This window comes from Streptomyces sp. NPDC034084 (genome assembly GCF_055575535.1).
On the sequence record NZ_JBVISK010000003.1, the window covers coordinates 221,108 to 277,173 of the forward strand.

Here is a 56,066-nt window from a genome sequence, read left to right on the forward strand (position 1 = left end):
CGGCGGGCGCCTCCGGGCCCGCCCACAGGGTGAAGGTGAGCAGCTCCCAGTGGCGGGGGTCCACCGCCAGGGCGGAGGCCACCACCCCGTCCCGCCGCGCCTCGCACGCGTGCCGGGCCACCGCGTCCGCCACGGCCTCGCCCGGCGGGACGGCCTCCCCGAGCGGGGTCCTGAGGCGCGTCGCCGCGCCCGGCGCCGACGCGGCCGCAGGGCCCTCCTCGTACGACAGGCCCGTCCAGTGCTGCACCACCGGCCGGCCGAAGTCGTTCACGATGCCCTGGAAACCCGGGCCCCACAGGAAGGAGTTCATGCCCTCGGGGGTGACCCACAGGTAGAACGGCGCGTACTGGTTCACGGGCGACCCGGCCTCCCGCTCCCGGATCAGATACGCCTTCAGGCCGAGCCCGGCGAAGGCGTCGAGCAGATGCCCCCTGGTCGCCACCCGCTCGCGGATGATCTCCATGTCGTAGTCGGCGGGCAGGGTGATCTCGTACTGCATCGCGTGCACGGGAATGCTCCGTATCTCCGGGTGTCAGGGTCGGACGGAGGCGGCGCGGGGGGTCAGGACCTGCCCTAGCAGGGACAGCAGCCCCCGTACGGCGCTGTCGAAGGGCGCGGGCGAGCCGGTCGCGCGGGCCAGCACGTAGCCGCCCTGCACGGTCGCGAGCACCGTCGCCGCGATCTCGTCCGGATCGAGCGAGGCGCTCAACTCGCCGCTGTCCACGCCCTCCCGCACGACCGAGGCGATCCTGCCGCGCACGCGCCCGAGCACCTCCTCGACCGGTGCGCGCAGCTCCGGGTCCGCGATCACCTCCGGGTCCATGGTCAGCCGGCCCACCGGGCAGCCGCGCAGAACGTCGCGCTCGCGCAACAGGTACGCCTCGACGCGGGCGTACGCCGAACCCCCGCCGCTCAGGACCGCCTCGGCCGCGGCCCCCAGCTCCTCGGCCGAGCGCCGGATCGCGGCGAGCGCCAGTTCCTGCTTCCCGGCGAAGTGGTGGTACATGCTGCCCTGGCCCGCCCCCGCCGCCTGCTGGACGGCCTTGGGGCTCGTGCCGACGTAGCCCCGCTCCCACAGCAGCTCGCGGGTCGCCTCGATCAGCCGCTCGGCGGTGTTCATGGTCACGAGGGCACTGTACATACCAGTAGGTACAGAAGGGAAGGAGACCCCTCGGCGGCTCGTACTCCCGGTGTCGTACGTCGGAAGCCGCTGCCCGTACGACGACCCGGACCCCCTCCCGGAGCGAGTCTCGAACCAGGGACATCAGCAGAGCCCCCCAGCGCACCGAGGAGCTGAACTCTCATGAACACACTCGCCTACGCGGGCCCCGGCCCGTGGGTCCTCTTCTTCCCCCTCGTCTGGGCCGCCGTCGTCATCGGGACCGTCACCGTCGTCCGCCGCGCCGGCCGGCGCCGCGGCCGCGACTTCCGGTTCGGGAGCGGGCCCGACGAGCGCTCGCCCATCGCCCTCCTCGGCCACCGGTTCGCCGCCGGCGAGATCGACGAGGACGAGTACTGGCGGCGCCTGACCGTCCTTGAGGAGCAGTTCGGCCGCCCGGCGGACCCCAAGGGGCGCCGGACCTGACCCGCCCGGCGCGCCCCTGCCGTCGCTGCGCGGGCTTCGTCAGTCCGCCCGGCCCGCCAGGACCGGGCGGGCCACGGACGGGGCCGGTACCGGCTCGGCCGGCGAGCTGAGCGGCACGCCGGGGAGCCGGCTGTACCCCACGCCCGCGAACGGGTCCTCGGCCGTGGTGCCGAACACGGTGTGCGCGGCCTTGTCGCCGGGGGCGGCGGACGGCGGCGCCGTGAGGACGAACCACACGACCTTGCCGTCGGCGCCGCAGGGGCGGACGCCCCAGCTCTCGCTGACCGCCCCGACGATGCCGAGCCCCCGGCCGGAAGTGGCCAGCGCGTCGAGATCGTCCACCCGGTCGAAGGGCCCGAACACGCGGAGCGCGTCCGCGGCGACCTCGGGCAGCTGGGGGTCGTGATCCCGGACGGAGACGGTGAGCTGGTCGAGCAGCAGCTCGATCTCGACCGTGCAGTCCTTGTCCGGCTGGGCGTGACGGTGCACGTTCGTCAGGAGTTCGGTGAGGCCGAGGACGGCCTGGTCGACCAAGGCGTCCAGCTGCCAATGTCGAAGGTGGGCGGAGATGATGCGGCGGACCTGTCCGATCCGCGACGGCAGAGCCTGTAGCTCCACCGCGTAGTACCTGCTCGGCTCGCTGATCACGGCTGCGACTCCCCGAAGTAGTCCGGAAGAAGACGAAGATTCGGATCCGTCCATGCGGTTCAGAAGGGCGGCGACCCCGATCGCAGCGTCACCGCATGTCAACCCTCAGTGAGGGGTGTGTTCCAGCCTGGACCAGCCGTGACCGCCCCGCAACTCGCCGCGAGCAGCCGCAGCTCAGTCGCCCCGCCACTCGCCGCGAGCAGCCGCAGCTCACGCCTCCCGCATCCCGCCGGGCGCACCGACTCGGGCCTGCCCCGCGTCTCGCCGCGCGCAGCGGCTCAGGCGCATCCCGCGTGCGGCCCCGAGCAGCGCCGGCTCAGGCCCGCCCCGCCGCCCGCTTCAGCGCCGCGAGGAAGCGTCCCGTCGTCTCCGTCTCGCCCCCGTCACGGCCACGGTCGCCCTCGGAGTGGAGCGTCAGCCGGTACCGCGTGCCGTTCACGGTCGCCACGGTCTCGTCCGCCTTCGCGAACCACGGCCGCCCCGCCCGTACGGCCGAGACCGGCGCACTGTCGATCTCGCTGCCGTAACTCGTCAGGAGCGCGAGACGGCCGTCCTCGATCCGCACCTCTCCCGCGCGCGTCAGCGAGCGCGGCCAGCGCGCGATCCGTACACGCCTGGCGCTGAACTCGGGCTCTGCCATGCCGATCCGCCCCTTTCACCCGGTTGCCGTTCCCAGTGTGCCGGGCCGTCGCCGCCCGCACCAGTAGCCCTCCGCGAGCCCGTCCACAAGCAAGTCCTATGGATCGTCAAAGGGAACGTTTGCCCAGGTGGGAGCGGTATTGTCGGTGCTGGGGGGACCACTGAGGCGCCACGCGAATTGAGGGACGGATGAGCACCACCCACGAGAGTGCGGCCGCGGCCACGGTCGACGTCGACCGCAGCGACCCGGCGTACCGGTCCTGGCTGAAGGAGGCCGTGCGCAAGGTCCAGGCCGACGCCAACCGCTCGGCCGACACCCACCTGCTGCGCTTCCCCCTCCCCGAGAAGTGGGGCATCGACCTGTACCTCAAGGACGAGTCGACCCACCCCACCGGCAGCCTCAAGCACCGCCTCGCCCGCTCCCTCTTCCTCTACGGGCTCTGCAACGGCTGGGTCCGCCCCGGCAAGCCCGTCATCGAGGCGTCCAGCGGCTCGACGGCCGTCTCCGAGGCGTACTTCGCGAAACTCATCGGCGTCCCCTTCATCGCCGTCATGCCCCGCACGACCAGCCCCGAGAAGTGCCGGCTCATCGAATTCCACGGCGGCCAGTGCCACTTCGTCGACGATTCGCGCAGGATGTACGAGGAGGCCGCCGCCCTCGCCGAGCGCACCGGCGGCCACTACATGGACCAGTTCACCTACGCGGAGCGGGCCACCGACTGGCGCGGCAACAACAACATCGCCGAGTCGATGTACCAGCAGCTGAAGCTGGAGCGGTACCCGGAGCCCGCCTGGATCGTCGCCACCGCCGGCACCGGGGGCACCTCGGCCACCATCGCCCGCTACGTCCACTACATGCAGCACGACACCCGGATCTGCGTCGCCGACCCCGAGAACTCCTGTTTCTTCGACGGGTGGACGCACCACGACCCGCACGCCACCGCCGACTGCGGCTCGCGCATCGAGGGCATCGGCCGCCCCCGTATGGAGCCCAGCTTCGTGCCCGGCGCCGTCGACCGCATGATGAAGGTCCCGGACGCCGCGAGCGTCGCCGCCGTCCGCGCCCTGGAGACCGCGATCGGCCGCAAGGCGGGCGGCTCCACCGGCACCGGCCTGTGGAGCGCCTTCAAGATCGTGGCCGAGATGGTCGCCCACGACCGCACCGGCAGCGTCGTCACCCTCATCTGCGACCCGGGCGAGCGGTACCTCGACAAGTACTACTCCGACGACTGGCTGGCCTCCCAGGGCCTGGACATCGCCCCGTACTCCGCCGCTATCGAGCGTTTCCTGGCGACGGGGGCCTGGCCGGAGTGAGCCGCCGGCCGAGGCGCCGCGCCGCGTCCCGGAAGGAGAACCCCACGCCCGGCGCGGCGAGGCGCGGCGCGAGCCGGAAGGGGCCGCGCCGTCGGCGGCCATGGTCCACCGTAGCCGGGCGCCCCGCCCGGCGGGGGAGAGGGCCCACCGCAGCTGACGCGCCGTCAACGGCCCAGACCAGTCGCCCCGTGCGGGCAGTCGCCCCGGCGGAACGGATGCCCACCACGGGGCGGGGTCACCGCCCGCGCAGGATGCCGTCCAGTGCCCGGCCGAAGACGGCCCGGCCCGCGCGGGACAGGAGCGGGTCGAAGAGCCTCGGCACCCCCCGCACCGTCAGTTCCTCCGTCCAGGTCACCCGGCAGCCGCCGTCCGGGGTCGGCGTCAGCTCCATGAGCGCCCAGCCCCGGACGACCCGGCCCGACTTCTCCAGACGGCAGACGCCGGGCCGGCCGGCCGACGGGGGCTCCCAGCGCACGACCTCCATCGGGTCGTCGAAGGACAGCCGGCCGACGCCCGTCCGGGCGGTGAACCGCGTCCCCATCCCGTTCGGCCCCGCCGTCAGCACACGCGTCCGGGTCAGCGGCACCTGACGGCCGTGCGCCGGCCAGTCCGTGAGCCGGAGCCACACCTCCTCCGGCGCCGACGGCACCGTCCGCTCGACCCGGAAGAGGCTCACGCCCGCTCCTCGCCCGGCACCACGAGGCCCGGTACGTGCTCCGCCACCTCGGCCCGTACCGCGTCGGGCAGGCCACGGTCCGTCACCCAGGTGTCGACCTCGTCCAGGGCGGCGAAGGAACTCAGGCCCACCGTCCCCCACTTGGTGTGGTCGGCGACCACGACCACCCGCCGCGCCGAACGCATCAGGCAGGTGTTCGTCTCCGCCTCCGCGAGGTTCGGCGTCGACAGGCCCGCCTCCACCGAGACGCCGTGCACCCCGAGGAAGAGCAGGTCGAAATGGAGCGAACGGATCGCCCGGTCCGCCACCGGACCCACCAGCGCGTCGGACGGCGTACGCACCCCGCCGGTCAGGACGACCGTCGCCGCCCCGCGCCGCGACTCGCCCCCGCCGCCGGTCTGCTGCGCCTCGTGGAAGACGTCGGCGACCCGCACCGAGTTGGTGACCACCGTCAGGTCGGGCACGTCGAGCAGGTGCCGGGCGAGCGCGTAGGTCGTCGTCCCGCCGGACAGGGCGATCGCCGTGCCCGGGGCGACCAGGGCCGCCGCCGACCGGGCGATCTCGTCCTTGGCGCTCGGTTCCAGCACCGACTTGGCTGCGAAGCCCGGCTCGTGCGTACTCGCCTCGGCCACCGGAACGGCCCCGCCGTGCACCTTGGCGACCATGCCCTGCCTGGCCAGCGCGTCCAGGTCGCGGCGGATCGTCATGTCCGAGACGTTCAGACGACGGGTCAGTTCGTTGACCCGTACACCGCCACGCCGCCGTACCTCGTCGAGGATCAGGGCACGCCGCTGCTCGGCGAGGAGGTTCTGGTTGTCAGTCACCGCCGGGGCCGGTCCTTCCGCAGGAGACAAGGGGATGAGTGTCGGATTCGGTGAGAGACCGTGCGCGGTCGCACGGACTTCCGCGATCCTGTAGCCGACGTCGCATCTTCCCACTCTGAGAGGAAGTCCCCTCAGTGTCCCCTGCCACACCCGCCCCGGAGAGCGGGGGCGCGGCGCTCGAACTCCTCGTCCACGGAGTCGGCGGAGCCACCCCCGAGGACATGCTCGACGACCCCAGGACCGTACGGATCACCGGCGACCGGACCGCCGCCGTGTACCGGCGCCGCGAGGACCTCGACGCCGAGGAGCACCCCGAACGGTACGCGGCGCGCCCCGTCCCGGAGGCGTACTGCTGGTCCAACCTGACCTCCGGGGACGGCGCCCGTGCCCTGTGGCTGCTGCTCCTGCCCTTCATGGTGGCCAACCTGGCGCACTGGATGCGGCCGCCCGGCCAGGGCAGACCGGGCCTCGTGCGGCTCTACGGCGCCCTCGTCCGGCTCGTCGCCCTCACCCTCACCGTGCAGCTCACCGCCGCCGCCTGCGAGGTCGCGCTCGACCTGACGGCCTGGCAGTGCGCCGCCACCACCGCCTGCACCGACGCGTACTCCTGGCTGGGGTTCCTCTCCGCCGACCGCGGCGGCTGGTGGTCCGTGCCCGGCCGCCGCCTGGCGCTCGCGGCGCTCGTGCCGACCGCGCTCGTCGTCCTGCTCTGGTACCTCTCCAACCGGACGTGGAGCGCGTACGAGGCGCAGCGCCCGCCCACCGGATACGACGACGTCCCCGTCGCCGAGCCGCCGGCCGACACGGAGACCGCGGACGCCGCCGACTCCGCCGGCCCCGTCGAGCCCCGCCCCGCGCTCGGCCGTCCCGGCTTCTGGTACGGCCGCCGGCTCGTCGGCCGTCTCAGGTCCGCCCACACCGCCGCCGGTTTCCTCACCGTCGCCGCCGCCCTGGTCACGGCCACCGCCCGGCACGACGCCCACGCCCCCGGCGTGCCCGCCGTCCTCGGCCGGGCCCTCCAGGCCGCCGTCGTCGTCCTCGCCCTCGCCGTGGTCTGGGTCGTCTGCCGTCGCGGCCGCAGCGAGCGCCGACTCGACCTGCGGGTCGAACGGGCCCTGGTCTCCTGGCTCCCCGCCGCCTCCCTCGCCCTCCTCGTCCTCACCGCCTTGCACGCCGGCTGGTCCCGCCCCGGCTGGGTCTCCTCGGGAACCCTTCCCGGCAACACCGTCTTCGGCGCCCTCACCATCGCCCAGGGCGGTCTCGTCGTCGTGCTCGGCCTCGTCGCCCTCCTCCTCCAGCGACCCCGCGAAGACCCCCGTACGGCGCTGCGCGGACTCGGCGGCCCCGCCGTCGCCCTGCTCGCCTGCGCGCTCGCCGGGGTCATGTCCGGGGGAGTGGCGCAGCGCGTCGCCGACTGGCTCGACGGCCCCGCCACCCCCGGCATGGGCGACCCCAACGGGCCCAGGATCGGCCCGCCGGTCCTCCTCAGCTGGCAGGCCTCGGTCATCCCCGTACTGCTCCTGCTGCTGCTCGCCCCAGCCGCCCTGCTCGCCGTACGGACCGTCCTCGACGCCCGGCGCCTGCGCTCCTCCGTCGAGGCCGACTACGACACCGCCGGCGACGGCGACCCGGTCCGTACGGGGCAGATCGCGGCCGGCAGGGCCCGCGCCTCCCTCACCGACTCCGCGCCCGTCCTCGTCGGTGTCGTCTCCGGCGCGACCCTGTGCCTCGGGGCCGGGTCCGTCGTCGGGGCCTGGGCCAGCGGCAACGTGCCCGGCCGGGCCTTCGACGGGGCCCACCCCGCGATCGCCTCCCTCGCCTCCGTCACCCAGGCCCTCGGCTCCTGGATGATCGGCTTCGGCTTCCTGCTCTTCGTCACCTGGGGCCGCCGCGCCTACCGGGACGCCTCCGCCCGCCGCACCATCGGCATCCTCTGGGACGTCGGCACCTTCTGGCCCCGCGCCGCCCATCCCTTCGCCCCGCCCTGCTACGCCGAGCGCGCGGTCCCCGACCTCACCTGGCGGATGAGCTCCTGGACCCGGAGCACCGGCGGCCGGCTCGTCATCTCCGGCCACTCCCAGGGCAGCGTCCTCGCGGCGGCCGCCGTCTGGCAGCTGCTGCCCGCCACCCGGAGCCGGGTCGCCCTGCTCACCTACGGCTCCCCCCTGGAGCGGCTCTACGGGCGCTGGTTCCCGGCGTACTTCGGCCCCGAGGCGCTGCGCTCGCTGAACCGTGCGGTGCACTGCTGGAGCAACCTGTACCGTGCCACCGACCCCATCGGCGGGCCCGTCCGGGTCCCCGCCGAGGACGGCCGCCCGGCCGTCGACGCGGCGGTGCTGCTCGACCCCGTCGCGTACGGCCGGACCCGCGAACACCCGCTGCCGGAACCGATCCTGGGGCACTCGGACTACCAGGCCGATCCGGCGTTCGCGCACCGCCGCTCCGCGCTCCTCGACCGGCTCCCGCCTGCCTTTCCCCACCAGCGGTCCGACAGCGGCGCCGATCAGGGGAGTTCGGGGAGGTCCTCCGGGTAGAGCAGGGTCAGTTCGTCCGTGCTCGGCTCGGTGAGCGCGGCGACCCGGCCCGCGTGCCGCTCCACCATCGACTCGAAGGTCTGCCGCGCCGTGCGGCCGTTGCCGAACGCGGGGCCCTTGGGGAGCTTCTCGAAGTACGTGAGGAGCGCCTCGTCCGTGCCCGGCGCGAGCCGGTACTCGTGCTCGTCCGCCTGCTGGCCGACGATCCGCAGCAGTTCCTCCGGCTCGTAGTCGCCGAACGAGATGGTCCGGGAGAAGCGAGAGGCGACCCCCGGGTTGACGGTGAGGAAGCGCTCCATCTCCGCCGTGTACCCGGCGACGATGACCACGACCGCATCGCGGTGGTCCTCCATCAGCTTCACCAGCGTGTCGATGGCCTCACGGCCGAAGTCCCGGCCCGAGTCCTCCGGCGACAGCGCGTACGCCTCGTCGACGAAGAGGACTCCGCCGCGCGCCCGGTCGAAGGCCTCCTGCGTGCGGATCGCCGTCGAGCCGATGTGCTCGCCGACCAGGTCCACCCGGGAGACCTCCACCAGGTGCCCGCGCTCCAGGACCCCGAGCGAGGCGAGGATCTCGCCGTACAGCCGGGCGACCGTGGTCTTGCCCGTGCCCGGGTTGCCCGTGAAGACCAGATGGCGGCGGACCGAGGCCGCCTTGAGCCCGGCCTCCTGGCGCCTGCGCCCGACCTCGATCATGTTGGTGAGGGTCCGCACCTCCAGCTTGACGCTCTCCAGACCCACGAGGGCGTCCAGCTCGCCGAGCACGTCCTGCGAGGAACGCGCCTCCGGGGCGGGCTCCGGAGCCGTCACGGCCGGAACGGCCGGCGTGGGGCGCGGAGCCGGCACCGCGCCGAGGAGCCCCGCGGGCTGGGTGGCCGTCAGGACCGTGCCGCCGTCGGGCACGGAGGACCGGACCGCGCTCTCGTCGCTGGTGCAGTCCTCCGCGCTCGCGCCCTCCTCCGGGAACTCGTAACCGCCCCGCGCGCACCGCTCCGTACGGCATGTGCGCAGGGTCGTCCGGCAGCCGTCGGTGACGTGGAAGCCGTACCCACCGCTGCCCGTCACCCGGCAGCCGTGGAAGGAGCCCCGGCCCTCCGCCGACACGTAGAAACCGGCCTCGGCGGGCGAGGTGACCACGCACCGGTCGATCGTGGGGTCGGCGCCCTTGGTGACGATGACCCCGGTCTGCACGGAGTCGATGGTGCAGCCGCCGAGGGTGCCGCCGCTGCCGTGGTCCCGGAACCAGGCGCCGGTGGACGCCTCCCGGATCCGGCAGTCGTCGAGTTGGGCCGTGGCCCCGTCGCTCACCGACACCGCCGTGTTCCGCACCTGCGACAGATCGCTGTCGACGACGTCGACGCGCGAGCCCCGGTCGAGGACGAACAGCGCGTCCGGCACGTCGTGCACCCGGCAGGCGTCGAGGACGGCGGTCGCCCCGTCGCTCACCCACACCGCCGGGTAGTCGCCCGTACTGTCGTGGATCTCGCACTGGTTGGCGTCCACCCGGGTCCCGGGGTCCCACACCGACAGGCCGTTGCGCCCGAAGCGTCGGACCGTCGACCGGGTCAGCGTCAGGACCGAACGCGAGCGCAGGTCGACCGCGTTCTCCGGGACGTCGTGGATGTCGCAGTCGGAGAGCGTGAGCACCGCGTCGGTGTCGAGCGTGATGCCGTCCCCCGAGGTGCGGTGCACCGAGGAGTCGGTCATATGGGCGGTGGCGCGGGCAGCGATCTGCAGACCGGCGCCCTTGATCTCGTACACCTCGCAGCCGACGCCCTCCAGGGCGCTGCCCTCGCCGGTCACGGCGATCCCCGCGCCGGAGGCGTGGTGCACCCGGCAGCGCTCCAGGCGCGGATGCGCCCCGCCGCGCACCGAGACGCCGGCCTGCCCGGCGGAGACCACCTCGCACTCCTCGAAGACCCCGCCCGCGCCGTCGAGCACGGCGATGCCGACGCCGGCCGGGTTGTCGACCGTGCAGCGGCGGACGGTCGGCCGGGCGGCGCCCCGCACCTCGATCCCGGCCGCGGAGCGGGTCATGATCCGCAGGTCGAGCAGCTCGGGCGTGCCGTCCTCGACGAGCAGCGCGGGCGCGGCCACGTCCTGCCCCTCGATGTGCAGGTCCTGCACGGTGACGGAGGCCCGGAGGGTCAGGGGCACCCCGTCCGGGGGCGCGATCCGCACCGAGCCGATCCCGCCCTCAGGGCCGCGCAGGGTGACGGCCCGCCGGATCACGAGGTTCTCCCGGTAGGTGCCGGGCGCGACGGTGAGGACGTCCCCGTCGCCCGCGGCCTCCAGGGCGGCGGCGAGAGAGGGGTACTCACCCGTGCGGCGCCGCCACCGCGACGTGCCGGTGTGCGTCACCTGGACCGTGCCCTGTGCCATGGGTGTGTCCTGCCCCCGCCTCATGCCTCGCCGCTGATCCGATGCCCCACCGTAGCGCGCGCGGCGCCGCCGGGTTGACGGGTCGCCGGCCCCCGCCCGTCCGGGAGGCCCGGCCGCCGCCGGACATGCGTCACCGCCGGTCCGGGCCGGTCCGGAGCGGTCGGGCTCGGTCGGCGAGCGGTCGAAGTCGAAAGCGGGCCGGGGTGCGCGCCGGGTTCAGCTTCCCGTGCCCGTACGACCCCAGTCGGGACCCGCCGCAGCCCACGCGCGGTCGAGGCGCGCGTACCGCCGCAGCACCAGTCTGCGGAGGGCGAGCCGGCGCACGAGCTCCACCAGCGAGCCGACGAGGAGCGCGGCCGTCAGGCCCGTGACGATCGCGTGCGCGCGAGCCGTCCCCGCCTGCATCGGCGGCGGCACCGGGCGCCCGCCGCGGTCCGTCCAGAGGCGGAAGGTGGCGCCGGGCGCGGAGCGCTGCCGTGCCGTGGCGATCGTCCCCGTACGGACCGAGCCGTCCGGCGCGGTCCAGCGGGCCACGACGGAGCGCCGCAGCCGCTCCTCCCCGGCGGCCTCGACGGACGCGGCGCCGCTCACGGGTCCGTCGGCGAGGCGCACCACCCGGGCCGTCGTCGGCAACCGCTGTTCCTGCTGCGTGCGGACCGCGCGGGACAGCGAGCCGTACGCGGAGGTGCCGGCCGCCCAGCCGGTCAGGGGCACGGCGACGCAGAGGAGTACGACCGCCGCGAAGGCGATCCACGCCTCGACGAGATCGGTGGTCCGGCGCAGGGGATTGTGCCGCCAGCGCCAGAGTCCGGTGGCTGCGCGCACGTCGGGACCCCCTCGTTGTTCGCCGCTCCTCGTTCGCCGCTCTTCCAACGAGTGTGCCCCGGGGGTGGGTTCCCCGCCTGTCGGGTCGGTCGGGACACTCCCCCCAGCGGCTCCCTCAGTCCAGGATCTTCACGGCGTCACCGACCCGGATCGTGCCGGTGTGCTCGGGGACGAGGTTCTGGCCGAAGATGACCCGGCCGTCGCTCTTGCGGTGCCGGGCGAGGGTCCGCAGGGGCTCCTTGCCCCGCTCGGCGGTGAGCTGGTCCGTCGTGGTGACGACGCAGCGCCCGCAGGGCCTGGCGACCCGGAAGGTGACCTCTCCTACGGCGAGCCGCGTCCAGCCGTCCTCCGCCCAGGGGGCGGTGCCCTCGACGACCAGGTTCGGCCGGAACCGGTTCATCGGCAGGGGGCCCTCGTCGGCGTGGTCGCCCTGGGCGATCAGGGAGTTGAGGGCGTCGAGCGAGGCGGTGGTGGTGACGAGCAGCGGATAGCCGTCGGCGAAGCTGACGGTCTCGCCGGGCAGCGCGTAGTCGGGATCGACGGGCCGCCGGTGCTCGGGCGCGTCCATGTGCACGAGCCGTACGTCGGTCTCCAGGTACGCCGAGAGCCAGGCGGCCGCGGCGGCGTCGGCCGGGACCGCCTCCACGGGCTTGTCGAATATCTCCACCGTGACGGTGGCGGTGGCGGGCGGGGGCTGCGGTACCTCGACCTCCAGCGTCGGCCGGCCGGGAGCGGACAGCGAGACCCCGCCGCCCGGCAGCGGCTCGGCCGTGGCCAACGCCATCCGGGGGTGACGGCGTTGGGTCACGACCTTGTTCGCGGCGTCGACGACGGTCCAGCGGCGGTCCCCGGCGAGCCCCCAGGGCTGCACCTCGGCCTCCGTACGGGCCAGCGCGCGCATGGCTTTCACGGGGTGGACGTGGACGGAGCGGAGCACAGGAGTCGGCATGCCCTCATCCTGCCAGCCGCCCGGCCCGCCGTCGGCCGGTGCGCGGAGCCGGTCAGTAACCCCCGCCCTGGTAGGAGCGGTTGTACGGGTCGTCGTACGGCGCGGGGGTCGGGACCGGTGCGGGTCGGGCGGCCGCCGGGCGCATCGCCTCGTAGCCGGCGGCGGCCGGACGGGGCTGCTGCGGGTACTGACCACCCGGGTAGCCGCGCGGGGCCACTTGCTGCTGCGGGATGTACGGAGCCGGGGCGTGCTGCAGCGGCACGGGGGCCATCTGCGGCGCCGGCTGCGGGTAGCCGTACCCGCCGCCGTAGGCGGGGGCGGGCTGGGGGCTGTGCGCCGCCGGGAGGGCGGGCAGCGCCGAGGGGAGCGCCGGAAGGTAGGAACCGCTTCCGGCTCCGGCGTAACTGCCGGTGTCGTAGGCGGCGGGCACTCGGATCGGGGCGATCTGAGGCGTGCCCCGCTCCGCGACCAGGGAGTCGTAGATCGGGGTGTCCGGGAAGGACGGCGCGGTGTGGTAACCGCCTCCATAGGTGGAGCGGGGGGAGGTCATGGCACATAAGGTAAGCCCAGATGTGCCGGTTGGGGAGCCCCCATCTTGGGGTTATCCGTTTTACGCTGTTTTCACCGCCGTGACCTGCCCAAACGCGCTAAAGCCCGCGTTAATTCGGGGGTTTTCCCGTTGCCCGTCCCGGAGTTGACGGGAAGTGTCGGCCTGACTCCACGGCGACATCCGCCCTTCGGCCCCGAACTCGATTACCGAAGGTAACTGCGTGATATCCGTACGGCGACTGTACACAGGGTGGCCGCCCGATCACTGATCCGGGCTCCCCGCATTCCGTCACACGCGCTCCGGGTGGAAATCGGTTTTCCCGATACCGTCGGCGGCCGTTCTATCCGTGGGTCAGCGCACCTCCGGCCAGAACCAGGAGCGCGGCGTCGAGGCCGGCCATGGCCAGGACGACGACGAAGGGCGCGCGCCCGCGCGCCAGAGCGGGCGGTCCGCTCACGGCCGCCAGGCACAGCACGAGCGTCAGCCCGAGCACGCTCACTCCGACCGGGGTCACCGGGCCCGTCGGACCGAGCGTCAGGAGCAGACTGGAAGCGAGTGCCAGGACGGCGGCCGACGCGACGGACGGTCTCCGGCCGGCTCTCTGCGGAAGTCCGCGTACACCGCCCGCGAGGTCGTCCTCCAGGTCGGGCAGCACGTTGGCGAAGTGGGCGCTCGTCCCCAGGAGCGCCGCCGCGGCGATCAGCCACAGGGGCGGCCACGGTCGGCCGGGCAGGCTCAGCGTCAGGAACGCGGGCAGCAGCCCGAAGGCGAGGGCGTAGGGGAGCCAGGAGAGGACCGTACGTTTGAGCCACAGGTTGTACGCCCACGCGGCGGCGACGCAGCCGAGGTGCACGGCGCCCGCCAGGACTCCGCAGGCCGGCGACAGCACGACGCACACGAGGAGAGCCGCACCGGCCGCCGTGCCCACCACGGCCGGCCGTGCCGCCCCCGTGGCCAGAGGCTTGTCCCGGCGTCCGGCGGCCCGGTCGCGCCGGAGATCCAGCCGGTCGTTGCACCAGCCGATCGACAACTGGCCCGCGGCGACCGCGCCCACCGCCGTCGCCGCGGAAGGGAGATCCAGCCCGAACGCGGCGGCCAGCAGCGCCGCGAGCCCCGTCACCGCCGCCGCGGGCAAGGGGTGACTGGCCTTCAGAAGCCCCAGGAGAGACGGGGGTTCCGCCTGGCCGGGAATCGGCGTGGCGGCGAGGCGGTGGATTCCTTCATCCGTGGTGGAGGGCACCCGCACCACGCTATGCGACGGCGCGCCCACCGCCGCCGGGTTGAGCGCGGCGGCGTCCCCCTGTCCCTATGTTGGAGCAATGACCTGCGTCCTCGCGGTGAGCACGGTCTTCCCGCCGCACCGCTACATGCAACACGAGATCACCGAAGACCTCGTCTCCGGCCTGCCGCCCGGACCCGAACGGGAGCTCGTGCGGAGGCTGCACGCGGCGGCCGGCGTGGAGAGCCGCCATCTGGCTCTGCCCCTCGACCGCTACCGCGACCTCGGCACCTTCGGCGATACCAACCGCGTCTTCGTCGAACTCGCCACCACCCTGGGAGCCGAGGCCGTCGAGCGGGCGCTCGACGAAGCCGGCGTGCGCCCGGAGGACGTCGACCTGGTCGTCTCCACGACGGTGACCGGTATCGCGACCCCCTCCATCGATGCCCGCCTCGCCGCACGGACGGGTCTGCGCCCGGACGTCAAGCGCCTCCCGCTGTTCGGGCTCGGGTGCTCCGGGGGCGCCGCCGGACTGGCCCGCGTCCACGACTTCCTCGACGGGCGGCCGGGCGGCACCGCACTTCTGCTCTCCACCGAACTGTGCTCCCTCACCCTCCAGCGCGGCGACTTGTCCAGGGCGAACCTGGTGGCGGGCAGCCTGTTCGGGGACGGAGTCGCCGCGCTCGTCGCGGTGGGCGGCGACCACCCCCGTACGGCATCCCCCACGACGGCCCGTACGGCCTCACCTACGTCGTCCCGCTGGTCCGGAGTCGCCGTGCCGACCGTCGTGGCGGCGCGCAGCCGCCTCTATCCGGGGACCGAGCACCTGCTGGGCTGGGACGTCGGCGACTGGGGCTTCCGGATGGTGCTCGGTCCGGAGATCCCCGAGCTCGTCCGGCTGCACGTGACCGAGGAGGTCGAGTCCTTCCTCGCGGCCCACGACCTGAAACCCGCGGACGTCTCGGCCTGGATCTGCCACCCCGGCGGCCCCCGGATCCTTGACGCCCTCGCCGGTGAACTCGGACTGCCGGATGCGGCCCTCGCGGCGAGCCGCCGCGCGCTCGCCGCCCACGGCAACCTCTCCTCCGCCTCGGTGCTGCACATCCTGAACGACACGCAGGACGACCGGCCGCCGCCCGGAACGACCGCGCTGATGATCGCCTTCGGCCCCGGCTTCTCGTCCGACCTCGTCCTCCTGGCCTGGTGAGGGTGACATGACCCCGTACACCGTCCTGGTCCTGCTGGTCGCCGCCGAGCGGTTCGCGGAACTCGCCGTGGCGCGACGCAACGGCGCCTGGAGCCGAGTCCGAGGCGGCCGTGAGTACGGCGCCGGGCACTACCCCGCGATGGTCGCGCTGCACACCGCGTTCCTCCTCGGTTGCCTCGTCGAGCCCTGGGCGGCCGACCGGCCGTTCCTGCCCGCTCTCGGCTGGCCCGCCCTCGGGTTCACGGTGGCCGCCCAAGGGCTGCGCTGGTGGTGCATCAGCACCCTCGGACCCCGCTGGCACACCCGCGTCCTGATCGTCCCCGACCTGCCGCTGATCACCTCCGGCCCCTACCGGTACCTGCGGCACCCCAACTACGTGGCCGTCGTCGTCGAGGGCGTCGCGCTCCCCCTGGTCCACACCGCCTGGCTGACCGCCGCGGGCTTCACCCTCCTGAACCTGGCCCTGCTCACCGTGCGCATTCGCTGCGAGAACACCGCCCTGGCGCCGTCACGCTCGCTCTCGTCCCCCGGCGGCGCGACGTGATCGACCTCCTCGTCGTGGGCGGCGGTCCCGCGGGCCTGGCCACCGCGATCCACGCGGCGCGACGCGGCTTCGACGTCATGGTCGCCGAACCGCGTCCCTCGCCCGTCGACAAGGCGTGCGGAGAGGGCCTGATGCCCGCGGCGGTTCGCGCCTTGGACGCCCTCGACGTGCGGGTGTCCGGCCAGCACCTCCGAGGCATCCGCTATCTCGACTCCGCCGGCGACCGACGCGCCGAGGCCCTGTTCCCCGCGGGGCACGGTCTCGGCGCACGCCGGACCGTGCTGCACGAGGCACTCGCCACGCGGGCCGCCCGGCTCGGCATCCCCGTCGTCCCGCACCGCGTCCGGCAGGTGGCCCAGTCCGACGCGTACGTGACCGCCGACGGGATCACCGCCCGCTATCTCGTGGCGGCCGACGGCCTGCACTCACCGACCCGGCAGGCGCTCGGCCTGACCGTGCGCCCCGCCGCCCGGCGAGGCGCCCTCCGGTACGGACTGCGCCGCCACTACACCGTCGAGCCGTGGACCGACCTGGTCGAGGTGCACTGGTCCGCCGCGTGCGAGGCGTACGTCACGCCGCTGGGACCGCGAAAGGTCGGGGTCGCCATCCTCACCTCCCGCCGGCTCCCGTACGACGACCAGCTGGCCCGCTTCCCCCTCCTGGCCGCCCGCCTTCCCGCCGACGGCGGTTCACCTGTGCGGGGCGCCGGGCCGCTGCGTCAGCAGGCCCGCTCCCGGGTGGCCGGCCGCGTGCTGTTCGTGGGCGACGCCGCGGGGTACGTCGACGCGCTCACAGGAGAGGGCCTCACCCTCGCCCTGACGGCCGCGGACGCCGCCGTCCGCTGTCTCCAGGAGGGCCGCCCGCAGGCGTACGAACGCGCCTGGTGCCGACTGTCCCGCAGTTACCGGCTCCTGACGAGGTCCCTCCTCTGGACCCGGAACCAGCCACGACTGGCGCCCCTGATCACCCCGACGGCCGCACGGTTCCCCAGCGTGTTCCAGGGAGCGGTGAACCTGCTCGCCTGAGCCGCGCCCTTGCCGGGAGGCCTCACCGGTCCGGTGCCGCCTCCGGGCGCGCGTACGTCCGGCCCTTCCAGGCAGCGCCACGGCCTCGATAGTGCCGCACCGCCGAGTCCACCGTCATGAGGAGATAGAGGAACGCGGTGAACGGCAGCAGCGGAGCGAGCCACAGCGTCTGCCGGTAGTAGCGGAGCATCGGCAGGTACGTCCCCGCCATCACCGCCCACGCGATGCCACCGGCCCACGCCGCCACCGTGTCCCCGCCCCAGACGCCCACCACCAGGGCCATCGGTGGCACCAGATAAACGAGCGCGAGCCCCGCCACCGTCCCCACGAGCAGCAGTGGGTTGTGCCGGAGCTGCGCGTACGCGCTCCGCGTGATCATCCGCCACAGCTCGCCGAGACCCGGATACGGCCGGACGCTGTCGACCCGCTCCGCGAGCCCCAGCCAGATCCGGCCCCCGGCCCGCCGCACCGCCCGCGCGAGCGACACGTCGTCGATCACCGCATGCCGGATCGCCTCCGGCACGCCCGCCGCCACCGCCGTCTCCGTCCGCAGCAGCACGCAGCCGCCCGCCGCGGCCGTCGCCAGGGGCCGCTCCCGGTTGATCCAGCGGAAGGGATACAGCTGGGCGAAGAAGTAGACGAACGCCGGCACGACCAGCCGCTCCCACAGGCTCGCGACCCGCAGCCGGGCCATCTGCGACACCAGGTCCAGGTCATGGTCCACGGCCGCCGTCACGAGCCGCCGCAGGCTGTCCGGCTCGTGCGCGATGTCCGCGTCCGTCAGGAGCAGGAACTCCGGCCCACGCGCGCGTGCCAGCGCCATTCCGTGCCGCAGCGCCCACAGCTTCCCCGTCCAGCCCGCCTCCGGCTCTCCCGGCGACACGACGGTCAGCGGCAGCCCCCCGTACCGCTCGGCCAGCCCGACCGCGACCTTCCCCGTCCCGTCCGTACTCCCGTCGTCGACGAGGAAGACCTCCGCGTCCCCCGGATAGTCCTGCGCGAGCAGCGACGGCAGACTCAGCGGCAGCACCTCGGCCTCGTCACGCGCCGGTACGACGACGGCCACCCGCGGCCACCCGCCCGGCGGTTCGTTCCGTGCCGGCGGCGTGCCCCGCTCGGGCGGCAGCCGCTGATCGGTGCGCCAGAAGAAACCCTGGCCCAGGAGCAGCCAGAGCCAGGCGGCCAGGGAGACGATCGAGAACCAGGCAAGGGTGCTCATTCGCGGCAGTCTGCCCCAGATCGCGGGGCCGGCAACGCTCATCGGCTAGGGTGACCGGGTGAAGATCGCGCTCATGGACTCCGGAATCGGCCTCCTCCCGGCGGCGGCCGCGGTGCGTCGGCTCCGGCCGGACGCGGATCTCCTCCTCTCCAACGACCCCGACGGCATGCCGTGGGGCCCCCGCACCCCCGAGGACCTGACGGGGCGTGCCGTCGACGTCGCCCTCGCCGCCGCCGAGCACCGCCCGCAGGCGCTCATCGTGGCCTGCAACACCGCCACCGTGCACGCCCTGCCCGCCCTGCGCGCCGCGCTCGAACCGGACATCCCCGTCATCGGCACCGTGCCCGCGATCAAGCCCGCCGCCGCGGGCGGCGGCAAGGTCGCCATCTGGGCCACCCCCGCCACGACCGGCAGCGCCTACCAGCGCGGACTCATCCGCGACTTCGCCGACGGCGCCGAGGTCACCGAGGTGCCCTGCCCGGGCCTCGCCGACGCCGTGGAGCACGCCGACCGGGACGCCGTGGACGCCGCCGTCGCCGCGGCCGCCGCACTCACCCCGACCGACGTCCGCGCCGTCGTCCTCGGCTGCACCCATTACGAACTGGTCGAGGAGCGGATCCTCACCGCCCTGGAGGTCCACCGCCGGGCCGGGCTGCCGCCGATCGTCTTCCACGGCTCCGCCGACGCCGTCGCCGCGCAGGCCCTGCGCCGGATCGGCGCCGAGCCCGCCCCCGACGCGGACCCCACCGGCACCCTCTCCGTCCTGCTCAGCGGGCGGCCCGGGCAGCTCCCCGCCACCGCCCTGGGTTACGCGGAAGGCCGCGCCCTCGCGGCCACGGCCGCCGCGCACTGACCTCACCGAGCGTCAGCGGACGAATGCGCTCCGGCGCGCTGCCCGCGCCGAACCTGGGTACTCTCATCCGTATGAGGGAGCATTCCCGGAACCGGAAACCACGCGCCGACGAGCTGATGCCCGCCGTCTGGACCGGCCGCGCCACCAACCGCTTCCAGTGGGTCGCGGCCGTCGGCGGCGCCGCCTGCATGGCCCTGGGCATCACCCTCGCCGTCGAGTCCCCGTGGACCTCCGGCACCGCCGCCCTCCTCATGGCGGTCATCGGCTGCGTCGCGGCCGGACTGCTCGTCCTCTTCGGCACCCTCGCCTTCGTCCACGTCGCCGTGAAGGTCGACGACCGCGCCATGGAGGTCCGCTGCGGCCACATCGGCCTGCCGCGCCGCCGCATCCCGCTCACCCAGGTCGTCGGCGCCGACTTCGCGCCGAGCGTCACCCCGCGCCACTGGGGCGGCTGGGGCTACCGCTGGCGGCCCGAGAAGGGCACGGCCGTGATCGTCCGGCGCGGCGAGGCCCTGGTCCTGCGCCTCGGCGACGGCCTCACCTTCACGGTGACCGTCGACGACGCCGAGTCCGCGGTCCGTGTCATCCGCGACCTCCTCCGCCACCCGGCCCCGCCGGTCCCGCCCGCCGCGACCGGTGTGTGAACCCACGGCGCCCCGTGCCTCGCCCGCCGGGGTGAGGGGCGTCCGCGCCGGTCACGAGGGCTCCGGACCGACCCGTACCGCCCTCCCCGCGGACAGGATCGCCCCGTAGACTCCGCTGGGTGAGCGCCACCATCACCCCCGTCGACGCGCCGGGACCCGACACCGCACCCACGCCGGCCTCCCGGCTGCGACGGTTGATGCGGCCCGGTACGGCCCTGCTGTCCGGGTTCCTGCTCTACCTGAGCTTCCCGCCGCGCCCCCTGTGGTGGCTCGCGCTGCCCGCCTTCGCGCTGCTCGGCTGGACCCTGCGGGGCCGCCGACTCCGCGCCGGTTTCGGCCTCGGTTACCTCGCCGGTCTCGGCTTCCTCCTTCCGCTCCTCGTGTGGACCGGTGAGGAGGTCGGCGCCGGACCGTGGCTCGCCCTCGCCGCCGTCGAGGCGCTCTTCGTCGCCGCCGCCGGCCTCGGCATCGCGGCCGTCTCCCGGCTCCCCTGGTGGCCCTTCTTCGCCGCCGGGGTGTGGATCCTCTTGGAAGGGGCACGCGCGCGCGTGCCCTTCGGCGGCTTCCCCTGGGGCAAGGTCGCCTTCGGGCAGGCCGACGGCCTCCTCCTGCCGCTCGCCGCCGTCGGCGGCACCCCGGTGCTCGGCTTCGCCGTCGCCCTCTGCGGCTTCGGGCTCTACGAGGCGTACCGGCGGTTCCACGCGTACCGGGCCACCGGCACCGTCCCGCGCGGCCCGCTCGCCGCCGCGGCGCTCTCCGTCCTCGTGCCGGTCACCGGCGCTCTCACCGCGCTGCCCCTCGTCGACGACTCCGCCGAGAACGGCACCGCCACCGTCGCGGCCGTCCAGGGCAACGTGCCCCGCCTCGGCCTCGACTTCAACTCCCAGCGCCGGGCCGTCCTCGACAACCACGTCGCCCGCACCAGGGAACTCGCCCAGGCCGTGAAGGACGGCAGGGAGCCGCAGCCCGACTTCGTGCTCTGGCCGGAGAACTCCTCCGACATCGACCCGTACGCGAACGCCGACGCGGCCGACGTCATCGACGGCGCCGTCAAGGCGATCGGCGTGCCCACCGTGATCGGCGCCGTCGTCACCCCCGAGACCGGCAAGCTCCGCAACACCCTCATCCAGTGGGACCCCGAACGCGGCCCCGTCGCCACCTACGACAAGCGGCACGTCCAGCCCTTCGGCGAGTACATCCCGATGCGTTCCTTCGTACGGATCTTCAACAGCAACGTCGACCGGGTGAGCCGTGACTTCGGCGCCGGTACGAAGGTCGGCGTCTTCGACCTCGCCGGCACGAAGGTCGGCCTCGCGACCTGCTACGAGGCGGCCTTCGACTGGGCCGTGCGCGACACGGTCACACACGGCGCCCAGCTGATCTCCGTCCCCAGCAACAACGCCACCTTCGGCCGCAGCGAGATGACCTACCAGCAGCTCGCGATGAGCCGGGTTCGCGCCGTCGAACACAGCCGCTCGGTCGTCGTGCCCGTCACCAGCGGGGTCAGCGCGATCATCCGCCCGGACGGCGAGATCGTCGCGCAGACCAGGATGTTCACCCCGGACGTCCTCGTCGAGAAGGTGCCGCTGCGCTCCTCGCAGACCCCGGCGACCCGCCTGGGCACCCTGCCCGAGGCCCTCCTCGCGGTGCTCGCGGCGGCCGGTCTCGGCTGGGCCACCGCCCGCGCGCTCCGCGCCCGGCGGACCCCGGCGGGCTGAGGCGCTGAGGGACGGGTCCGGGCGCCACACCCGGGCCCAGGCCCCGATTCGTAGATGATCTAGGGTCTGGGGATGGGTACCCCTGACTTCATACGCGAACTGCGCAAGACGGCCGGCCACCAGCTGCTCTTCCTGCCGGGCGTCAGCGCCGTCGTCTTCGACGACCGGGGCCGGGTCCTGCTCGGGAAGCGGACCGACAACGGCCACTGGTCGGTCGTCGGCGGCATCCCGGAGCCGGGGGAGCAGCCCGCCGACGCCGTGGTCCGCGAGGTGTACGAGGAGACGGCCGTGCGCTGCGTGGCCGAGCGGATCGTGCTCGTGGAGACCCTGCGCAAGCCCGTCGTCTACCCCAACGGCGACATCTGCCAGTACATGGACGTCGCGTTCCGCTGCCGGGCGATCGGGGGCGAGGCCCGGGTCAACGACGACGAGTCGACCGAGGTCGGCTGGTTCGACGTGGACGCCCTGCCGGAGATGAAGCGCTTCTCGTATCTGCGGATCGAGAAGGCCCTCGCCGACGAACCCACATGGTTCCGCACCACAGCATCCAGTTGAACTATGGGCCCGGCGCACATCGGTGGGGGAGGAGCCCATTCATAGGGTGCGGAGCATGAGCGCCCCCATCACCCTCCCCGGCACCGAGCCCGGTGCCGACCTCGCCTCGCCCCTGCCCCGCGCCGCGGGCCTCGCCCTCGACCTCACCGGCCGCACCGCGCTCGTCACCGGCGCGGCCGGCGGCATCGGGCGCGCCTGCGCGCTGCGGCTCGCCGCCGCCGGGGCCCGGGTCAGAGCCGTCGACCGGGCCGCCGAGGGCCTGGAGACCCTGGCCGAGGAGGCCGGCGCCCTCGCCGGCAGCCTCGAACCGCGACTCCTCGACCTCACCGATCTGGACGCGGCGGAGGCGGCCGCCGCCGGCACCGACATCCTCGTCAACAACGCCGGGATCCAGCTGGTCCGGCCCATCGAGGAGTTCCCCCCGGACGTCTTCCACACCGTGCTCACCGTGATGCTGGAGGCACCCTTCCGGCTCATCCGGGGCGCCCTGCCCCACATGTACGGCCAGGGCTGGGGGCGGATCGTGAACCTCTCCTCCGTCCACGGGCTGCGCGCCTCCCCCTTCAAGTCCGCCTATGTGGCCGCCAAACACGGTCTGGAGGGCCTCTCCAAGACCGCCGCCCTCGAAGGCGCGCCGCACGGCGTCACCTCCAACTGCGTCAATCCCGGCTACGTCCGCACCCCGCTCGTCGAACGGCAGATCGCCGACCAGGCCGCCGCCCACGGCATTCCGCCGGAGCGCGTCCTCGCCGAGGTGCTCCTCAAGGACTCGGCGCTCAAGCGGCTCATCGAACCGGAGGAGGTCGCCGAGGCCGTCCTGTACCTCTGCACCCCCCAGGCCTCGTTCATCACCGGCACCTCCCTCACCCTCGACGGCGGCTGGACCGCCCACTGAGACAGCTCCCTGTGCAGCTCGTCCACAGGGGTGGTGCGACCACACGTACGGCAGGTATCCCTGTGTCCATGTCCCACGAACACGTCTCCTACCTGGAACTCCTCGCCCGGGGAGCGGCGGCGGAGGCCTACGACCGGCCCGTGCTGCTCGCCCGTGCGAGCGGCGCGGGCCCCGAGGCGCTCGCCGAACTCGAGGAGGCCAAGCAGCTCGCGCTGCGGGTCCGGGCCGAGCTGGAGGGGCGGCGGCGCCGCGAGGCGGAACTGTCCGCCCTCTTCGCCACCGCCCACGACCTCGCGGGACTCCGGGACCTCGACGCGGTGCTGCGTGCCATCGTCCAGCGCGCCCGTGCGCTCCTCGGCACCGAGGTCGCCTACCTCAGCCTCAACGACCCGACCGCCGGTGACACGTACATGCGGGTCACCGAGGGCTCGGTCTCCGCCCGGTTCCAGCAGGTGCGCCTCGGCATGGGCGAGGGGCTCGGCGGCCTCGTCGCGCAGACCGCCCGCCCGTACGTCACCGAGGACTACTTCGAGGATCCGCGTTTCCAGCACACGCGCACCATTGACGCGGCGGTGCGGGACGAGGGCCTCGTCGCCATCCTCGGAGTGCCGCTCAGCCTCGGCAGCCAGGTCATCGGCGTCCTGTTCGCCGCCGACCGCAGGGCCAGGGTCTTCGAACGCGAACAGGTCGCCCTGCTCGGCTCCTTCGCCGCGCATGCCGCCGTCGCCATCGACACCGCCAACCTGCTCGCCGAGACCCGCTCGGCCCTCGCCGAGCTGGAGCGGGCCAACGACATCATCCGCGAGCACAGCGGAGTCATCGAACGGGCCTCCGAGGTCCACGACCGGCTCTCCGAACTGGTCCTGCACGGCGGTGGAGTCCACGACGTGGCCGACGCCGTCTCCGAGGTCCTCGGCGGGACCGTCGAGTTCACCAAGGCGGGCGCCGGCTCGGCCCGCCGCGCCGGGGGCCACGCGGTCCGCGAGGGCGACGACTGGGTGGCCGCCGTGTCCGCCGGCGGTGAGACCCTGGGCGCGCTCGTGCTCCACGGACAGCCCGACCTCGACCCCGTCGACCAGCGCACCCTGGAGCGCGCCGCCCTCGTCACCTCCCTCCTGCTGCTCGCCCGCCGCTCGGCGGGCGAGGCCGAACAGCGGGTGCGCGGCGAGCTCCTCGACGACCTTCTCGACACCCCCGACCGGGACCGCCGCCTGCTGCGCGAGCGCGCCGCCCGCCTCCGTACCGACAGCGACGCCCCGCATGTCGTGCTCGCCGCCCGCATCGACGGGGCGGCGGGCGGCGCCGCGGACTCCGACGCCGGCCGCAGGGAGAGCGCCGACCGCCAGCGCCTGTGGTCGGCCGCCTCGCACCTGGCCGCCACTCGCCACGGACTCGCCTCGGCACGCGACGGCGGTACGGTCCTGCTGCTGCCGCTCGGTCCGGGAGAGACCGCCGCCGACCTCGCTCGCCAGACCGCCCGAAGCCTCGGCGGCACCCTGCGCGAGCCGGTCACCGTCGGCGCCTCCGCCCCCGTACGGACGCTCCTCGATCGCCCGGACCAGGTGGCCGTCGCGTACCAGGAGGCACGGCGCTGCCTGGACGCGCTCGTCCTGCTGCACCGCTCCGGCCAGGGCGCGGCCGCCGAGGACCTGGGCTTCCTGGGCCTCCTCCTCGCGGACGGCCGGGACGTCGACGGCTTCGTGGACCGGACGATCGGGCAGGTCGTCGCCTACGACCGGCGCCGTGGCACCGACCTCGTCCGCACCCTGGACGCCTACTTCGCCAGCGGCATGAGCCCGGCCCGCACCAAGGACGAACTCCACGTCCACGTCAACACGGTGGCACAGCGCCTGGAACGGGTCGGCCGGCTCCTCGGCCCCGACTGGCAGTCCCCGGCCCGCGCCCTGGAGATCCAGCTGGCGCTCCGCCTGCACGCCCTCTCGGACGCCGTCACTGGAAGGTGACGCGCACAGCCCCGTGCCCCGCTCGTGTCGAGCGGGGCACGGGGCATTCCGGGACTCTTCCAGGATTCCTCCGGGACGCGGATCAGGCCTCGGCGCGGACGCGGGCGTCCTCGGCGCTCGGCTCGTCGACCTCGCCGAGGTCGCGGAAGCGGGTCTCGCGGGCGCAGGCGAGGGCGACGACCGTGAGCAGCGCGGCGGCGATCACGTACAGGGCGATCGGCGTCGAGCTGCCGTAGTCGGCGAGGAGCGCGGTCGCGATGAGCGGCGCGGGCGCCCCGGCGGCCACGGAGGAGAACTGGGCGCCGATGGAGGCGCCGGAGTACCGCATCCGCGTGGCGAACATCTCGGAGAAGAAGGCCGCCTGCGGTGCGTACATCGCCCCGTGCAGGACCAGGCCGACGGTGACGGCGAGCAGCAGGGAGCCGAAGCTGCCGCGGTCGATCAACAGGAAGAACGGGAACATCCAGGCCCCGACACCGACCGCGCCGACCAGGTAGACCGGCCGGCGGCCGATCCGGTCGGAGAGCGCGCCCCAGGCGGGGATGACGGCGAAGTGGACGGCGGAGGCGATGAGCACGGCGTTCAGGGCGGTCTGCTTGCTCAGGCCGACCTGGGTGGTGGCGTACACGAGGATGAACGCGGTGATGACGTAGTACGAGATGTTCTCCGCCATGCGGGCGCCCATCGCGATCAGCACGTCCCGCCAGTGGTGCTTCAGGACCGCGACCAGCGGCATCTTCTCCGCCTGACCGGCGAGCGCCTTGCGTTCCTCGGCCGCGGCGAGCGCCGCCTTGAAGACGGGGGACTCGTCGACGGAGAGGCGGATCCACAGGCCGACGATCACCAGGACGCCGGAGAGCAGGAACGGCACGCGCCAGCCCCAGGAGGCGAAGGAGGCGTCCGAGAGCAGCGCGGTCAGCGCGGAGAGCACACCCGTCGCGAGCAACTGCCCGGCGGGCGCGCCGGTCTGCGGCCAGGAGGCCCAGAACCCGCGCCGCTTCGCGTCCCCGTGCTCGGAGACGAGCAGGACGGCCCCGCCCCACTCACCACCGAGCGCGAAGCCCTGCACCAGCCGCAGCGCCGTGAGCAGCAGGGGCGCGGCGGATCCGACGGTCGCGTACGTCGGCAGCAAACCGATCGCGAACGTCGCCCCGCCCATCAGGAGCAGGCTCAGGACCAGCAGCTTCTTCCGCCCGAGCCGGTCCCCGTAGTGCCCGAAGACGAGCGCGCCGAGCGGCCGCGCGGCGAACCCGACCGCGTAGGTCAGGAAGGACAGCAGCGTCCCGACCAGCGGATCGGAGTCCGGAAAGAACAACTTGTTGAACACGAGCGCCGCGGCTGACCCGTACAGGAAGAAGTCGTACCACTCGATGGTGGTGCCGATGAGGCTGGCGGCGACGATGCGCTTGAGGGAACCGGGGGGTGTGGGAGCGGTTGTTGCGGCGGCCATGTGCACCACTTCCAGGCATGTGCGGGGACGTTTCGGTGTCGCCATACCGTAGGAAGTCGCAGGTCAGGCGCGTATGTGGTGGGACACCATAGTTCGGTGCTCCCGCATCCGCCCGGCCGCCATGACCCCATGTCAGCACCCGTGTTCATCCCTCCTGTGGGCTCTCACGGACGATGTCGTCCATCAGGGAGCCGCCCTGGGTGGCGCCGTCCTCGTTGACTACGCTCAGCACGGGCGTGCCTTCCCGACCCCTGCAACGCGGGCCTGGTCCTATGCCCCGGAGGGCAACTGCCTGCCGTACACCGACGCCGCCGGAGGGCGCTGGACGACCGAGTACGGCCCCTTCGACAAGCCGATCGCCCGCATCTCGCCCGACGGCGCCCGTCAACAGCTGCGCTACGACACGGAACTCCGGCTGGCCCAGGTGACCGACGCGCTCGGCCGGAACTGGCAGATCGTCACCTACGCCTGGGACGCCATGGACCGCATGGTCGCCCGTGACGCGGGCGGGAGCGAGACCCGTACGCCTACGACCGCGCCCGGCGCCCTGGCCGAAGCCCGGACCGCCACCTCCACCCTGACGATGGAGCGGGACGTCATGGGCCGGCTCGTCGCGGAGACCCTCGACGAGCCGCACACTCCGCCACACCTACGACCGCCCGCGTCTCCCGACACCCGGGCGACGACGCCGGCGTGCGTCCGGGCGCCGCACGAGAGCGCCGGGCTCCTGCCGGCCCGTCTTCCAGTGGACGCGCCGCACGGTACGGGCCCGGGGGGCATCCGGGTGATCCGGCGGCCCGTCACGAGGTGTCGAGGCTGTCTGTCAGCTGGTGGGGAAATGGTCAGGAGTGCTGATCCGGCTCTTGACGAGCGCCCCTGATTCGGTCAGCACGTCGCTGCTGCTGTAGTTGCTGCCGTTGCAGGTTCCGGGCCTGAACGCCGCGCTGCTCTCGGAGGCATCGGAATACGTCCAGTTCGCATAGCCGATCTTCAGCTGATCGAGCAGGTCCAGCCAGGCCGTCGTGCTCGCCCGGTCCATCGCTCCACCGCCGGTGGCGCTCACCGTGCCGAACTCGGTGACGAACAGGGGCAGTCGGGAGGCCGCCCGGCTCACCGCGGCGCGGTAGTCGTCCTTGTGGCTCGCGGCGTAGAAGTGGAACGCGTACATGATGTTGGTGGCGTTGACGGGATTGTTGACGACTTCGCTCTCGTTGGAGCCGTCCGAGACGCCCAGTGAGGACCAGCCGCGGGTGCCGACGATGACGACGGCGTCCGGGTCGGCGGCCCGGATCACCGGGATCACCTGCTCGGCGTAACTCTTGATGGCCGTCCAGCTCACACCATTGGGCTCATTGGCGATCTCGTAGATCACGTGCTTCTTGTCGGCGTTGCGGGCCGCGACGGACGCGAAGAAGGTCTTCGCGCGCTCGAGGTTGAAGTTCGGGTCGCCCGGCGTCAGGGTGTGGAAATCGATCAACGCGTACATGCCACGGGCTTCGGCCATGTCGACGAGGCTGTTCACCCGGCTGGTGAAGCCCGCTGGGTCGGTCTCGTAGCCGCTCTCCTGCACGTACATGGCGACGCGCAGCAGGTCCGACTTCCAGTCCTTCGCCAACGCGTCCAGGGACGCGGTGTTGTAGCACTTGCTGAACCACTGGATGCCGTGCGTGCTCATCCCGCGCAGCTGTACGGGGCGGTTGTACTGGTTGCACAGGTTCACGCCGCAGACGTGGAGCTTTCCGTTGATGTCCACGGGGGTGCCGGTGCCCGGGACGGGCGGTGGCTCCTCGCCTCCGGGCGGAGGCTCCACGACGGAGCCCGTACAGGCGACGCCGTTGAGGGTGAACGCCGTGGGCTTCGGGTTGGCGCCCGTGAAGGAGCCCACGAATCCCGTGTCGGCCGCCGCGCCGGTAGCCAGCGTGCGGTTCCAGTCGAGGCCGACGGTGGTGACCGTGGAGCCGGACTGCGACCAGGTGGCGTTCCAGCCCTGGACGAGCTTCTGCCCGGCGTCCGGCATGGCGGTCTTGAGGGTCCACCCGGTGAGGGGATCACCCAGGTTGGTGACCTTCACGGCGGCCTGGAAGCCGCCCTGCCACTGACTGGTGACCGTGTAGTCGACCTTGCATCCGCCGGCGGCCACCGCCTCGGGGCCGGTCAGGGCCGTGAGACCCAGCGCTGTCGCGCAGGTCGCCAGTACAGCCACTAGACGTCGTTTCATGGTGTTGCTCCTCGTGTGAAGGGTGGACGACGCAAGGGAGGCGTTCCCGGAAGGCGTCGCCCCGAGAACGGCCGGCCTCGCCCGCGAGCGGAGCCGGCCTCGGCACGGGCCCGTGTCAGGCCGGACCCCTCATCGTCGTGCCGGCGTCCCGCAGGCCCGGTCGTTCAACCGGAAGACCATCGGGTCGTTCACGAGGCCGGTGGACCGGCCGTTGAAGCCGAACCGCACGGTGCCGCCGGGCATCAGACGGGCATTCCAGGTCAGCGCCTCGGCAGTGACCCGGGGGCCGTTCTGCCGGACGTCCGCGCCCCACGAATCGGTCACCCGCTGCTGGTCGGCGAAGGTCCAGTCGAGCTTCCAGGGTGTGATGGCCGAAGCGCCTGTGTTCCTCACCACGACCTGGGTGGTGAAACCGCCGCCCCAGCGCTGCGACGTGTAGGTGACCTCGCACTGCGCCGTCCCGGCCGCACCGCTCCCCAGATCGTCCACGTAGGACGCGACCCAGGCGAGCGGGGCGTTCCAGTTGACGGTGATCTCGTTCGTGGCCCAGGACTGGATGTCGTCGATGTAGCACATCGACGGTGCGCAGCCCCGCAGTTTGGACTGCGCGACCGGGTCCTGGATGGCGTCGTTCGGACCACCGGCCAGGGATCCGGGGGCGGGGTGCGGCAGTGCGTGGTCGAGCTGGTTGGCCCAGAAGCGGTGGTGCTGGTTGCGCGAGTCCCGCTCGCCGTATCCGGTGATATAGGACTGGTTCAGCGCGTTTCGGCCCAGCAGGTAGTCCAGTCCGCGCAGCACGGCGTCGCGGTAGACGGTTCTGCCGGTCAGGTCGTGTGCCGAGCCGAGGACGACCATGTTGTTGGCGACCTGGCTGTTCGACCCCCACACGTAGTGCCCGTCACCGGGCGCGTACGGAAGGCCGTACGCGGCTCCGGCCGAGTCGGCCGCGTAACCGTCGGCGGCTTCGGTCACCATGCCGCGCACCGTAGCGAGCTGGTCGGCGGACAGCCTGCTCGGCACGGTCGCGAGATCCAGGGCGCCGAGCCCGGCGACCGCCCCCCATGACATGCCGCCGCGCGGGAAGACCGCGTCGGTGTCACCGTGCAGCGGGGAGCGCAAAACTTCCTGGCGGTACGCGTCCTCGCCGGTGGTGAGGAAGAGTTCCGCCGCTGCCCAGTAGAACTCGTCACGCACGTCGTCGTCGGGGTAGGCGCCACCGCCCGTGCCGTCCTGGGGGTCGGCGAGGACGTCCGGGTGGGCCTTGGCCGCCGTCCACGCCGCTCGCGCGGCCGACCGGCACCGCGCGGCGAAGTCCGCGTCGTAGACCTGGAAGAGCCGGGCGCACTGGGCGGCGGTGGCCGCCAGGTTGAGGGTGGCCGCCGTGGTCGGCGGATGGAGTTCCCGGGGCTGGGGGTCACGGTCCGGCCGGGTCGGCAGTCCCGTCCACTCCTTGTCGTGCAGCTTGTGGTGGGCCATGCCGGCCAGCGGCTTTCCGGCGGGCACCTGCATCCGCATCAGGAACTCCAGCTCCCAGCGGGCCTCGTCGAGGATGTCAGGAGTCGCGTTGCCGTGTTCGGGAAGCCGGAGTCGACCGTCACCGAGCGGCCCGGCGTCGGCGGTCTCCTCGTACAGGGTCCGTTCGAACGTGGACATCAACTGAGCGACGGCGATACCGCCGTTGACGACATACTTGCCGTGGTCGCCGGCGTCGTACCAGCCCCCTGCCGCGTCAAGGCGGTAATCGCAGACCGTCGGTTGGCAAGGCACGTCGTTGTCCCCCTGGTTGGGGCTCACACCCACATGCCCCGCAGGCCGCGCGTACCGTTCCCCCACGATGTCCGCGTCGATCTCGATGCCGCTGCGGTTGTGGTAGAAGTACGCGAGGGCGTCGGTGCGCAGCGACGAGTACAGGTCGTCGCCGATCGCGAACGGCTCACTCCTCTGCCCCGCCACCGTGACGGTGTAACCCTCCCCCGGCGTCGTGACCGCGCTGAAGTCGAAGGTATGGACGTGCTGCCGTGAGGCGGTGTCCACGCCCGCCGGTGTGGTGGTGCCGCCGGCGACGCGCGTCCCGTCGGCCGAGTCGAGCGTCCAGGGCAGCGGGCCGGTCTCGTCGGTGACGAAGGTGCCGCCCTTGGGGCCGTGGGTCAAGTACCCGACCTGGTTGACCCGGACCGGCGACCCGGTGTCCGGTTCGTACGGTGGTGGCGCGGTCCCGCCGCGCAGCGAGACGTCATCGACGCAGAAGGTGAGGGCCTCCGCGCTGCCCCCGATCTGGAAGGCGAGTTGAGCGGCCTCGTGGTCGGCTCCGGCCGTGAAGGTCTCCGTGACGCGTTCGGCGGTCGTCCCGACCGGCTGCGCGGTGGAGAGTTCCGTGCTCCAGGGCTCGGTCGCCATCTGCACGTTGGCGCGAATGGTGACCGGTTCGGTGGATGTCGCCGTGTAGCTCAGCGTGTACGCCTCGCCCGCGACGAGGGTGAGCCCGTTTTGTCCGACGATGGCGTCCCAGGCATTGGTTGTGCCTGCGGGGACATCGGCGCACAGGTGTCCGTCCACGACTGCGACGGGACTGTTGGCCGTCGACCACCAGGGGGCGGTGCCCGCGGAGAAGTCCCCGTTGACGATGACCTCGCGGGCGTCGTCAAGGGGTTCGGCGGCACCGGCGGGTGTGACCACGCCGGCGGCCACCAGCCCGACGGTAGCCGCCGCGCCCATCACCAGGCTTACACGTCCGGAGCGGCACGATCGGCGGGATCTACGGGGCTGGGGGGAAGCGGGGGACTGATGTCGCGGCACTCTGAAGTCCTTACGGGGGAGGGGAAAGGCACGCGGTGACTGGAGCACCGGCGTGGTGTCCTGCGGTGCGACACAGACAGTGGGAGCGCTCCCAATCTCGTGGTCGCGAGATGCGCCGTCAAGCTGTTCGACGGGATTCGCCACCGCCGCCGGGTTCACGGGTCATCGGCCGCGACTTCACGAGACCCTGGCCGCGACGGGTGGCTGCGGCCCGGATCGAAGGCGTCGACAGCGCGCGCCCACAAGCTATTTGATGAGCCATCAGAAGAAGCGGTACGGCACCGGTTGGGCCGTAGGATCTGGTGTCCTTGGGGGTGGGATCATGCTGAAGCGAGGTTCCGGCACACCGACTCTGGAGGAAGTGGCAGCCCTTGCCGGAGTGGGGCGGGGCACGGTCTCCCGGGTGATCAACGACGCGTCGGGCGTCAAGGCGTCCACGCGCCGTGCCGTACAGCGCGCCATCGACGAACTGGGTTATGTGCCCAACCTGGCCGCGCGTTCACTGGCGGGGCGGCGTGCGGGCGCCGTCGCGCTGGTGATGGCGAAGTCGGACTGGCGGCTGTTCGGAGAGCCGTTCTTCTCGGAGATCGCGCGGGCGGTCGGCGACGCCCTGGACGAGGCGGGGGTGCAGCTGCTGCTCACTCTCGTCCGCACGGACGCCGAGCGGCAGCGGCTCGTGGAGTACCTTCGCGGGGGCCGGGTCGACGGGGCGCTGCTGATGTCCGTGGGGGCCGAGGACCGGTTGCCGGACATGCTCGCCGACGCCGGCCTGCCCACGGTATTGCTGGGCAGGCGCTCGGGCGACGAGCGGGTGACCTACGTGGACGCCGACAACGTCGGCGGTGCGCGGGCCGCGGTCGGCCACCTCGTGGGGGGCGGGCGGAAGGTCATCGCCGCGATCACGGGTCCGTCCGACATGTACGTCGCCCAGTGCAGGCTGCGCGGTTACCGGGAGGCGCTGGGCGACGCCGGGCTCGACGCGCTGCCGTCCCTGGTCATGGAGGGCGACTTCACGGAGAGCAGCGGGCGCCGGGCGATGGCCGGACTCATCGAGCGCCACCCGGAGGTCGACGGCGTCTTCACCGCGTCGGACAGCATGGCCGCCGGGGCGCTGGCCGCCTTGCATGCGGCGGGGCGCCGGGTGCCGCAGGACGTGGCGGTGGTCGGCTTCGACGACTTCGAGCGGGCAGAGCGGACGGAGCCGCCGTTGACGACCGTTCGCCAGCCGATGGAGGAGATCGGCCGGACCATGGTGCGGCTGCTGCTGGAGGAAATGGCTCATCCGGAGGTGGCCTGGCGTCATGTGATCCTGCGGACGCGGTTGGTGGTGCGCGAGTCGGCCTGAGGCGTCTTGGCGCGCCGCGACGGCGCCACCGGCACCGGCCCGAACCAGCCGTGACGGTTTCGGGAGCGCTCCCAAGGAGCTGGCATACCCGAAAAGTAGCTACGAATCTCTTCGCCACCCTTGGCCTGCCCTTCGGAACCAGCTCCACACATCCCCGTCCCGATGGGTTGTCAGAGCGCAACGCCGCTCTTACAGTCCCCTACGAGTACATGAGTGGGAGCGCTCCCAAAAGGTAGACGGTTCGGCGTTCCCGTTGACCCCGCTCCGCCCTTCACTCGCGACGCCGGCTCGCCCGGTGGCCGGGCCGCCCACCCCACCCGCCGTGTCGCCCAACTCGCCCTGGGCGCACCGCCCGTCTGACCCGCGCACGTCACACCCCAGACTCCTCGCCTGTCCGGCGGTCGCCTTTCCCGGACGGGCGAGGGTTGCATCACCGGACGCCGGCCGCAGGAGAGAGGGCCCGGCCACAAGACACGTCCTCACACAGGCACAGGAGACACCACCATGGTTCGACGCAAGAAACGACTTGTTTCCCTGGCGGCGGTGCTCGCGACGCTGCTCAGCGGGATCGCCCTGACATTAATGGGCCAGGGCGACGCGCAAGCGCACGGGGTGACGATGACGCCGGGATCGCGTACCTACCTCTGCTGGCTGGACGCCAAGACCGGCACCGGTGCTCTGGACCCGACCAACCCTGCGTGCAAGGCCGCACTCAACGAGAGCGGCGCGACCGCGCTGTACAACTGGTTCGCCGTCCTCGACTCCAACGCGGGTGGGCGGGGGCCGGGTTACGTCCCGGACGGGAAGCTGTGCAGCGCCGGTGACCGGTCGCCGTACAACTTCACCGGATACAACGCCGCCCGCTCCGACTGGCCCCGCACGCACCTGACGTCCGGGAAGACGATCCAGATCAAGCACAGCAACTGGGCCGCGCACCCCGGCTCGTTCCGGGTCTACCTGTCCAAGCCCGGCTACTCGCCCAGTACCGAACTGGGCTGGGACGACCTGGAACTGATCGAGACCGTCACCAACCCGCCGCAGACCGGATCACCGGGCACGGACGGCGGCCACTACTACTGGAACCTGAACCTGCCCTCGGGCCGCTCGGGCGACGCGGTGATGTTCATCCAGTGGGTCCGCTCGGACAGCCAGGAGAACTTCTTCTCCTGCTCCGACATCGTCTTCGACGGCGGCAACGGTGAAGTGACCGGTATCCGCGGCTCGGGCAGCACTCCGACTCCGACCCCGACCCCGACGCCTACTCCGACCCCCACCGACCCGCACTCCGGGTGCATGGCCGTCTACCAGGTGACCAACTCCTGGAGCGGCGGCTTCCAGGGTTCTGTCGAGGTCATGAACCACAACACGACGACACGTGACGGCTGGGCCGTGAAGTGGACGCCCGGCGCGGGCACCAAGGTCAGCAGTGTGTGGAACGGTGCGCTGACCACGGGGTCCGACGGCACGCTCATGGTCAGGAACCTCGACTACAACCGGACCGTCCCGCCGGAGGGCAGCGTCACCTTCGGGTTCACGGCGACATCGACCGGCAACGACTATCCGGTCGGCTCGATCGGCTGTGTCAACCCGTAACCGCTCCGGAAAGCCGCACCGGTTCCCGCGTCGCGCGGGGACCGGCGCGGGACGCGGGAACCCTTCGGTGCGACTTCCGATCAAGGAAGATGCCAGGAGAGAAGGGTGCTGGTGGACCGGACACCTGAGGTCGCGATACGCCAGCCCCTCGGCCACGCCCCGAGGCTTGCCCACCAGACCTACGCGTATGTGCCGGACGCTCCGGAGCGCCTGAGATCTCTGTTGGATACGGGAACAGCGGGAGGGCACCGTGCCGACCGCGATCCGCATGGTGGGCGCGGCGGCGGGGGTCGCGGTGGCGGCGCCGAGCCTGGAGCGGTGATCTTGCACTGCGGCCGGCGAGGGGTGTTCGGAGCGGCGGGGGCCGCTGGACTGTTGTGGGCGGCCGTGCGGACGGTGAAGGGGATGAGGGGCAGCCTGCCCCCGCCCGTGGGCCGTCAGGCGCGCAATGTGAAAGCGGGATCCGGGTCCCCGGAGGTACCGCTGAGGTCCGTGTTCCTCTCCGGCACCTCCATCACGGGGGCCCTGGGGGCGTCGCGGCCTACTAGGACTTGTCGCCCGATCATGCCGGCCGCTCGGCGCCAAAGGCGGTATCACAGGCAGACTGCCTGCGCTCTCCCGCTGATGAGCACACGCATAGGATCGCGGGTATGGACATGCGAACGGTCATTGAGGAGCTGGCGGAGGAAGCCGAGCGGCTGATCCGCGAGCACATATGGGTCCTGACACCCGCCGACCGTACGGTCGCGGCGAAAGCCGCCGCCGACCTGCGCGCCGCTGTGGGCACCCCGCTGTCCCAGCAGACCCTGCCCGAGGTCGAACGGCTGGCACACCTGCGGGAAGCGCTCGCTGCCGTGGCCATCGCCCTTGCCCACGTACATGGACGCCTGGCCTGGTTCCTCGGCGCAGCGGCCACCGCCCTTACGCCAGTCCTGCACTGGCGTGCCATGCCCGCCGAAGAGGGCTCCACCTTCGGCGCTGTCCCCCCGGCCCCCCGGGAGTACATGGAAGCCGAGAACGCGATCCGCCGACTCCAAAGGACCCTCGCCGGAATCGCCATCGCCTGACCCCGACCGACTCAGCCGGCACGGGATCACGCGTGCCGTCCTCGGCACCCTGGTCGTGGTCTTTCGCGCCGGGCGGGCTCGTCTCGCCCCTGGTCCTCGGCCGGATCGTGGGCAGCGCGACGACGGCCGCGGTCGGCTATCAGAACGGCTGGTTCGTCACGGCGGCCCTGCTGCCGGCCACCGGCCTCCTGGCGGCCCTCTTCACGCACCCGGCAAAGGCCGCCCAGCGCCTCGGCCTCCCGGGGTCCCCGGCCGCCGGGGTTCCCGTCAGCCACTGGGAAGCGCCCTGCCACGCCTGAGAGCGCCGGCGGGGCGCGCGGCGATGGTGCTGAGGGCAGCCGGCGGCAGACGGCTCCATGGCCAGGGGTTCCCAAGGGGACCCCTCCCCGCCCGGCTCTCGCGCGCGTCACACCGCGCGCCGCGCCTGGCCCTCGTCCGCGTACCGTGGGAGTGATCATTGCGGCCGCCCGCGGCGACGAGCTCCAGGCGTGGCAGGGAGAGGTCGCGTGGGCTGACCACTCGGGAGTGGCTCGGCTTGTGACCGGCGCTCGTCGGTGATGTCGCGATCGCGTGAAGGCCCGCCACCCCTGGCTGTGGCTCGTCCCGATCTGGGCTGAACTGGAAGTCAATTCGTGGTCAAGGGTGGGCCTGGGCGGGGGCGGGGCTTTCATCCACCGTCACGGCGTGCCTATAGTTGCCGTACGACAACAGTTGACGTGGGAGGGTTACGGCTCCCGAGCGTAGACCGTATGGCAGGGCGTTCGCCGTGTGGCGGCGTCTGTGAAGGGACCCGTGTTGAGTAGCAGTGAGTCCGCTGTCCGCCGGCGCGTGATGAAGGCGCTGTCGGAGAGTGCTGCTCGGGTGGCCGACCGGTGGGTGGAGCTGCAGTTGAGCGAAGCCGAACTCGGCGCCGGTGTCAGCGAGCGGGAGCTGCGTGAGGAAGCGGACGCTCTGGTGAGTGCCCTCATAGCCGGTCTGGACACGGCTCTGCCGGTTGCGCGGGTGGTGACCTCCCACGGTGATCTCAAGCGCGCGGTGACCGAGCTTTCCCTGCGCAGAGCGCGAGGCGGGGCCACGCCTACGGCTACGTCCCTGGCAGTCCTCGCGCTCAAGGAGGCGGTTCTGGAGGTCGTCCAGGAGAGCGTCGATGATGCTGGAGAGCTGTTCTCGGCCGCTTTGCTGATCAACCGGTTGCTGGACGCTGCCGGTGCCCTGTCCTTCGATACCTGTGTCGAAGGACGGGAGGAGATCATCCGCAGGCAGAGCCGCCAGTTGCTTGAGCTGTCGACTCCGGTCGTGCGGCTGTGGCGCCAGGTGCTCGCCGTCCCGCTGATCGGTGCGCTCGACACCGCACGCACTCAGGTGGTGATGGAGAGCCTGCTCCACGCGATCCAGGATCAGGAAGCGCGCGTCGCCATCATCGACATCACCGGGGTCCCGACGGTGGACACGGCTGTTGCCCAGCATCTGATGCACACCGTCAACGCGGTGCGGCTCATGGGGGCGGACTGTGTCATCAGCGGTATCCGTCCGCCGATCGCGCAGACCATCGCCCAACTCGGCATCGACCTTTCCAAGATCCTGACCCTGGCCACCCTGGCCGACGCATTGTCCGCGGCCATCGAACTCACCGGCGGCTCGGCGCCCCAGCCCCTTGCGGCGATGCCTCGATGAGGGAGTTCCGCCCCACCGGCGTCCCGATCCTGCGCCTGGGCGATGTCCTGGTCACGGGGCTCCTCAACGAACTCGACGACAAGGCCGCCATAGCCTTCACCGACGAACTCACCGAACGCATCTCGGCCGAAGGGGTGCGCGGTGTACTCATCGACATCTCCCGGCTCGAGATCATCGACTCCTTTGTCGCGCGCACGTTGATGGAGCTCACCTCCATGGCGCGGCTGCTGGGAGCCCGGGCCATCGTGGCGGGGATGCGGCCTCCGGTGGCCATCACTCTGGCTGAACTGGGCCTTGAACTCCTCGGAGTCGAAACCGTCCTGAACGCGGAACAGGGCATGACCGCTCTCGGATGGCACCAAGGCCCGCGGCCCCCGGAAGGGGCGCGACATGACACAACTGGCTAACAGCAAGACTCCTGCCGCTCGCCCTCATGACGACCCGCCCCCGGCCGCCGAGCCGTCCGATTCCCTCACTCTCGTACTGAAAACGGAAGAGGACCTGCTGTCGGTCCGCCACGCGGTCCGCGCGGCATCCGTGGAGATCGGATTCGGAATCGTCGACCAGACACGTGTGGTGACCGCCGCCAGCGAACTGGCGCGCAACGCGTACGTCCACGGGGGAGGAGGATCCCTCGTCATCGACCACCAGCGCCGCCACGGCAAGATCGGGTTGCGGCTGACGATCAGCGACGACGGCCCGGGCATCCCCGATGTGGAGGCCGCGCTCGTCGACGGATTCACCACCGGCGCGGGGCTGGGCCATGGTCTGGGCGGCGCGCGTCGTCTCATGGACGACTTCGAGGTGCGCACCGCTCAGGGAAAGGGCACGACGGTGATCATCACCCGGTGGACGAGCCGGTGATGACCTCCTCCGCCATGCCCACCGTTCGTGTGCGCATCGACCACCACAGCGCCGTGCACCTGGCCGCGGCGACCACCCGCTCGCTCGCAGAGCAGTGTGGACTGCCCGGCGCGATGCCTCACCAGGCATCAGTCCTCGCCTCCGAACTGGCCAGCAACATCGACAAGTACGCCCGTGACGGTGCCCTGTACATCCAGCCGCTTCCCTTGGGAGGAGGCCTGGAGATCCTCGCCGCCGACCGCGGCCCTGGCATGCCCGATCTCGAGCGCTGCCTCACGGACGGTTACACCACCGCCGGCACCCTGGGCGCCGGCCTCGGAGCCGTCCCCCGCATCGCCGGCGACTTCACCATCCGCACCCACGTCGGGGTCGGCACACTGGCCTGCGCCCGCCTCGCCCTTCCCGATCAGCCCCAGTCCCCGAGTCAGAGCGTCGGACTCATCTGCCTGCCCGCAGAGAACGAAGCACAGTGCGGCGACGCGGGCACCGTCATCGACGACGGCGATGTACGTACCGCGGCCGTCATCGACGGGCTCGGCCACGGCCCCCAGGCCGCCGAAGCCGCGCACACCGCCATCAACTCCTTCCGCAGCGTCCAGGACCGCCCGCTGCCCGAGATCATGACCGCCCTGCACCGCTCACTGCGCCACACACGAGGCGCGGCCGTCGGCCTGCTGCGGCTCCACGCCGGGCAGGCCGAATACAGCGGCATCGGCAACGTACGAGCAGCGGCCCTGTCCGCCGACGGCATTCACCACCGGCTGACAGGCCAGCCCGGCGTCGTCGGCTGGAGAATGCCGACCCCGCAGACCCACCGCATCCCACTGCCCGCGGGAACCACCGCCGTACTGCACACCGACGGCATCGACTCCCGATGGACCCACGCACCCTCCCTGTACACACTGCGCCTGCCGCCGTCCCTGCTCGCCACCGCAGTCGCCCACGGCCACCGCACCTCCCGCGACGACGCCACGCTGCTCGCGGCCAGGCCCACGTAAGGCACCCATGGACGCCAACCACTTCTTCGCCCCGGCGCCGCTGCGCCGAGCGGTGCGCCGCCTCGCTCACGCCTACCGGCTCCCGGCCGAGCTCAGGGCGCGCCTGGTGCTCTCCGTAAGCGATCTGGCCGCAGGCGAGTTCGACGCCGGCCGGCCCGTAGCCCTCGATGTCGCCGATGAGGCAGGACCGGGCGAAGGATCGCCCACGATAGCCATCACCCTGCGCGCACCGCAGGCAACCGCCCCGCTCGACACCGCGGCCCTGCCGCTTCCCGCCCCCGCGACATCCCCCCACTCCGCCACCTGGCGCATCCCCGTACCCCCCGGCGGCTCCCACCGCCTCCCCGGCGACCGCAGCCTGGTCCCCGACCCGCTGTCGGACGGCGCACCCCTGACAGAGGCCCAGGCCGTCGACGAAGAGCTCCGCGCCGCCCTTGCCCTCGCCGACGCCCTCGCGTCCGAACACCGCCGCCTCAAACACGAACTCGCCGAGACCAACGGCGGCGTCCTCGCCCTCTACGTGCAACTCGAAGAACACGACGAACAGTTGCGCAAGGCACACGGCCGGATGCTCCAGGAGCTCGAAGACGCCCTGCGTCCCCCGCCGCTCGAGATCGACGGCCTGGAACTCGCCGTCCACTACGCTCCGGCAGACCCCCATGCCCCCACCGGCGGAGACCTGTACGACTGGTTCATGCTGCCCGACGGCACCCTCCACATCACCGTCGTCGATGCGCTCGGCCACGGCATAGGAAGCACCCGCAGCGCCCTCAGCGTCGCCCACTCCGTACGCACCCTCGCGCTCGAAGGCCACCCGCTCGACTCGATCCTCGCCCGCGCCCACCAGATTCTGATGCCCCTGGCCCCGGACCTGATGGCGACCGTGCTCCTGGCCCGGCTCGACCCCGCCACCGGGAGACTTCAACTGGCCAACGGAAGCCACCCCCCAGCCCTGCTGCTGCGAGCCGACGGCACACCCGAATACCTCGAGGTTCGCGGCAGAGGCATCGGCTACCCCTTCCCCGGCAGCGAAGAACTCCTGAACACGAACGTCCACCCGGGCGACCTCCTCATCCTGTACACCGACGGACTCACCGAAAGCCGCAGGGACCCACTGGAAGGCGAACGCCGCCTCATCGAGGCCGGACGGCGCAACGCGGCCAGACCCCTGGCCGACATCCCCGCTGCCGTGGCCCTCGACATGCACACCGTCGTCCTCCATCCCGACGACACCCTCGCCCTGGCCATCCGCCTCAGCCGGCCACAGCCCCAGACCGACGCCCCGCCGGCCTGACCTGCAGGCGGCACGTGCGGAGGCAGGACACCCACAGAGCGCACCACGGCCTTACGCTGCCCCGACTCACCCACGCGAAGAACTCAGCCCGTCTGTGCTCCGCCTGGCCTCCTGCGACGCAGCGGCCCTCTCCCAGATTGCGACCCGTCCCTTGCCTGCACGCCCGGTGCCACCAACGCCCCCCACGCCCTTGCGCGCCTCCGGCGCCACTGCACCACCAGCACAAGCGCGGACCATGTGGACGCCACCGAACCCGGCTTCCCCAGCCTCATCCCTTCCCCAGACGATGCCCCCACCGCTGACTGAGCGCGAGATCGCTCTCGTACGCGCGGGCCTGGCGGCCGTCGAACCACGGGCAGCCGAGCTGACGGTCTACTTCTACGCCATCCTGTTCGCTCGCCACCCGCGCGTCAGGCAGCTCTTCCCGGAAAACATGGACGTCCAGCGTGACAGGCTGCTGCGGGGCCTGCTGCGCATCGTGGAGCTGGTGGACGACCCGGAAAACCTCGTCCGGTTCTGCACTCTCCTCGGGCGCGACCACCGCAAGTTCGGCACCCTCGAAGAGCACTATCCGGCCGTGGGCGAATGCCTGCTCGCGACACTGGCCCGCTACGCCGGCCCCTCCTGGACCGCCGAGACCGCCGCCGCCTGGGGACGTGCCTACAACACGGCGGCGCGCGTGATGATCCTGGCCGCCGCCGACGACACCCGTCTGCGCCCGGCCACCTGGAACGCCCAGATCACCCGGCACACGCCCCGCGGCCACGGCATCGCCGAGATCACCGTCCAGCCGGACCTCGCCTACCCGTACGCGGCAGGACAGTACGTGAGCATGGAAACGCCATGGAGACCCCTGGCCTGGCGTCACTACTCAGCAGCCAACGCCCCCCGCCCGGACAACACCCTCACCTTCCACATCCGTGCGGTTCCCGGCGGCCAGGTGAGCAACGCCCTCGTTCATCGTGCCGCCGTAGGCGACACGGTTCGCCTGGGGCCGCCCCAAGGCGACATGACCCTCGACGCCGCCGAAGACCGCGACCTGGTCTGCGTGGCGGGCGGAACCGGGCTCGCACCGATCCGCGCCCTACTGGAACACGCGGCTCAGGACGGCATGCGCCGGTACGTCGACCTGTTCGTCGGCGCCCGCACGGCGGAAGAACTCTACGGCCTGGACGACATGCTGCGGATGGCCCAGCGCGAGCACTGGCTCTCCGTACGAGCGGCGGTCTCCCACCAGCGCATCGTGGGTGCGGAAGGCAACCTGCCGCAGATCCTTCGAGAATTCGGCCCCTGGGACCAGCACGAAGCGTTCCTGTGCGGCCCGCCCGCCATGGTGACAGCCGCCGCCGCATACCTTCGTCACGGCGGGCTGCCGGCGGCCCGCATCCACCACGACCCGCTCGATGTACCCGTCCTCACCACATCCCTGACACCCGCCCCATGGGACTTTCGAAAAGCGCCCTAGGCCCCCTGCGCACATCGCCGGCCGGTGGCGCACATGTCGTCATGATGCTCAGGTGGAGCGGGGGGTGCTGCGGCCGAACCAGTCCAGACAGACCACCAGGGAGTCGGACATGGCGTCGGCGTATCGGTGACCGGCCAGTTCCCGCAGGATCGCGCGAGGCGCCTCGGCGGGGGGAAGCAGACTGGCGGCGTTCACGGCGCGGACCAGCGCGCGGTCCCCGAGGGCCGAGCCATCGGGCTGCGATGCGGCGTAGACGCCGTCACTGACGATGATGAGCCGGTCGCCGGGCTCCACGGTGAACTCCTGGGCGACGTAGTCGGACTGGTCGAACATGCCCAGGGGCAACTGAGCCTCGAAGTCGAGACGCTCGACGCTGCGGGCTCGCTGTCTCCACACCTTGGGGGAGCCCGCATCCACCACCTGGGCCCTGCCCGTGGTGAGTTCGAAGGACAGCAGCAAGGTCGACACATGGGCTGCCCCGTGGTGCTGCCCGTACAGAGCCTGGTCGGCGAGAGCTGCTTGGTCCGCGATGCCGATTCCCGCGCGGCGGGCGTTGCGCATGGCGTTGACGGCCAGATTGGTCAGCAACGATGCATCGATTCCCTCACCCATTCCGCTGGTGACGGTGAGCGTCAGTGTGTCTGCCGTCGTCGCCCAGTCGTAATTGTCACCATGGATGGCATACGCCGGCTCCAGCTGAGCGCCCAGAGCGTATTCCTCGCGCGCGCAGCCCCTGCCGGGGAGCAGTTGCCACTGCATCTCGGCGGCCAGGGTCAGCCGGTTCAACCGACGGGCTTGCATATACAGATCGGTGTCGCGGGCGGCGACGATGATTTCGTGCCCCAATACCAGCGCGAGCTCAGCGAGCTCGTCCACCGCCGGGGCTACGCATCCGTCCTCGGGCATGGTCACCGTGAGAATTCCCATGCGGTCCCCGCGTACCGTGACTGGCAGGTGCAGATGCACCACCTCGCCGCCGGGCGCCCGCTGCTGCTGCGGTTCCTGGCTGACGAACGCCCGGCCCTGAGGACTGTCCCGCACCCTTATCGGTTCAGCCGTGTGGGGAAGGGCGGTGACGGGCTGCAGTACCGTGAGGCTGTAGTCGGCCACGAGCAGGCTGACCTCCGAGGCTCCGTAGTGCTCGGTGACCGCGGCGCGAGTTGCGTCCAGCAGGGCATGGGGAGCAGCGGTGCGCACCGCGCGTTCAGCGGCCAGGAGGTTGCTCATGTCGGTGCCTTCTCGGGGGCGGGCGGGGGAGTGTCGGTGATATAGAGCGGGGCGCTCGGCTGACAAACGCACTTTCGGGTGACACAGTGGTGCAATGCCCGGCACCCTTTCGTCCTACAGCAGTGAGCGAGTGGCTCACGACGCGTGTGCTGTTTCAGAATTGCTCCAAGTCCTTTGGGGGAGGGGCCAGGAGGCCGGTCCCTCAGGACCGGTGTCGCCGTCGCAGCTGCGGGCGTTGAGCGTTGTCGAGGAGCAGGAGGGCGTCAACCTGCGCGTCCTGGCGGAGGCGCTGGGCTCACGGCCGCCTTCCGTGAGCCGGTTGTGCGACCGCCTGGAGGCGGCCGGTCTGGTCGAGCGCTCTCAGAGCCTGACGAGCCGGCGAGAAGTCGAACTGCGACTGAGCCGACGTGGCCAAGCGGTGCTGGCTGAGCTGCGTGCCGCCCGGGCCCGAGAGGTCGAAGCGGTGTTGCAGCGGATGTCGCCGGCGCATCTGCGAGCGTTGGCCGAAGGGCTGAAGGCCTTCCATGGCGAGGCCATGGCCTACGCCGGTCTCGACAGGAAGACGGCCGACGGCGATGGTCGCGCGTTGCACAGCGCCTAGCGTCCTCACCCGGTCCCCCTGCATGCTCTGACGTGCCTTCCCGCTCATCGGCCGCTATGTCGGCGTACCGCACCTCAGTCATGAGCGTGTGACGCGCCGAGTCAAGATTGTTTTCTCCTGGGTATAGTTGTCAAATGGCAACTGTTGCGCGGGGCAGCGCGCCGAGGGGCGGCGCCGGCGGGGTGCGCCGGGCCGCATGGCTCACCTGCCCTCTGGGTTCCCGACGCCGTCTCCCACGGGCCCACCGACGCGCAGAGCCATAACCTCGGCCCCGCTCGGCACGGCCGGCCCACCTTTGGGGGTGAGTACCGAAGCCCGTCCGGGGCGGCGATGTGGAGCGCCCTCGGGGTGACTCGCAACGACGGTGACTCGCCCGAAGCCAGGCCCTCACGTGCCGGTCGACCGCCGACGCGCCCGGAAGTGGGGCAGGAGGCGTTGCTACTGTTGCTGTCAGGTAATAGTTTCCGAAGAGAGTAATCGAGCGCCGGATGGCGCAACGCGATCAGGGATGCTCGTGCATGGTCTCGGGACTCCTTCCGGGGGAAAATGGGGATGGCGTGCGGCGGGGAAGAAGGTCCGGATCTCCCGGACGGCGGCGCACGGCCCCGCAAGGGCAGCGAGGAATGAAGCCATGAGCAACCACTCCGCAGGCTGGCTGGGTGCCGCGGAAAACGCCTTGCGGGCCGCCCCTCCCACCGCACTCCTGGCCACGGCCCGGGGACTGCTCGCTACCTACACGGGGGCGCGGAGCGTGACGCTGCTGATGGCCGACTACGGGCTCACCGTGTTGCAGCCGGTGACGCACCTGCCCCACACGGGAGCGTCGGTCCCCGTCCGGGACGGCAGTCCGGCGGGTCGCGCGTTCTCCGCCGAGGCGCCGGTCATGGAGGTTACGGACGAGCCCGGCATGGTGCTGGCCCACCTGCCGATCACCGTACGTGGCGATCGCCTGGGGGTGCTGTCCGTCTTCCTCCCCGAGCCGGCCGAGGGCGCCCCCGGGATCCTGGACCTGGCTGCCTTCGCAACCGCTCTGGGGCATGAACTGCTCGTCGCCGAACGGGACACTGACCTCTACCTGCAGTCGCGGCGCCGCAAGCGGCTCACTCTGGCCGCGGAGATGCAGTGGCAGCTCCTTCCGGGACGTGGATTCGTAGGCGACGAATTCACTCTGGGTGCCCATCTGGAGCCGGCCTACGCGATCGGCGGTGACAATTTCGACTGGAGTACCACGGACGATTCCCTGACCATCACGGTGACCGATGGGCAGGGCATGGGAATCGATGCGGCCCTGCTGACGAATCTCGCCGTGAACGCACTGCGCAACGCACGCCGCGGCGGCATCTCCCTGGAGGACCAGGCCCGCCTCGCGGATCAGGCGGTCTACGGCGAGTACGGCGGGCAGCGCTACGCGCCGACTCTCCTCCTGCGCTTCGACCTGGCCACGGCGCAGGTGTACGCGGTGGACGCCGGCTCACCTCAGCTGTTCCGGCTGCGGGAGGGCGCGGTCGAACGGGTGGAACTCGAGGCTCAGCTGCCGCTGGGCATGTTCGAGGAGACGGAATACCGAGAACAGTCATTCCGAGTCGTCGCCGGGGATCGGCTGGTCATCGTCAGTAGCGGGGTCCACGGGTCGCCCTCGCGCGACGGCAGCGCCTTCGGGGAACGAGCGCTGCGCGAGACCATCGCCGCGACCCGCAGCTCCTCCACACACGAGGCGGCGCGAGCCGTCGTCGATGGACTGATGCAACACCATGGGAGCCCGGAGTTGCCCAAGGACGCCGCCGTCGTCTGCATGGACTGGCGAGGAAGATCCGCAGGGTCGGAGTGACGGCGCGCCGGCCCCGGCACGTCCGGCCTCCTTTTCGCCGCGCTACCCAGACTCCCGGGAGCCCGTCGCAGCCTCGGTGAAGGCCCGTAGCCCTGACAGGAGCTCGGTGCGGTGGGCGCTCGGCACACCCTCGAGGACCTCACGGATGGCCATGGCCCGGCGGGTCAGCAGCGCGTCGATCACCTCGTGGCCGTGGGCCGTCAGATTCAACCCGATCTCCCGTCGGCTGGTGGCCACCCGCTCCCGGCGCAGGAGCCCTGCGGCCTCGAGCCGGTCGCACAGCCTGCTCGCGGTGGGCGGCGCCGCGCCTACCTCCTCCGCCAGCCTCGTGAGGTTGATGCCGGGGGACCGGCGGGCGATCGACAGCGCCTGGAATTGAAGGGCCGACAGCCGTGGAGTCGCGGTCTGGGAGGCATGGGCCCATGTGGACATCAACGCCTCCGCGGCTTCGGACACCTGCCGGGCGAGGTCGTAGAGGGGGTCGTGTGGTGGTCCCGCGCGGTCCATGTGGCCGTCACTCCCCATAAACAGGTGCATATTGCCCGCAAGGGGCTGCCGCCTCGGGACAAGTCTGTCTGAACGGCTAAGAGGCGTCTGCCCGCTCTGCCGAAAGTATCCCTGCCAGATGCCCTGACAGCTCGTGCTGGCGACGGTGTCGGTCAGCGCGGTGAAGGCATCAGAGCCTTCCACCCCGACTTGTGCCGCGACACACCCGGACCTGACGGCCGACGGAAGCGTTGGACGCTGGACCTGGCGGAGGGAGGCAGAGACGGGTCGCGCTTGAGCAAGCGCTTGCTCAATATGGACGGCAGGCAGCCTGCCAGTCGACATCATTGTGCGATGTGCGGGATATATGGATATAAATTCCCGCAGGTCATCATTCGAGGACGGATGCCGAATGTGGAGGAGATCGGAGAACGTTTCGGCCTCCCTCTCGCATCACGGTGCGAAAATCTGGGTCGGTGCGTTCTCGCGCCATGGGATTTCCTGCCGGTCAATGTCTGTCGACCCACGTCTCCAGCTCTCGTGGACGGCAAAGAAACCCCGCCGAACCGACAGTGCCACCGCTCCACTTGTCGCACCTGTCCCGTCCGGCGGCCGATCGCCCTGGCGGGGTAGAGCGGAAAGGAATTTTCCCCTTTTCGTGGGGCACCATAGGTTCGGCGAGATGCGCCATGCCGAGCACAGGGAAGCCTCTGAGCCCTGTGCCGAGCTACCCACCTGACTCGTGCATCCCCGAGGAAGCGAGGCCAACCGCCCGTGACGAACTTCTTGGCTGTCGAGCGTGCAGTACGCAGCGCAGCGCCGCATGCCCTCCTCGACGCGGTGCGTTCCGCGCTGGTCGAGTTCTACGGAGCCGCCAAGGTGGAGCTTCTGATGGCCGACTACAGCCTCACGGTCCTACAGCCCGTCACGGCTCTGCCTCACACCGCAGACCCTTTGCCCGTCCACACGAGCGCCGAAGGCCGTGCCTTCGCCAGTCAGGAGCCCTTCGGGCAGTACGTCACCCCTGAAGGAGCCGTGGATCTGCATCTGCCCGTCTCGGTCCGGGGTGACAGACTGGGCATTCTCAGCGTGCAGCTACCCAAAGACAGATGCACACCTCAATCCGTCGAGGAACTCACCGAACTGGCCGGGCTCCTGGGGCACGAGATCATCGTCGCCGAGCGCGACACCGATCTCTACCTGCAGGCCCGCCGCGCCAGTCGGCTGACCCTCGCCGCCGAAATGCAGTGGCAGCTGCTGCCGGGCCGCGCCTGCGCCCGCAAGGAGTACGCCATCGGGGCCCAGCTGGAGCCCGCGTACGCCATCCATGGCGACAACTTCGACTGGGCCACCACCGCCGAGACGCTCACCCTCACCGTCACCAACGGCATGGGCGAGGGCATCCAGGCCTCGCTGCTCACCAACCTCGCCGTCAACGCGCTGCGCAACGCCCGGCGCGCCGGAATCGGCATCGCCGACCAGGCCGCCCTCGCCGACCAAGCCCTCTACTCACAGCATCGCGGCGAAGAGTACGTCTCCACCCTGTTGCTCTCCTTCGAACTGGCCACCGGCCGCGCCCAGGTGGTCGACGCCGGCTCACCGCAGCTGTGGCGCCAGCGCGACAAGGCCGTCGAACGCCTGACCTTCGAGGCACAGCTGCCCCTCGGCATGTTCGAGGAGACCGCCTACGTCCCCCAGGAATTCCGCGTCCTGCCCGGCGACCGGCTGGTCTTCGTGAGTGACGGCGTCTACGCCACCGCCTCCCGGGCCGGCGAGGAGTACGGCGAGCGAGCACTGGCCCGCGCCATCCAGGCAGCGAGTTTCCTGCCCGCCGCGGCCGTGCCGCGTAAGGTCCTCGAAGAACTGGCCGCCTACCGTGACGCCGACGCGGACGACGACGCACTCGTCGTCTGCCTTGACTGGTTCGGCCGCAACCACCGCCCGGCCTGAGCTGCCTTCAGCGCCTCGTCCCTCGCGTCGACCGGTTCTCTGACGGCCGCGGTCCATCGCTGCTGAAAGCAAGGAACTTGATGCGATGCGACTCAGGTTTCTCGGGGGCGGAACGTTACTTACCCGGCTTCTGGGGCACCTGCTCTCCTACAGGCAGTACGACGACCTACGAGGCGAGGTGAAACGAGTGAGTGTCGACGCAGATACGAGGAGGGGCACTTTCCGGAAGAAGCCCGTCGTATTCGACAGTCATCCCGACGCCGCGGTGCGGGCTCGGCGCCATACGAGGGCTTTCATGGCGGCCCTCGACCCCCCTGTGGGCGACCGCGCGGAGGAAGTCGTGGAACTGGTCGTCTCCGAACTGATCACCAATGCCGTCCGGCACACCGACGGCCCTTCTTGCTCCCTGCACCTGTCCGAGCATCCCCACGGCATCGCGATAGCAGTCACGGACTCGAGCCCCGCGCTGCCGTACCGGAAACCTCCGGACTTCACCGGAGGCGGCGGATTCGGCTGGAACATGGTCAACCAGCTCGCCAGCGCCGTTGAGATCTCCGCTCAGCCGGACGGAAAGACCATACGCGTCATCCTGCCCCGGTAGCGGCGGCTCCCGCCCACCCACGCAGGGCGCGAAAATGAGGAGCACTGCCCCCTAGACGGGTCCAAGGGGCTTCGTCAGATCATGAAAGTCTCCGCTCCGAACCTGGAAGGCGTTTCTTCGGTAGCGATCGGCGAGCTGGCTTCACGGAAAAAAGGCGATGCATCGCCCGACCGGGTGACCCAAGGGATTCATACGGTTCCTTCGTGCCGGTGGGGGCAAGTGGGGTTCACGGTGCCGTACGAAAGGGGCCTGACACAGGCTCACCCGCCAGTGATCCCAGGAGCAAGCAATGGACAGATCCGTGGAAGCGCTGCTCGACCGAGTACAGGAGCGCGGCGGCTATGCCGAGCGGCAAGAGGCAGCCGGTGCGATCGAGCGAGTCCTTGAAGTCCTCGGCTCTCATCTCGTGGGGGACGACCGTACCGATCTCGCATCCCTCCTGCCGCGCCAGTGCGCTCCGTCGCTCACCGACGTCGCCCCGGCCAGTGAACCGCTGACACCGTCGGGTTTCGTCGAAGCGGTCGCCGCCCATCAGGACGGTGGTGTGGCGGACGCCCGCCGCGCGGTCACCGCCGTACTCGCGACCCTCGCCGAAGTGGCCGACGACGCGCTACTACGCCGGATCCTCACCCAGCTTCCTCCCGGGCACGCGGGCCTGTTCGGCCGCACCGACATCGCGTGAACCGTCTCGAAGCGCCCGCTTCCTCATCGCGGGGAGCCGAACATCACCTGCGTGCGGGACGGGGGGATCGTGAGGGAACGGACAGACTTCCACGGCCGCACAGTGAAGGACACGACCAAAGGCCTTCGACAGGCTGTGTGTTGACACCGCTGGGGCGGGCGCTTCTCATGCTGTTGGCCCTTGTAGGGATGGCGGCTTTCGGGGTGGTGCTGGCACGGCTGACTCTGGTGCCGTCCGCCGCGTCCGAGTCGTTGACTCACACCAATCTTCGGCCGGGTGACTCCATCCGGAGTTACCTCGCGCAGCCCACTTTTCGTGACACCGCCAAGCAACTCGGCGGCAATATCGTGCTCGGCGCCCCCTTCGGGGTGCTGTTGCCGGTGCTTGCGCCCCGCACTCGCGGCCGTGTCCGCGTGGCACTGCTCACTGCGCTGATGATGCTGCTGGTCGAACTCCTCCAGGGCGCTTTCGTCACGGGCCGGACCTTCGACATCGACGACGTCCTGCTCAACACGGCAGGGGCGCTGCTGGGCTATCTGCTGCTCGGCCGGCAGCTCGCCCGCGCGGTTCACCCCCGGCGCCGCCGCTGGTGGCACCGTTTCACTCCACGCTCGGGCCCTGTCGCCGCGGCATTTCCCCACCCTGATCCACAGGGAACGGCCGGGGCAGGACGTGGAAAGAGGTGACCGGCCCGCACGCTTCACCGATGCGGGCCGGTCTCCACCCCATCGGGCTCTGCGGAGGGGGAGGCCGCAGGCCCATGGTTGAGCGGTCCCATGCGCTCCACACCCGCATGCCCCCGAACCCAACCTTCATGCGCACCCGATTTCGACGAGGTCGGCGGCCCGGCATCGGCGCGGTCGCGGTCGCGGCCGGTTGCGCCTACGCAAGCGCTGCCGCGGGGGACTGGGTAGCCGGCTCCGTGGAAAGCAGCCTGAAGTAGCGCCACTCGTCGAGCGGGGCTGCCAGGTTTGCGGCTGCCCCGCTCGGCGCCGGTCATCGACCACTCCACACGGAAAGGATCGAAGTGGCGCGCATCGTAGGAAGTTGTGGATCGAAGAAGGTGATCCGCAGGAACGCCACTATCGTCGTCGTCGGCTCAATCGCTCTCTACGTCCTGGCCGATGTTCTCGGCGCCAAGGGCGGATGGGGCGCCGCGTTCCCTGTGCTGCTCGTCGCAGTGGTGGTCGACGTCGTATGCCTCGCGGTCTGGCTGGCGTTTCGCCCCCGAACGTGACGAGTGGAGACCTGCTGGGCAGGGGTGAGGAAAGGATGAGCTCGGTACTGGCGCGTGGATGGACCCCAGGAGGGCCACTGGGGATCGTTCTCTTCATCGCAGCGATCGCCTGCGTAGTCATCCCCATCGTCATCAACAGACGGAAAGAGGGGCGTTGACTCCTTGTCGTTCCCTTCCGAAGGTGGCCCGGCACGGTCCATACCGCCCCGTCACTCCAAGTTCACTCCGCAAGATCGGCTCGCGCCTTCCGACCGCACGCAGCAGGCGCCGGTCGGCCGTCGTCACTGAGTCTCTTCGGGGGCGCCGCATGTGCAGCCGCTGTCGTCCCGTGGACGGGCTTCCTCGCGACTGATGGACGCGCCCGCGGCGAGTGTCGACAGGTCGGCCTCGTGGAGGCGTGGCCGCCGGGTGCGCGGTGTCGCCATGGACTCCGCGCCGCTCAGCGGGGGTCGCCGTACGAAGCCTGCTCCATGGCTGTCAGGAGCAGCTGGAACTCGCCGTCGTCCACCGCGTGGGTCACTCGGCCGAGCTGTACGGGGCACCGGCTCACGAGAGACGCGGCGAACCGCAGCACCGCCGCCTGACTCCTGGAAGCCCCACAGGACCACGCCGGAGTCTTCAGAAGGTGACCGACGCCGTTCCAGTCGACCGTCGGCTGCCGGCCGGAGAAGTCGATCAGTGGATGGCCGACCAGGGCCGCGAGCTCCTGATCACCGGTCAGACGCCGCAACCAGTAACCATCGCTGTGAGCACCCAGCAACTTCGTCGCCGCCCGCATCGGCTCGTTCACCACGCCATCCAGCAGACTCTCGGCGAGTTCCTCCCCCGTCGCACTGTCTCTGACCACGGTCACCGGCATCTCCCTTTCATCGCGGCGCAAGGCCACCGAGGAGGCGGCCCACGACTCCACTGTGCGCGGCCGCACCGGCCAGCCTGCGGCGAACACGCCGAACGATGCCAAGTCATGGACCGGTGGCACCAACCGTGTCCTTCCGGCCACCGCCGACGTCAGGTGGGGCGACGTGCACCGGTCCCCGCAAGGCTGGTTGCCGCCCAAGGGTTCGTTCCCGCGTCCGGCATCGGCGCCCGGATCCCGGCGATGCCGATCAGCGTGTCCAACGGCATCGGAGCCGGGCCCCAGGAGCGGTGGAACGCGGTCTCGCCGGTGGTCGGGCCGCGCCGCCCGCGCTTCGGCGGTTCGGGCTGGCCCAGGTGCAGGTACGCCCACTGATACCGGCTCTGGCCCTTGGCACCGGCCCCGGCGTCGCGGGCCTGCCATCTGTACGCGGGCAGGCACACCGCGACACGCCTCTAGGGGGTGTCAAGGACTCCGTACAGTGATCGACCGGTTGTTGCCGCTGACGGTTGTGCTCGCCCCGGGGAGGAGCACTGGGCAGTGGCGACGGAGGGCCTGGCCCCGCTCATCGGACCTGTGAGGCGTCATGTGATGCGGAGGGCGAGCATGGCGAAGTCGTCACTCGGCGCTGTGGGACCGTAGTTGATGACGTCCTTCTCCAAGGCGTCCACCGTTGCGGCCACGGACATGTCTCGAGTACGAGTCAGAGAGCTCCGCAGGCCCTCCTCGCCCAGCATGCCCGCTTCCGAGCGGCGCTCGGTTACGCCGTCGGTGTACAGCAGGAGCAGGTCTCCCCGCCGCAGTTGGTGCTCCGTGGTGTGCAACCGGGGGTCTCCAACACCCCGAGCAGGGTTCCGGCACGACCCAGAGGGATGATCGTGCCGTCGGCTCGGCGCAGGAGCGGATGGGGGTGTCCGCCGAGGGTGAGTTCGGCACCGCCAGCCAGGAGGCAGCAGGTACCAAGTGCTGCAGGGCAGCGCGGTGTTCCGTACTGCGCGCCAGGCGGTTCAGACTCCGTGCGACATCGGGGACCAACTCGTACCGGCCGGTGCGGACGACTGAGCCGACCCCTCCCTCGGCGTCCAGCCGGGGCGGGATTCACGCAGGAGCGCCCGCAACGCGCTCTCCGGGAGGGGTCTCGGTGCGCGAGAGCATCAAGAGACGGCTGGTCTGACTCGTCGAGAATGTGGATGAGGCATCCGTCGGCGAGGCGTGGCACGACAGTGGCAGCGATGTTGGCGAAGGTGATCTCCGGGTCCAGGGATGTGGCCAGCACACCGCTGACATCGGCCAGAGCCTCGAGCTGGGCCTGTTTGTCGGCGGTCTCCCTCAGCAGTCGGGCCCGGTCCATGGCCTGAGCGCACTGCCCGACCAGCGCGCTGAGGAAGTCGCGCTCTGACTCGGCGAAGGCATGGCAGACGGAAAAATGGAAACTGACCGCGCCGAAAAGGCGTTCCTCCACCCGCAGTGGCAGCACCGCCGTGGACCGGTGCCGCTCAGTGAAGAAGGAGGCGGCTTCGGGGAAGGCCTCTGCCCGCCCGGCCGGATCGGCGAAGAACAGCGCCTGCCCGGTTCTGGCCGTGTGGGCCATGGGATAGGGCGCGTCAACGCTGAAGGGAGCAGGGGACTCAAGGGTCTGGTCCGCGAGGTGCCGCACGGTGTAGCGGTCACTGCCTGGCTCGCTCAGGACAGCGGCACCGACAGTCGCTCCGAGGGCCGGCATGATGCGCGAAATGAGGATCGTCATGATGGCGTCGACCGTGTCCGCCGAGGCCAGCACCGACGTGACCTGAGCCATCAGCTCGGCACGCTGTACGCGTTTGCCGTTGTCGCGCAACACCCACAGCAGGTGATCAGGACTCACTTGCACGGCTCGGTACTCGTGGTCCGCCACCCGCTTGGTGCTCGCCTGCGTACAGGCGAAGGTTCCCTGCTCGGCCTTGCCGGTGTCCAGGGCGCGCATGCAGGCGGCGAAGGAGCCGTTCTCGACCATCTGCGGCCACAGTTCGCTGCACAGTCCGCCGAGGGGTGCCTCCCCGTCGGGCTGCCTGGCTTGGGCGGCGGCGTTCATGTACTCCAGCCGCATGTCCACCGCCTGCCCGCTGGCATCGCGTACGGCGACGGACACGGTGACTGCCTCCGGCAGGCACTCCAGGGCCTCGTAAAGGGCGCCTGGCGGCAAATCGGCCGGACGAAACCCGGCAGAAGTGCCTTTCGCTTCTCTGTCCATCGCGGTCATGCTGCGCACCTCCCACTGTTCCTGCGCCGGCAGGCCAGCGGTTCCTTGCACGAAGTGGCCGTACTCAGAGACAACTTTTGTCCCACGGCAAGTGTCTCCCACCGCACCGCGTACAGGAAGCCCCGGCGTCGAGCGCTGAGTCTGATCGTGAGCGCCTCGCATATTCCAGCGCCTCACCCATGCCCTCGCAAAAGGCGATCAAAGGGCAAGGGACCGGCTCTCGCGGTCCGGTTTGTGATCTGTGGGTGTGGGCCGGGATTTATGGGGCACCCGGGTCTCAAGCGGTAAGGCGTCCCGAGAGCAAATCACTGTGCAATGCGATCGCCGTGCGCTTTTCAGGAATGGAATGTGCACAGCCGCAGGGCCGCGCACGAGTTTCGCATGTGGAAGAGGAGCGAACGTATGAGTGATCAGGTGTGGAGTTACGGGACGGCGTCGGGTCACCTCGTGGGCACGGACCTGACCGGGTGGAGGGTCGAGGCGACCGACGGCCATATCGGGAAGGTCGACAAGCATTCCGACGAAGTAGGTGACGCCTATCTCGTGGTGGACACAGGAGTGTGGATCTTCGGCAAGGAGGTGCTGCTCCCGGCGAGTGCGGTCACCCGTGTCGAGCTCGAAGAGCAGACGCTCTACGTCGGGCTGACCAAGGAACAGATCAAGAACGCGCCAGAGTTCCACTCGGACAAGCACCTTGCCGACCGGCAGTACCGGGAAGAGATCGGCATGTATTACCACGAGGGCGGCATGCTGTTCTGAGCAGTTGGTTGTCCTGCGCGGCGGCCCCGACCACTGGATGGTCGGGGCCGCCGCGCGTCGCTTCGCGGGAGTGGCGGCTGATCACGGGGGAGGTCAACGTCGACTCCATGATCTGCCGGGCGGAACCCGCGGCGGACCTGACGATCACGGCCTGGGGCGGTCCCGGGAAGGCTTTCCCACCACGATCCACTTCGCCTGCGAGCAAGGCCAGCGGCCGCTGTCGTTATCGGTCACCGCAGGTCAGCGGGGTGGCAGTCGCCCATTCAGGGTGATCCTGGAAAGCATCCGGGTTCCCCGCATCTGACCGGGCGGCCTCTGGTTCTCAAGCGCGAGGACCGCAGGGCCCGGCACGCGGCCGCGTGCGGAGCCAACCGGCCCAGGCACACCGGGCGGTGGCCGCGCGGTTCGACGAGCTGGCGGTCCCCTTCGAGGCCACTGTCCTGATCGCCGTGATCGACTAGCGGTGATGACCTGTCTGAGCTGCCTCCTCCCGCATGCCGTGTCAGCCGAGGTCAGGGTCGACAGGGTGAGGGAGCGGCAACTGGTCTCTGTCGACGCGCCCCGGCAGCTCGCCGGTGTCACCCTCGACGTCCTCACGGACGGCGCGAGCGGCCGGGCGGGCGCTCGGCGCCGGGGCGGGGCTGGACCGCCGGCAGTTCGGGGCCCTCAAGCAAAGGCCGGCCGACCCCGGGTCGTCGTGGGCGCGTGACCTCGAGGGGAACGCGTTCGGGTCAAGCCCCCACGCGGGCCTGACCCCGAACACCACGGGTTACGCCGTTCGTGTCAGAGAGGCAGCCCCCTCGCGAGGCCCTCCCGAAGACGATGGATCCTCATTCGACCCGGAGCGACGGCGCGGAATCGGAACCGTGCAGCCGGCGGAAGTGTCGAGGTCGCCCTGCTTTACTGGCACAGGTCGTTCCCCCTGGACGGCGACCGGTCCGAACGCCCCGTCGCACCATTCCGCACGCGGCTCGGCCTCACAGCCCGGGTTCAGCTCATCCAGCGGATGGATCAGCCTCGTACGGCCTTGAGCAGCACCTTCACATCGTGGCCCTTGTGCCAGCCCGTGTCCACGAGCGGGCTGTGGTGGCTCTCGTTGCCCCAGGCGTAGTACCTCTCCCACGACTGGTGCCACCGGCCGTTCAGGTTGGAACCCGTGGCCGTGTAGACCTGGGCCACCTTGCCGTCGTGGCGGTTGTCCCAGATGTAGAGCTGCGCCTTGGTCTGGGTGTTCAAACCGCTGTACCGGTCGCACTCGCGGTACTTGACCCCTGCGGCGTTGTTGTTGACCTGGATGGTCCGCCAGGCCGTGCACGCCCCCTCGGTCGCAGTCGCCGGAGCGGCGAAGGCGGCTGACGGGACCAGCGCGGCGGTGGTCGCGGCGAGCGCCACCACTCCGAGCGCCACGCGGCTGCCAGAGCGCATCGTGCGTGCGCTCGCACTGTTCCTCTTCGTCCCGCGCGAGTTCAGTTTGAATACGTTCATTTCGTGCCCTTCATTGCCGACGACCACGAGTCGGTCCCCTGGCCGAGTCTGCGGAGGCGCTCAACCCCTCAGCCATGGGCTGTCGGCCACCGGGGCCGGGCGGGGCTGGTACTTGTGCTTGTGCCTGTGCAAAAACGTACGGGGGTCGGAACTCCGCGTCGTCCAGTGCTGGTTTGACATCGCCGCTCCACCTGAGACGGTAGGTTCGGACAGCCTGCAACTGCCGCAGTACGCCGGATGGCGTTCCCTGTCGCGAACGGCTCACGTCGAAAGTCGTACTCCCCAGCACCTGTGACGTAGCTTCAGACCTGACGTCACGTCTCGGGGCAGGACCGGTGGCCTACGGCCGGAGGCGGGTCTCGGTGCGGACGGCGAGATGCTGCAGCCCACCTCCCTCACAGAACTGACCGAGCGTGAAACGGACGTCCTGCACCTCGTCGGCCAGGGCCTGACCAACGAACGGATCGCCCAGTGCCTGGTGGTCACCATCGCCACCGTCAAGACCCACCTCAACCGCGTGATGTCGAAACTGGGCCTGCAGAGCCGCGCCCAGGACAGGCTCTACCGGAAGGCCGGCAGGTTG

The 56,066-nt window shown here is 71.3% G+C and carries 54 protein-coding genes and 1 pseudogene (2 of these 55 running past the window's edge); 33 read left to right on the forward strand and 22 right to left on the reverse strand.

Annotated features, from left to right (window positions below):
• Together ACZ51I_RS12050 and ACZ51I_RS12055 are read right to left on the reverse strand one after the other, a co-directional pair.
• Positions 1–508, reverse strand: partial view of a DUF4865 family protein gene (locus ACZ51I_RS12050; protein ID WP_468874320.1) — the 5' portion only. The gene continues 77 nt to the left of window position 1, outside the view; only the first 508 of its 585 coding nucleotides appear in the window; it begins with the start codon at positions 506–508; its stop codon lies beyond the left edge, outside the window.
• Between the two features lie 24 nt (positions 509–532).
• A complete protein-coding gene (locus ACZ51I_RS12055; protein WP_468874322.1) occupies positions 533–1,141 on the reverse strand; it encodes a TetR/AcrR family transcriptional regulator in 609 nt (202 codons plus the stop codon).
• A 162-nt stretch (positions 1,142–1,303) separates the two neighbouring features.
• On the opposite strand from ACZ51I_RS12055, the gene ACZ51I_RS12060 reads away from it, so the two are divergent.
• Positions 1,304–1,585: an SHOCT domain-containing protein gene (locus ACZ51I_RS12060; protein ID WP_468874325.1), complete on the forward strand. Its 282-nt coding sequence runs from the start codon at positions 1,304–1,306 to the stop codon at positions 1,583–1,585.
• A gap of 39 nt (positions 1,586–1,624) precedes the next feature.
• Here ACZ51I_RS12060 and ACZ51I_RS12065 read toward each other — a convergent pair whose 3' ends face one another.
• Positions 1,625–2,233, reverse strand: a complete 609-nt coding sequence (locus ACZ51I_RS12065) for an ATP-binding protein (RefSeq protein ID WP_468874328.1) — start codon at positions 2,231–2,233, stop codon at positions 1,625–1,627.
• Between the two features lie 316 nt (positions 2,234–2,549).
• Positions 2,550–2,873 (reverse strand): hypothetical protein, encoded by a 324-nt coding sequence (locus ACZ51I_RS12070; protein WP_468874330.1) that lies wholly within the window; start codon positions 2,871–2,873, stop codon positions 2,550–2,552.
• Positions 2,874–3,061: 188 nt separating this feature from the next.
• Here ACZ51I_RS12070 and cds1 point away from each other — a divergent pair, with 188 nt between their 5' ends.
• Positions 3,062–4,186 (forward strand): L-cysteine desulfhydrase Cds1, encoded by a 1,125-nt coding sequence (cds1, locus tag ACZ51I_RS12075; RefSeq protein WP_468874333.1) that lies wholly within the window; start codon positions 3,062–3,064, stop codon positions 4,184–4,186.
• A 235-nt stretch (positions 4,187–4,421) separates the two neighbouring features.
• On the opposite strand, the gene ACZ51I_RS12080 is transcribed toward cds1, so the two are convergent.
• On the reverse strand, positions 4,422–4,862 hold the full coding sequence (locus ACZ51I_RS12080; RefSeq protein ID WP_468874334.1) for an SRPBCC family protein: 441 nt from the start codon (positions 4,860–4,862) through the stop codon (positions 4,422–4,424).
• Positions 4,859–5,686 carry a DeoR/GlpR family DNA-binding transcription regulator gene (locus ACZ51I_RS12085; RefSeq protein ID WP_468874336.1) on the reverse strand — a complete coding sequence of 276 codons (828 nt, stop codon included), beginning with the start codon at positions 5,684–5,686 and terminating at the stop codon, positions 4,859–4,861. Before ACZ51I_RS12085 ends, ACZ51I_RS12080 begins: the two co-directional genes overlap by 4 nt.
• Positions 5,687–5,820: 134 nt before the next feature.
• Between ACZ51I_RS12085 and ACZ51I_RS12090 the strand changes: the two genes are divergently transcribed.
• On the forward strand, positions 5,821–8,220 hold the full coding sequence (locus ACZ51I_RS12090) for a hypothetical protein (RefSeq protein ID WP_468874338.1): 2,400 nt from the start codon (positions 5,821–5,823) through the stop codon (positions 8,218–8,220).
• Here the strand turns inward: ACZ51I_RS12090 and ACZ51I_RS12095 are convergent.
• The 5 genes from ACZ51I_RS12095 to ACZ51I_RS12115 all read right to left on the reverse strand — a co-directional run bounded on the left by ACZ51I_RS12095 (position 8,190) and on the right by ACZ51I_RS12115 (position 14,165).
• Positions 8,190–10,601: a right-handed parallel beta-helix repeat-containing protein gene (locus ACZ51I_RS12095; RefSeq protein ID WP_468874340.1), complete on the reverse strand. Its 2,412-nt coding sequence runs from the start codon at positions 10,599–10,601 to the stop codon at positions 8,190–8,192. The genes ACZ51I_RS12090 and ACZ51I_RS12095 overlap by 31 nt on opposite strands.
• Before the next feature lie 216 nt (positions 10,602–10,817).
• Positions 10,818–11,426, reverse strand: coding sequence for an Rv1733c family protein (locus tag ACZ51I_RS12100; RefSeq protein WP_468874343.1), 609 nt, complete (start codon positions 11,424–11,426; stop codon positions 10,818–10,820).
• A 115-nt stretch (positions 11,427–11,541) separates the two neighbouring features.
• The gene (locus ACZ51I_RS12105) at positions 11,542–12,375 is read right to left on the reverse strand and encodes an MOSC domain-containing protein (protein ID WP_468874346.1); all 834 of its coding nucleotides are present in this window, start codon (positions 12,373–12,375) and stop codon (positions 11,542–11,544) included.
• A 52-nt stretch (positions 12,376–12,427) separates the two neighbouring features.
• Entirely contained in the window at positions 12,428–12,925 is a 498-nt protein-coding gene (locus ACZ51I_RS12110) for a DUF6643 family protein (protein ID WP_468874348.1), read from the reverse strand.
• 340 nt (positions 12,926–13,265) lie between these two features.
• Entirely contained in the window at positions 13,266–14,165 is a 900-nt protein-coding gene (locus ACZ51I_RS12115) for a UbiA family prenyltransferase (RefSeq protein ID WP_468874351.1), read from the reverse strand.
• Positions 14,166–14,244: 79 nt separating this feature from the next.
• Here ACZ51I_RS12115 and ACZ51I_RS12120 point away from each other — a divergent pair, with 79 nt between their 5' ends.
• From ACZ51I_RS12120 to ACZ51I_RS12130, 3 genes are read left to right on the forward strand one after another with little or no spacing between them, the layout of a single operon-like run.
• Positions 14,245–15,351 (forward strand): type III polyketide synthase, encoded by a 1,107-nt coding sequence (locus tag ACZ51I_RS12120; RefSeq protein WP_468874354.1) that lies wholly within the window; start codon positions 14,245–14,247, stop codon positions 15,349–15,351.
• 7 nt (positions 15,352–15,358) lie between these two features.
• Entirely contained in the window at positions 15,359–15,895 is a 537-nt protein-coding gene (locus ACZ51I_RS12125) for an isoprenylcysteine carboxyl methyltransferase family protein (RefSeq protein ID WP_468874355.1), read from the forward strand.
• The gene (locus tag ACZ51I_RS12130; protein WP_468874358.1) at positions 15,892–16,920 is read left to right on the forward strand and encodes an NAD(P)/FAD-dependent oxidoreductase; all 1,029 of its coding nucleotides are present in this window, start codon (positions 15,892–15,894) and stop codon (positions 16,918–16,920) included. Before ACZ51I_RS12125 ends, ACZ51I_RS12130 begins: the two co-directional genes overlap by 4 nt.
• Positions 16,921–16,942: 22 nt before the next feature.
• Here the strand turns inward: ACZ51I_RS12130 and ACZ51I_RS12135 are convergent, their stop codons facing one another.
• Positions 16,943–18,139 (reverse strand): glycosyltransferase, encoded by a 1,197-nt coding sequence (locus tag ACZ51I_RS12135; protein ID WP_468874360.1) that lies wholly within the window; start codon positions 18,137–18,139, stop codon positions 16,943–16,945.
• A gap of 58 nt (positions 18,140–18,197) precedes the next feature.
• Here ACZ51I_RS12135 and ACZ51I_RS12140 point away from each other — a divergent pair, with 58 nt between their 5' ends.
• The 6 genes from ACZ51I_RS12140 (at position 18,198) to ACZ51I_RS12165 (ending at position 24,768) form a co-directional block, all read left to right on the forward strand.
• Positions 18,198–18,992: a glutamate racemase gene (locus ACZ51I_RS12140; RefSeq protein ID WP_468874362.1), complete on the forward strand. Its 795-nt coding sequence runs from the start codon at positions 18,198–18,200 to the stop codon at positions 18,990–18,992.
• Between the two features lie 71 nt (positions 18,993–19,063).
• Complete coding sequence (locus ACZ51I_RS12145; protein WP_468874365.1) at positions 19,064–19,636, forward strand: hypothetical protein; 573 nt, start codon at positions 19,064–19,066, stop codon at positions 19,634–19,636.
• Positions 19,637–19,755: 119 nt separating this feature from the next.
• Entirely contained in the window at positions 19,756–21,354 is a 1,599-nt protein-coding gene (gene lnt / locus ACZ51I_RS12150; RefSeq protein ID WP_468874368.1) for an apolipoprotein N-acyltransferase, read from the forward strand.
• A gap of 72 nt (positions 21,355–21,426) precedes the next feature.
• A complete protein-coding gene (locus ACZ51I_RS12155) occupies positions 21,427–21,909 on the forward strand; it encodes an NUDIX hydrolase (RefSeq protein ID WP_468874371.1) in 483 nt (160 codons plus the stop codon).
• Positions 21,910–21,964: 55 nt separating this feature from the next.
• Entirely contained in the window at positions 21,965–22,804 is an 840-nt protein-coding gene (locus ACZ51I_RS12160; protein WP_468874373.1) for a 3-hydroxybutyrate dehydrogenase, read from the forward strand.
• 68 nt (positions 22,805–22,872) lie between these two features.
• The gene (locus ACZ51I_RS12165; RefSeq protein ID WP_468874376.1) at positions 22,873–24,768 is read left to right on the forward strand and encodes a helix-turn-helix domain-containing protein; all 1,896 of its coding nucleotides are present in this window, start codon (positions 22,873–22,875) and stop codon (positions 24,766–24,768) included.
• 82 nt (positions 24,769–24,850) lie between these two features.
• On the opposite strand, the gene ACZ51I_RS12170 is transcribed toward ACZ51I_RS12165, so the two are convergent.
• A complete protein-coding gene (locus ACZ51I_RS12170; RefSeq protein ID WP_468874378.1) occupies positions 24,851–26,218 on the reverse strand; it encodes an MFS transporter in 1,368 nt (455 codons plus the stop codon).
• Between the two features lie 121 nt (positions 26,219–26,339).
• Here ACZ51I_RS12170 and ACZ51I_RS12175 point away from each other — a divergent pair, with 121 nt between their 5' ends.
• A complete protein-coding gene (locus ACZ51I_RS12175; protein ID WP_468874380.1) occupies positions 26,340–27,098 on the forward strand; it encodes a hypothetical protein in 759 nt (252 codons plus the stop codon).
• Here ACZ51I_RS12175 and ACZ51I_RS12180 read toward each other — a convergent pair.
• Together ACZ51I_RS12180 and ACZ51I_RS12185 are read right to left on the reverse strand one after the other, a co-directional pair.
• Positions 27,042–28,436, reverse strand: coding sequence for a cellulase family glycosylhydrolase (locus tag ACZ51I_RS12180; protein WP_468874382.1), 1,395 nt, complete (start codon positions 28,434–28,436; stop codon positions 27,042–27,044). The genes ACZ51I_RS12175 and ACZ51I_RS12180 overlap by 57 nt on opposite strands.
• Positions 28,437–28,565: 129 nt before the next feature.
• Positions 28,566–31,151: a glycoside hydrolase family 9 protein gene (locus ACZ51I_RS12185; RefSeq protein WP_468874384.1), complete on the reverse strand. Its 2,586-nt coding sequence runs from the start codon at positions 31,149–31,151 to the stop codon at positions 28,566–28,568.
• A gap of 403 nt (positions 31,152–31,554) precedes the next feature.
• On the opposite strand from ACZ51I_RS12185, the gene ACZ51I_RS12190 reads away from it, so the two are divergent.
• The 10 genes from ACZ51I_RS12190 (at position 31,555) to ACZ51I_RS12235 (ending at position 41,532) form a co-directional block, all read left to right on the forward strand.
• Positions 31,555–32,577: a LacI family DNA-binding transcriptional regulator gene (locus ACZ51I_RS12190; RefSeq protein ID WP_468874387.1), complete on the forward strand. Its 1,023-nt coding sequence runs from the start codon at positions 31,555–31,557 to the stop codon at positions 32,575–32,577.
• 504 nt (positions 32,578–33,081) lie between these two features.
• Positions 33,082–34,170 carry a lytic polysaccharide monooxygenase auxiliary activity family 9 protein gene (locus ACZ51I_RS12195; protein ID WP_468874389.1) on the forward strand — a complete coding sequence of 363 codons (1,089 nt, stop codon included), beginning with the start codon at positions 33,082–33,084 and terminating at the stop codon, positions 34,168–34,170.
• Positions 34,171–34,820: 650 nt separating this feature from the next.
• Entirely contained in the window at positions 34,821–35,237 is a 417-nt protein-coding gene (locus ACZ51I_RS12200; RefSeq protein WP_468874391.1) for a hypothetical protein, read from the forward strand.
• Between the two features lie 32 nt (positions 35,238–35,269).
• A complete protein-coding gene (locus tag ACZ51I_RS12205; protein WP_468874393.1) occupies positions 35,270–35,536 on the forward strand; it encodes a hypothetical protein in 267 nt (88 codons plus the stop codon).
• A gap of 496 nt (positions 35,537–36,032) precedes the next feature.
• Entirely contained in the window at positions 36,033–36,911 is an 879-nt protein-coding gene (locus ACZ51I_RS12210) for an STAS domain-containing protein (protein WP_468874395.1), read from the forward strand.
• Entirely contained in the window at positions 36,908–37,318 is a 411-nt protein-coding gene (locus tag ACZ51I_RS12215; RefSeq protein ID WP_468874397.1) for an STAS domain-containing protein, read from the forward strand. The genes ACZ51I_RS12210 and ACZ51I_RS12215 overlap by 4 nt, the downstream gene beginning before the upstream one ends.
• The gene (locus tag ACZ51I_RS12220) at positions 37,302–37,775 is read left to right on the forward strand and encodes an anti-sigma regulatory factor (protein WP_468874400.1); all 474 of its coding nucleotides are present in this window, start codon (positions 37,302–37,304) and stop codon (positions 37,773–37,775) included. The genes ACZ51I_RS12215 and ACZ51I_RS12220 overlap by 17 nt, the downstream gene beginning before the upstream one ends.
• Entirely contained in the window at positions 37,760–38,773 is a 1,014-nt protein-coding gene (locus ACZ51I_RS12225) for a SpoIIE family protein phosphatase (RefSeq protein ID WP_468874403.1), read from the forward strand. The genes ACZ51I_RS12220 and ACZ51I_RS12225 overlap by 16 nt, the downstream gene beginning before the upstream one ends.
• A 7-nt stretch (positions 38,774–38,780) precedes the next feature.
• The gene (locus tag ACZ51I_RS12230) at positions 38,781–40,067 is read left to right on the forward strand and encodes a PP2C family protein-serine/threonine phosphatase (RefSeq protein ID WP_468874405.1); all 1,287 of its coding nucleotides are present in this window, start codon (positions 38,781–38,783) and stop codon (positions 40,065–40,067) included.
• A gap of 235 nt (positions 40,068–40,302) precedes the next feature.
• Entirely contained in the window at positions 40,303–41,532 is a 1,230-nt protein-coding gene (locus tag ACZ51I_RS12235; RefSeq protein WP_468874408.1) for a globin domain-containing protein, read from the forward strand.
• 48 nt (positions 41,533–41,580) lie between these two features.
• Here the strand turns inward: ACZ51I_RS12235 and ACZ51I_RS12240 are convergent, their stop codons facing one another.
• A complete protein-coding gene (locus tag ACZ51I_RS12240) occupies positions 41,581–42,759 on the reverse strand; it encodes a PP2C family protein-serine/threonine phosphatase (RefSeq protein WP_468874410.1) in 1,179 nt (392 codons plus the stop codon).
• Between the two features lie 94 nt (positions 42,760–42,853).
• On the opposite strand from ACZ51I_RS12240, the gene ACZ51I_RS12245 reads away from it, so the two are divergent.
• A complete protein-coding gene (locus ACZ51I_RS12245; protein ID WP_468874412.1) occupies positions 42,854–43,360 on the forward strand; it encodes a MarR family winged helix-turn-helix transcriptional regulator in 507 nt (168 codons plus the stop codon).
• Positions 43,361–43,991: 631 nt separating this feature from the next.
• On the forward strand, positions 43,992–45,188 hold the full coding sequence (locus ACZ51I_RS12250; RefSeq protein WP_468874415.1) for a PP2C family protein-serine/threonine phosphatase: 1,197 nt from the start codon (positions 43,992–43,994) through the stop codon (positions 45,186–45,188).
• A 42-nt stretch (positions 45,189–45,230) separates the two neighbouring features.
• Here ACZ51I_RS12250 and ACZ51I_RS12255 read toward each other — a convergent pair whose 3' ends face one another.
• Entirely contained in the window at positions 45,231–45,695 is a 465-nt protein-coding gene (locus ACZ51I_RS12255; protein WP_468874417.1) for a MarR family winged helix-turn-helix transcriptional regulator, read from the reverse strand.
• 753 nt (positions 45,696–46,448) lie between these two features.
• Between ACZ51I_RS12255 and ACZ51I_RS12260 the strand changes: the two genes are divergently transcribed.
• From ACZ51I_RS12260 to ACZ51I_RS12280, 5 genes are all read left to right on the forward strand, one after another.
• On the forward strand, positions 46,449–47,624 hold the full coding sequence (locus tag ACZ51I_RS12260) for a PP2C family protein-serine/threonine phosphatase (protein WP_468874419.1): 1,176 nt from the start codon (positions 46,449–46,451) through the stop codon (positions 47,622–47,624).
• An 85-nt stretch (positions 47,625–47,709) separates the two neighbouring features.
• The gene (locus ACZ51I_RS12265; protein ID WP_468874421.1) at positions 47,710–48,225 is read left to right on the forward strand and encodes an ATP-binding protein; all 516 of its coding nucleotides are present in this window, start codon (positions 47,710–47,712) and stop codon (positions 48,223–48,225) included.
• Positions 48,226–48,526: 301 nt separating this feature from the next.
• Positions 48,527–48,907, forward strand: a complete 381-nt coding sequence (locus tag ACZ51I_RS12270; protein ID WP_468874424.1) for a DUF2267 domain-containing protein — start codon at positions 48,527–48,529, stop codon at positions 48,905–48,907.
• A gap of 137 nt (positions 48,908–49,044) precedes the next feature.
• Complete coding sequence (locus ACZ51I_RS12275) at positions 49,045–49,593, forward strand: VanZ family protein (RefSeq protein WP_468874426.1); 549 nt, start codon at positions 49,045–49,047, stop codon at positions 49,591–49,593.
• A 341-nt stretch (positions 49,594–49,934) separates the two neighbouring features.
• Positions 49,935–50,144 (forward strand): hypothetical protein, encoded by a 210-nt coding sequence (locus ACZ51I_RS12280; RefSeq protein ID WP_468874428.1) that lies wholly within the window; start codon positions 49,935–49,937, stop codon positions 50,142–50,144.
• Between the two features lie 439 nt (positions 50,145–50,583).
• On the opposite strand, the gene ACZ51I_RS12285 is transcribed toward ACZ51I_RS12280, so the two are convergent.
• Positions 50,584–51,123 carry a hypothetical protein gene (locus tag ACZ51I_RS12285; protein WP_468874431.1) on the reverse strand — a complete coding sequence of 180 codons (540 nt, stop codon included), beginning with the start codon at positions 51,121–51,123 and terminating at the stop codon, positions 50,584–50,586.
• A gap of 120 nt (positions 51,124–51,243) precedes the next feature.
• Between ACZ51I_RS12285 and ACZ51I_RS12290 the strand changes: the two genes are divergently transcribed.
• Entirely contained in the window at positions 51,244–51,375 is a 132-nt protein-coding gene (locus tag ACZ51I_RS12290; protein ID WP_468874434.1) for a hypothetical protein, read from the forward strand.
• Positions 51,376–51,584: 209 nt separating this feature from the next.
• On the opposite strand, the gene ACZ51I_RS12295 is transcribed toward ACZ51I_RS12290, so the two are convergent.
• Together ACZ51I_RS12295 and ACZ51I_RS12300 are read right to left on the reverse strand one after the other, a co-directional pair.
• Positions 51,585–51,824 (reverse strand): SpoIIE family protein phosphatase, encoded by a 240-nt coding sequence (locus ACZ51I_RS12295; RefSeq protein ID WP_468874436.1) that lies wholly within the window; start codon positions 51,822–51,824, stop codon positions 51,585–51,587.
• Positions 51,761–53,239, reverse strand: coding sequence for a GAF domain-containing protein (locus ACZ51I_RS12300; RefSeq protein WP_468874438.1), 1,479 nt, complete (start codon positions 53,237–53,239; stop codon positions 51,761–51,763). The genes ACZ51I_RS12295 and ACZ51I_RS12300 overlap by 64 nt, the downstream gene beginning before the upstream one ends.
• 402 nt (positions 53,240–53,641) lie before the next feature.
• On the opposite strand from ACZ51I_RS12300, the gene ACZ51I_RS12305 reads away from it, so the two are divergent.
• On the forward strand, positions 53,642–53,998 hold the full coding sequence (locus ACZ51I_RS12305) for a PRC-barrel domain containing protein (protein WP_468874440.1): 357 nt from the start codon (positions 53,642–53,644) through the stop codon (positions 53,996–53,998).
• A 1,011-nt stretch (positions 53,999–55,009) separates the two neighbouring features.
• Here the strand turns inward: ACZ51I_RS12305 and ACZ51I_RS12310 are convergent.
• Positions 55,010–55,423 (reverse strand): hypothetical protein, encoded by a 414-nt coding sequence (locus ACZ51I_RS12310; RefSeq protein WP_468874443.1) that lies wholly within the window; start codon positions 55,421–55,423, stop codon positions 55,010–55,012.
• A 436-nt stretch (positions 55,424–55,859) separates the two neighbouring features.
• Here ACZ51I_RS12310 and ACZ51I_RS12315 point away from each other — a divergent pair.
• Positions 55,860–56,024, forward strand: a pseudogene (locus tag ACZ51I_RS12315) (response regulator transcription factor); the annotation flags it as partial.
• Between the two features lie 20 nt (positions 56,025–56,044).
• Here ACZ51I_RS12315 and ACZ51I_RS12320 read toward each other — a convergent pair.
• Positions 56,045–56,066, reverse strand: the end of a protein-coding gene (locus ACZ51I_RS12320) for an SDR family oxidoreductase (RefSeq protein WP_468874445.1). 824 nt of this gene lie beyond the right edge of the window; only the last 22 of its 846 coding nucleotides appear in the window; its start codon lies beyond the right edge, outside the window; it ends in the stop codon at positions 56,045–56,047.

Bases quoted from the DNA above. Each gene is read 5' to 3' on its own strand.
- ACZ51I_RS12055 (WP_468874322.1), bottom strand. From the start codon at position 1,141: ATGTACAGTGCCCTCGTGACCATGAACACCGCCGAGCGGCTGATCGAG.
- ACZ51I_RS12060 (WP_468874325.1), top strand. From the start codon at position 1,304: ATGAACACACTCGCCTACGCGGGCCCCGGCCCGTGGGTCCTCTTCTTC.
- ACZ51I_RS12070 (WP_468874330.1), bottom strand. From the start codon at position 2,873: ATGGCAGAGCCCGAGTTCAGCGCCAGGCGTGTACGGATCGCGCGCTGG.
- cds1 (WP_468874333.1), top strand. From the start codon at position 3,062: ATGAGCACCACCCACGAGAGTGCGGCCGCGGCCACGGTCGACGTCGAC.
- ACZ51I_RS12095 (WP_468874340.1), bottom strand. From the start codon at position 10,601: ATGGCACAGGGCACGGTCCAGGTGACGCACACCGGCACGTCGCGGTGG.
- ACZ51I_RS12105 (WP_468874346.1), bottom strand. From the start codon at position 12,375: ATGCCGACTCCTGTGCTCCGCTCCGTCCACGTCCACCCCGTGAAAGCC.
- ACZ51I_RS12110 (WP_468874348.1), bottom strand. From the start codon at position 12,925: ATGACCTCCCCCCGCTCCACCTATGGAGGCGGTTACCACACCGCGCCG.
- ACZ51I_RS12120 (WP_468874354.1), top strand. From the start codon at position 14,245: ATGACCTGCGTCCTCGCGGTGAGCACGGTCTTCCCGCCGCACCGCTAC.
- ACZ51I_RS12125 (WP_468874355.1), top strand. From the start codon at position 15,359: ATGACCCCGTACACCGTCCTGGTCCTGCTGGTCGCCGCCGAGCGGTTC.
- ACZ51I_RS12135 (WP_468874360.1), bottom strand. From the start codon at position 18,139: ATGAGCACCCTTGCCTGGTTCTCGATCGTCTCCCTGGCCGCCTGGCTC.
- ACZ51I_RS12145 (WP_468874365.1), top strand. From the start codon at position 19,064: ATGAGGGAGCATTCCCGGAACCGGAAACCACGCGCCGACGAGCTGATG.
- ACZ51I_RS12155 (WP_468874371.1), top strand. From the start codon at position 21,427: ATGGGTACCCCTGACTTCATACGCGAACTGCGCAAGACGGCCGGCCAC.
- ACZ51I_RS12160 (WP_468874373.1), top strand. From the start codon at position 21,965: ATGAGCGCCCCCATCACCCTCCCCGGCACCGAGCCCGGTGCCGACCTC.
- ACZ51I_RS12165 (WP_468874376.1), top strand. From the start codon at position 22,873: ATGTCCCACGAACACGTCTCCTACCTGGAACTCCTCGCCCGGGGAGCG.
- ACZ51I_RS12170 (WP_468874378.1), bottom strand. From the start codon at position 26,218: ATGGCCGCCGCAACAACCGCTCCCACACCCCCCGGTTCCCTCAAGCGC.
- ACZ51I_RS12175 (WP_468874380.1), top strand. From the start codon at position 26,340: ATGACCCCATGTCAGCACCCGTGTTCATCCCTCCTGTGGGCTCTCACG.
- ACZ51I_RS12180 (WP_468874382.1), bottom strand. From the start codon at position 28,436: ATGAAACGACGTCTAGTGGCTGTACTGGCGACCTGCGCGACAGCGCTG.
- ACZ51I_RS12185 (WP_468874384.1), bottom strand. From the start codon at position 31,151: ATGGGCGCGGCGGCTACCGTCGGGCTGGTGGCCGCCGGCGTGGTCACA.
- ACZ51I_RS12190 (WP_468874387.1), top strand. From the start codon at position 31,555: ATGCTGAAGCGAGGTTCCGGCACACCGACTCTGGAGGAAGTGGCAGCC.
- ACZ51I_RS12195 (WP_468874389.1), top strand. From the start codon at position 33,082: ATGGTTCGACGCAAGAAACGACTTGTTTCCCTGGCGGCGGTGCTCGCG.
- ACZ51I_RS12200 (WP_468874391.1), top strand. From the start codon at position 34,821: ATGGACATGCGAACGGTCATTGAGGAGCTGGCGGAGGAAGCCGAGCGG.
- ACZ51I_RS12215 (WP_468874397.1), top strand. From the start codon at position 36,908: ATGAGGGAGTTCCGCCCCACCGGCGTCCCGATCCTGCGCCTGGGCGAT.
- ACZ51I_RS12220 (WP_468874400.1), top strand. From the start codon at position 37,302: ATGACACAACTGGCTAACAGCAAGACTCCTGCCGCTCGCCCTCATGAC.
- ACZ51I_RS12230 (WP_468874405.1), top strand. From the start codon at position 38,781: ATGGACGCCAACCACTTCTTCGCCCCGGCGCCGCTGCGCCGAGCGGTG.
- ACZ51I_RS12235 (WP_468874408.1), top strand. From the start codon at position 40,303: ATGTGGACGCCACCGAACCCGGCTTCCCCAGCCTCATCCCTTCCCCAG.
- ACZ51I_RS12240 (WP_468874410.1), bottom strand. From the start codon at position 42,759: ATGAGCAACCTCCTGGCCGCTGAACGCGCGGTGCGCACCGCTGCTCCC.
- ACZ51I_RS12245 (WP_468874412.1), top strand. From the start codon at position 42,854: ATGCCCGGCACCCTTTCGTCCTACAGCAGTGAGCGAGTGGCTCACGAC.
- ACZ51I_RS12250 (WP_468874415.1), top strand. From the start codon at position 43,992: ATGAGCAACCACTCCGCAGGCTGGCTGGGTGCCGCGGAAAACGCCTTG.
- ACZ51I_RS12255 (WP_468874417.1), bottom strand. From the start codon at position 45,695: ATGGACCGCGCGGGACCACCACACGACCCCCTCTACGACCTCGCCCGG.
- ACZ51I_RS12265 (WP_468874421.1), top strand. From the start codon at position 47,710: ATGCGACTCAGGTTTCTCGGGGGCGGAACGTTACTTACCCGGCTTCTG.
- ACZ51I_RS12290 (WP_468874434.1), top strand. From the start codon at position 51,244: ATGCCGATCAGCGTGTCCAACGGCATCGGAGCCGGGCCCCAGGAGCGG.
- ACZ51I_RS12300 (WP_468874438.1), bottom strand. From the start codon at position 53,239: ATGACCGCGATGGACAGAGAAGCGAAAGGCACTTCTGCCGGGTTTCGT.
- ACZ51I_RS12305 (WP_468874440.1), top strand. From the start codon at position 53,642: ATGAGTGATCAGGTGTGGAGTTACGGGACGGCGTCGGGTCACCTCGTG.
- ACZ51I_RS12310 (WP_468874443.1), bottom strand. From the start codon at position 55,423: ATGCGCTCTGGCAGCCGCGTGGCGCTCGGAGTGGTGGCGCTCGCCGCG.